We start from the raw sequence: 57369 nt of genomic DNA, 5'->3' as shown, positions 1-57369 counted from the left end.
AAACACCCAGAAGGGCGCTTCCGTGACATATCCGGGGCCGCCGCGACCGGCTCACGTCTCCGCCATTCCCCTTGCGGAGCTCGCTGATCAGTTGGGTGTCGCGAGGCCGGAGAGCCCGGACGGCGCGACCGAGGTCACGGGCATCACCCACGACTCGCGTGCCGTCCGCCCCGGCGACCTGTATGCCGCCCTGCCCGGCGCCCGCCTGCACGGCGCCGACTTCGTCACCCAGGCCACCAGCCTCGGTGCCGTCGCGGTGCTGACCGACCCGACCGGCGCCGAGCGCGCCGCCGCGAGCGGGCTGCCGGTCCTGGTCGTCGACGATCCGCGTGGCCGGATGGGCGAGCTGGCGGCCACGATCTACGGGCGTCCCGGTGACCACCTGCTCCAGATCGGCATCACCGGTACCTCCGGCAAGACCACGACCGCCTACCTCGTCGAGGGCGGCCTGCGGGCGACCCACGGCGGCGGCGCTGGGCCACGAGTGGGCCTGATCGGCACGGTCGAGACGCGCATCGGCGACGAGCGCATCAAGTCGGAGCGCACCACCCCCGAAGCCACCGACCTGCAGTCCCTCTTCGCCGTCATGCGTGAACGCGGGGTCGAGGCGGTCGCCATGGAAGTCTCCAGCCACGCGCTGGTCCTCGGCCGCGTCGACGGCTGCGTCTTCGACATCGCGGTCTTCACCAACCTCAGCCCGGAACACATGGAGTTCCACTCCGGCATGGAGGACTACTACCGGGCCAAGGCGCAGCTGTTCACACAGCGGCGCAGCCGGGCCGGCGTCGTCAACCACGACGACGAGTGGGGCCGCAGGCTCGTGGAGGAGGCCGAGGTCCCGGTCGTCACCTTCTCCGCCGAGGGCCACCCCGACGCCGACTGGCGTGCCGAGGACATCCAGATCGGCCCGCTGGACTCGACTTTCACCGCGGTCGGCCCCGAGGGACGGCGTATCGCCGCGAAGTCCCCCCTCCCCGGCCCCTTCAACGTGGCGAACACCCTCGCCGCCATCGTCGCCCTGGCCGAGGCCGGTCTCGACCCGCAGGCCGCCGCCGACGGCATCGCCGCGGTGCCGGGCGTTCCGGGCCGTCTGGAGCGTGTCGACGCCGGGCAGCCGTACCTCGCGGTCGTCGACTACGCCCACAAGACCGCCGCCGTCGAATCGGTACTGCGCGCTCTGCGCAAGGTCACCGAGGGCGAACTGCACATCGTGCTCGGCTGCGGCGGCGACCGGGACAAGAGCAAGCGTGCGCCGATGGGCGCCGCCGCGGCCCGGTTCGCCGACACTGCCGTGCTGACCTCCGACAACCCCCGCTCCGAGGACCCCCTCGCGATCCTCGCCACCATGCTCGAGGGCGCGGCGTCCGTACCCGTTCACGAACGCGGCGAGGTGCAGGTCTTCGAGGACCGGGCCGCCGCCATCGCCGCCGCCGTCGCCCGCGCGCGACCCGGCGACACCGTGCTGGTCGCGGGCAAGGGCCACGAGCAGGGCCAGGACATCGCCGGAGTGGTCCGCTCCTTCGACGACCGCCAAGTGCTTCGCGAAGCTATCCAGAAGAACCAGGGATGAACTTGTGATCGCCCTCTCTCTCGCCGAGATCGCAGCAGTCGTCGGCGGGCAGACGCATGACATACCGAATCCGTCCGTCCAAGTCACCGGACCTGTCGTGCGGGACTCCCGCGAGGCGGGGCCCGGAAGCCTTTTCGTCGCCTTCGTCGGCGAGCGCGTGGACGGACACGACTTCGCACACGCGGTCGTTCAGGCGGGCGCCGTCGCCGTCCTTGCGTCCCGCCCCGTCGGTGTGCCCGCGATCGTCGTGGACGACGTTCAGGCCGCCCTCGGCGCCCTGGCGCGCCACGTCGTCGGGCGGCTGGGAACGACCCTCGTCGCCCTCACCGGCTCCGCCGGCAAGACCAGCACCAAGGACCTCATCGCCCAGGTGCTCCGGCGCAAGGCGCCCACCGTGTTCACGCCCGGTTCGTTCAACAACGAGATCGGGCTGCCCCTCACCGCCCTCAGCGCCACCGAGGAGACGAGGTTCCTCATCCTGGAGATGGGCGCCCGCGGTATCGGCCACATCCGCTACCTCGCCGATCTGACGCCGCCGAAAATCGGTGTCGTGCTCAACATCGGGACCGCGCACATCGGCGAGTTCGGCGGCCGCGAGCAGATCGCCCAGGCGAAGGGCGAACTCGTCGAGAGCCTGCCCTCCTCGGACGCCGGCGGCGCCGCGATCCTCAACGCCGACGATCCACTGGTACGGGCCATGGCAGCCCGTACGAAGGCGAAGGTGATCCTTTTCGGAGAGTCCGACGAAGCGGACGTACGCGCCGAGAACGTGAGACTCACGGACAGCGGACAACCCGCCTTCAGGCTTCACACACCCTCCGGTGCAAGCGATGTGACCATGCGCCTGTACGGTGAGCACCACGTGTCGAACGCGCTCGCCGCGGCCGCCGTCGCCCATGAGCTGGGCATGCCCGCAGACGAGATCGCCGTCGCGCTCTCCGAGGCGGGCTCCCTCTCCCGTTGGCGGATGGAGGTCACCGAGCGCCCGGACGGCGTGACGGTCGTCAACGACGCCTACAACGCGAACCCCGAGTCCATGAGGGCCGCCCTGCGTGCGCTCGTCGCCATGGGCGAGGCCTCACGGGCAAAGGGAGGACGCACGTGGGCGGTGCTCGGCAAGATGGCCGAGCTCGGGGACGAGGCGCTCGCCGAGCACGACGCGGTCGGACGGCTTGCCGTCCGGCTCAACGTCAGCAAGCTCGTCGCGGTCGGGGGCAGGGAAGCGTCCTGGCTGCAGTTGGGCGCATATAACGAGGGTTCGTGGGGTGAGGAGTCGGTGCACGTGTCCGACGCACAGGCGGCGGTCGACCTGTTGCGCAGCGAGTTGCGCCCGGGAGACGTCGTACTCGTGAAGGCGTCCCGGTCGGTCGGTCTGGAGAGCGTGGCGCAGGCGCTGCTCGAGACCGGTGCCGAGGGTGAGGTTGCCGCCCGATGATGAAGCAGATCCTGTTCGCGGGCGTCATCGGCCTCTTCCTGACCCTGGTCGGCACTCCGCTGCTGATCAAGCTGCTGGCCCGCAAGGGCTACGGTCAGTACATCCGCGACGACGGCCCGCGCGAGCATCACAGCAAGCGCGGTACGCCGACCATGGGCGGCATCGCCTTCATCCTGGCCACGATCGCCGCGTACTTCCTGTCCAAGGTGATCACGGGCTATCCCCCGACCTTCTCCGGGCTGCTGGTGCTCGCGTTGATGGCGGGCATGGGACTCGTCGGCTTCCTCGACGACTACATCAAGATCGTCAAGCGCCGCTCGCTGGGCCTGCGGGCCAAGGCCAAGATGGCCGGACAGCTGATCGTCGGTATCGCCTTCGCGGTGCTGGCGCTGCAGTTCGCCGACAACCGCGGTAACACCCCGGCCTCCACCAAGCTCTCCTTCGTGCAGGACTTCGGCTGGACCATCGGCCCGGTGCTCTTCGTGATCTGGGCGCTGTTCATGATCCTCGCGATGTCGAACGGCGTGAACCTCACCGACGGTCTCGACGGCCTGGCCACGGGTGCCTCCGTGCTGGTCTTCGGCGCCTACACGTTCATCGGCGTCTGGCAGTTCCAGGAGTCCTGCGCCAACGCGATGACCCTGACCAACCCTTCGGCCTGTTACCAGGTGCGCGACCCGCTCGACCTCGCCATCGTCGCTTCGGCCCTGATGGGTGCCTGCCTGGGCTTCCTGTGGTGGAACACCTCGCCCGCCAAGGTCTTCATGGGTGACACCGGATCCCTCGCGCTGGGCGGTGCCCTCGCGGGCCTGGCGATCTGCTCCCGCACCGAGCTGCTGCTCGCGCTGCTGGGCGGTCTGTTCGTCCTGATCACCATGTCCGTCGTCATCCAGGTCGGCTCGTTCCGCCTCACCGGCAAGCGCGTCTTCCGGATGGCACCGCTCCAGCACCACTTCGAACTCAAGGGCTGGTCCGAGGTTCTCATCGTCGTCCGGTTCTGGATCATCCAGGGCATTTGCGTGGTCGTCGGACTGGGCATCTTCTACGCAGGATGGGCAGCGGAAAAGTGACCGACTGGCAGGGGAAGCACGTCACCGTCGCGGGGCTCGGCGTCTCGGGTGTCCCGGCGGCCAAGGCGCTGCACGGGCTCGGCGCGGTCGTGACCGTCGTCAACGACGGAGACGACGAGCGGGCCCGAGCGCAGGCCGCGGTGCTGGAGGCGCTCGGCATCACCGTCCGCCTCGGCGACGGGGCAACCCTGCCCGAAGGCACCGAGCTGATCGTCACCGCGCCCGGCTGGCGCCCGGACAAGCCGCTGTTCGCGGCCGCGGCCGAGGCGGGTGTCCCGGTCTGGGGCGACGTCGAGCTGGCCTGGCAGCTGCGCGGCCCGGACGCGGCCCCCTGGCTCGCGGTCACGGGCACCAACGGCAAGACCACGACCGTGCAGATGCTCGCCTCCATCCTCGAGGCGGCGGGCCTGCGCACGGCCGCCGTCGGCAACATCGGGGTCTCGCTCCTCGACGTCGTCCTCGGTGAGGAGCAGTACGACGTCCTGGCCGTGGAGCTGTCGAGCTACCAGCTCCACTGGGCGCCGTCGCTGCGCGCCCACTCCGCCGCCGTGCTCAACCTGGCGCCCGACCACCTCGACTGGCACGGCTCCATGGAGGCGTACGCCGCCGACAAGGGCCGTGTCTACGAGGGCAATCGGGTCGCCTGTGTGTACAACGTCGCGGACAAGGCGACCGAGGGCCTGGTGCGCGAGGCGGACGTCGAGGAGGGCTGCCGGGCGATCGGCTTCACGCTGGGCTCGCCCGCGCCCTCCCAACTGGGCGTCGTGGACGGCATCCTGGTGGACCGCGCCTTCGTCGAGGACCGGCAGAAGAACGCGCAGGAGCTGGCGGAGGTCTCCGACGTCCACCCGCCCGCCCCGCACAACATCGCCAACGCCCTTGCCGCGGCGGCCCTCGCGCGCGCCTTCGGGGTGCCCGCCAAGGCCGTACGGGACGGGCTGCGGGCCTTCACCCCGGACGCCCACCGCATCGCGCATGTGGCGGACCTGGACGGAGTGGCGTACGTCGACGACTCCAAGGCCACCAACACACACGCGGCACAAGCCTCGTTGGCGGCGTACGAGTCGATCGTGTGGATCGCGGGTGGGCTCGCCAAGGGGGCGACCTTCGACGAACTGGTCGCCACGTCGGCACAGCGGCTTCGGGGTGTGGTGCTCATCGGTGCCGACCGCGCGCTGATCCGCGAAGCCCTGGCGCGACACGCGCCAGAAGTACCCGTCGTCGACCTCGAACGGACCGACACTGGTGCGATGCGTGCGGCGGTGCGGCAGGCACGGGGGCTCGCTCGTCCGGGGGACACGGTGTTGCTGGCGCCGGCCTGTGCCTCCATGGATATGTTCGCGAACTACAACAAGCGTGGGGACGCGTTCGCGGAGGCCGTTCGTGAGCTCGGCTCCGCCGACGGCTGACCTGGACCCGCCCGGCCTGGCGACGGCCGGGCAAGTTTGGGAGGGGCGCGTGACTCGGATGTGGCTGGTACCCCGACAGGCAACGCCGCGCTGCGGGGCGTTCTTCCACGGCCTGGCGGGGTGAGTGTCGTGCCTGCCAACCGTTCCGCGCAGCGCGCGCCCAGGCGTCCCTCGGCCCGCCTCCCACGCGACAACCCCGTCGCCCGTCTCGTCAACCGTGCCCGGCGTACCTGGGACCGGCCCCTGACCGCCTACTACCTGATCCTCGGCGGCAGTCTGCTGATCACCGTGCTGGGTCTGGTGATGGTCTACTCGGCCTCGCAGGTCACCGCGCTGCAGTTGTCGCTGCCCGGGTCGTTCTTCTTCCGTAAGCAGTTCCTCGCGGCCTCCATCGGGGCCCTGCTGATGCTCGTGGCCTCGCGGATGCCCGTGAAGCTGCACCGGGCGCTGGCGTATCCGATGCTGGCGGGCTCCGTCTTCCTGATGGCCCTGGTGCAGGTTCCGGGGATAGGGATGGCGATCCACGGCAACCAGAACTGGATCTCACTCGGCGGCTCCTTCCAGATTCAGCCCAGCGAGTTCGGCAAGCTCGCGCTGGTGCTCTGGGGAGCCGACCTGATCGCGCGCAAACAGGAGAAGCGGCTTCTCACGCAGTGGAAACACATGCTGGTGCCGCTCGTGCCCGTGACGTTCATGCTGCTCGGGCTGATCATGCTGGGCGGCGACATGGGCACCGCGATCATCCTGACCGCGATCCTTTTCGGGCTGCTGTGGCTGGCGGGCGCGCCCACGCGGCTCTTCGTGGGTGTGCTGGCGGTCGCCGGCGCGATCGGTGTGTTCCTCATCAAGACCAGTCCGAACCGGATGGACCGGCTCGCCTGCATCGGTGCCACGGACCTCGGCTCCGACGGGACCTGCTGGCAGGCCGTGCACGGAATCTACGCCCTGGCGTCCGGCGGATTCTTCGGTTCCGGCCTGGGTGCCAGTATGGAAAAATGGGGTCAACTCCCCGAGGCACACACCGACTTCATCTTCGCCGTCACTGGTGAGGAGCTGGGCCTCGTGGGGACGTTGTCGGTGCTCGCCCTCTTCGCGGCTCTAGGCTATGCGGGTATCCGCGTGGCCGGACGCACGAAGGACCCCTTCGTGAGGTATGCCGCGGGAGGCGTGACGACCTGGATCATCGCTCAGACGGTGATCAACATCGGTGCGGTGCTCGGCCTGTTGCCGATCGCCGGAGTTCCCCTCCCGCTGTTCTCCTACGGGGGTTCCGCCCTGCTGCCGACCATGTTCGCCATCGGGCTGCTGATCGCCTTCGCGCGTGACGAGCCCGGTGCGCGGGCGGCGCTTGCGAGGCGGCAACCCCGCTTTGGTAGAAAGCGGGCGGGAGGCGCCGTACTCAAACGGGGGCCTCGGAGATGGAACACGATGCGACGGCGTGCCTCGGTGGCGCGCTCGTCCGGAGAGCGGTGAATTTCGGTGCATGTCGTACTCGCTGGTGGGGGGACCGCCGGCCACATCGAGCCCGCGCTCGCCCTCGCGGACGCCCTGCGCAGGCAGGATCCGACGGTGGGGATCACGGCCCTGGGCACGGAGCGTGGCCTGGAGACCCGGCTCGTACCCGAGCGGGGCTACGAACTCGCGCTGATCCCGGCCGTCCCCCTGCCGCGCAAGCCGACCCCCGAGCTGATCACGGTCCCCGGGCGGCTGCGCGGAACGATCAAGGCGGCCGAGCAGATCCTGGAGCGCACCAAGGCGGACGCCGTCGTCGGCTTCGGCGGCTACGTCGCCCTGCCCGGCTACCTGGCGGCCAAGCGCCTCGGCGTCCCGATCGTCATCCACGAGGCCAATGCCCGCCCCGGCCTGGCGAACAAGATCGGCTCGCGGTACGCGGCCCAGGTCGCCGTCTCCACCCCGGACAGCAAGCTGCGCGGCGCCCGCTACATCGGTATCCCGCTGCGTCGCTCCATCGCCACCCTGGACCGCGCCGCCGTGCGCCCGGAGGCACGCGCCGCGTTCGGGCTCGACCCGAACCTGCCGACACTGCTGGTCTCCGGCGGCTCGCAGGGCGCCCGGCGGCTCAACGAGGTGGTTCAGCGGGTCGCCCCCTACCTCCAGCAGTCCGGGATCCAGATCCTGCACGTGGTCGGCCCGAAGAACGAACTGCCGCAGGTGCAGCAGATGCCGGGAATGCCACCCTATATCCCGGTACCGTACGTGGATCGGATGGACCTCGCGTACGCCGCGGCCGACATGATGCTCTGCCGCGCGGGTGCGATGACCGTCGCCGAACTCTCCGCCGTCGGACTCCCGGCCGCCTACGTCCCGCTGCCCATCGGCAACGGCGAACAGCGGCTGAACGCCCAGCCGGTCGTGAAGGCCGGCGGTGGACTGCTGGTCGACGACGCGGAACTGACGCCCGAGTGGGTTCAGCAGAACGTCCTGCCCGTGCTCGCCGATCCGCACCGGCTGTACCAGATGTCCCGTGCCGCCAGCGAGTTCGGCCGCCGGGACGCCGACGACCTGCTCGTCGGCATGGTGTACGAGGCGATCGCCTCGCGCCACCGCTAGGGACGCATGAGGGAAGGCAGGGAGCGTGGCCGGACCGACGACCGCCGAGCGCGGCGAACGGCAGAAACAGAAGTCCGGCCCGTCCCGGCCGCCCCGTCCCGGGCGATTGCCCCGTCGTCGTATGCTCATCATCCTTTTGCTGGCAGTGGCGTTGGTGGGTGGCGGCTCCATCTGGCTGCTGTACGGCTCACCGTGGCTGCGCGTGGAGCGCGTGTCGGTCTCGGGGACGGGTGTTCTGACCAAGACGCAGGTCCGCGAGGCGGCCGGTGTGTCGATCGGATCGCCGTTGATGTCCCTCGACACCGATGCGATCGAGGCGCGGTTGCGCCGGAAGTTGCCCCGAATCGACTCGGTTGACGTGGACCGCTCCTGGCCTCACGGGATCAGGCTGAAAGTGACCGAGCGGACCCCGGTGCTGATCGTCGCAAGCGGTGGCAGGTTCACCGAAGTGGACCGCGAGGGCGTGCGGTTCGCCACGGTTTCGCACCCTCCCAAGGGTGTTCCCGCACTGGAATGGGCACTGCCCCGCTCGGGCGGCCCGCGCCGCTTCGGCACCGACCGGCTGACCCGCGAGGCAGTCCTCGTGGCGCAGGCCGTTCCGGCCGCCGTGGCGCGGGACACCCGGGCCGTCAAGGTCCGTTCGTACGACTCCATCTCGCTGGAGTTGAGCGGCGGACGGACCGTCATGTGGGGAAGCGGTGAAAAGGGTCGGGCCAAGGCGGTCACGCTGACAGCGCTGATGAAAGCGGCTCCTGACGCCCGGCACTTCGACGTCAGCGTCCCCACATCCCCTGCGTCATCAGGGAGTTGACGTGCATCCGTGCAGGCCAGCACCCTGGTTGGGCACCGCTACGGCTGATCACATAGGGTGAAAAGAAAAACGGGAGGTTCGGCGTGTTCGTTGAACGTGCGCCACTTGTCGACTTAGTGTCCTGTCCGGAAGAGTCCAGAGAACAGGCACACTGGTAACCCTAAACTTCAGCGTTAGGGTTCGGGTCGGCGTTCGGACCGTCCCATTCGGCATCCGCCGTCGGACCACGGGGGCACCCGGGGGACGACGGCAACGTAATTCGAGGCGAGAGGCCTTCGACGTGGCAGCACCGCAGAACTACCTCGCAGTCATCAAGGTCATCGGTGTCGGCGGCGGTGGTGTCAATGCCATCAACCGGATGATCGAGGTCGGTCTCAAGGGCGTCGAGTTCATCGCCATCAACACCGACGCGCAAGCTCTGTTGATGAGCGACGCCGACGTCAAGCTCGACGTCGGCCGCGAACTCACCCGTGGTCTCGGCGCCGGTGCCAACCCGGCCGTCGGCCGCAAGGCCGCCGAGGACCACCGCGAGGAGATCGAGGAGGTCCTCAAGGGGGCCGACATGGTCTTCGTCACGGCTGGTGAAGGCGGTGGCACCGGCACCGGCGGCGCGCCCGTCGTGGCCAACATCGCCCGCTCGCTGGGCGCCCTCACGATCGGCGTGGTCACCCGCCCGTTCACCTTCGAGGGGCGGCGCCGCGCGAACCAGGCCGAGGACGGCATCGCCGAGCTCCGGGAAGAGGTCGACACCCTCATCGTCATCCCGAACGACCGGCTGCTGTCGATCTCGGACCGTCAGGTCTCCGTCCTCGACGCCTTCAAGTCGGCCGACCAGGTCCTGCTCTCCGGTGTTCAGGGCATCACGGACCTCATCACCACCCCTGGCCTGATCAACCTCGACTTCGCCGATGTGAAGTCCGTGATGTCCGAGGCCGGTTCGGCCCTCATGGGCATCGGCTCGGCCCGCGGCGACGACCGCGCGGTGGCCGCCGCCGAGATGGCGATCTCCTCGCCGCTGCTGGAAGCGTCCATCGACGGCGCCCGTGGCGTGCTCCTGTCCATCTCCGGTGGCTCCGATCTCGGCCTGTTCGAGATCAACGAGGCCGCCCAGCTTGTCAGCGAGGCCGCGCACCCCGAGGCCAACATCATCTTCGGCGCGGTGATCGACGACGCCCTCGGCGACGAGGTACGGGTCACCGTGATCGCCGCCGGCTTCGACGGCGGCCAGCCCCCGGCCAAGCGGGACAACGTCCTCGGGTCGTCCTCGGCCAAGCGCGAGGAGCCGGTCCGGCCCACGGAGAGCCGTTCGAGCTTCGGCTCGCTCGGCAGCGTCACGCCGAAGGAAGCGCCGGAGCCCGCCCCGGAGCCGGTGAGCGAGATCCCGGTCACCCCGCCGCCGATCCCGCAGTCACGGACCTACTCGGACAGCGCCGCCGAGGAGCTGGACGTCCCGGACTTTCTCAAGTGATAGGACAGCGCGACACCGTGAGCGGCGCGCACTTCGCCTTCACCGACCGGTGGGGTGGGGTGAGCGCCGCTCCGTACGAAGAGCTCAATCTCGGCGGAGCGGTCGGCGACGACCCCGAGGCCGTCCGCACCAACCGCGAACTGGCCGCCAAGTCGCTGGGGCTCGACCCGGCCGGGGTGGTCTGGATGAACCAGGTGCACGGGCCGGACGTGGTGGTGGTGGACGCCCCCTGGGGTGAGGAGCCGGTGCCCGAGGTGGACGCGGTGGTCACCGCACAGAGTGGACTGGCTCTCGCCGTGCTCACCGCCGACTGCACGCCCGTCCTGCTTGCCGACCCCGTCGCCGGGATCGCGGCCGCCGCGCACGCGGGTCGGCCCGGCATGGTCGCCGGAGTCGTCCCCGCCGCCGTACGCGCGATGATGGAACTGGGTGCCGATCCGTCCCGGATCGTCGCCCGCACGGGACCCGCCGTCTGCGGCCGGTGCTACGAGGTGCCGGAGGCGATGCGCGCCGAGGTGTCCGCCGTCGAGCCGGCGGCGCACGCCGAGACGGGCTGGGGCACTCCCGCGGTCGATGTGACCGCCGGTGTGCACGCACAGCTCGAACGACTCGGGGTGTGCGACCGGGCACAGTCGCCGGTGTGCACACTCGAATCGGGCGACCACTTCTCGTACCGCCGCGACCGGACCACAGGGCGGCTCGCTGGCTATGTCTGGCTGGACTGATGGGGCATGACGGACCGTAAGACTCAACTCGCCGCGAATCTGGCGCAGGTGGAGGACCGCATCGCGGCCGCGTGCCTGGCCGCCGGGCGGAAGCGGGAAGAGGTGACGCTGATCGTGGTCACCAAGACCTATCCCGCCAGTGATGTGCGAATCCTCTCGGAACTCGGTGTGCGTCATGTCGCCGAGAACCGCGACCAGGACGCGGCGCCCAAGGCGGCCGCGTGTTCGGATCTGCCGCTCACCTGGCACTTCGTCGGTCAGTTGCAGACCAACAAGGTGCGATCCGTGGTCGGTTATGCCGGTCTCGTGCAGTCCGTCGATCGTGCGCGGCTTGTGACGGCACTGTCGACGGAAGCCGTGCGGGCCGGGCGCGAGGTGGGTTGCCTCATCCAGGTCGCACTTGACGCGGGGGCGAGTGGACGAGGAGAGCGCGGAGGTGTGGCACCCGCGGGAATCGGCGAGTTGGGCGACCTCGTCGCGAACGCTCCTGGGTTGCGGCTGGATGGTCTGATGACCGTAGCGCCGCTCATAGGAGAGTATGCGGGGCGTCAACAGATGGCGTTTGAGCGGCTGATGGATTTGTCGACTGACCTGCGCCGAGCCCATCCGGCTGCAACCATGGTGTCGGCAGGGATGAGTGCGGACCTCGAGCAGGCCGTGGCCGCCGGGGCGACACATGTGCGCGTCGGTACTGCGGTACTCGGAGTCCGCCCCAGGCTCGGGTAACGTCGCCAAGAAGTCGGACCACAGCAGAAAATATGGTCATTACCGCCGATCGGCGGTCATAACGACCTCGTGGATGGCGGGCACTTGGCAGTCGTCAGCCGATCCACCACAGAGCGGAGGACTCAGAGCATGGCCGGCGCGATGCGCAAGATGGCGGTCTACCTCGGCCTCGTGGAGGACGATGGGTACGACGGCAGGGGATTCGACCCCGACGACGACTTCGAGCCCGAACTCGACCCGGAGCCAGAGCGGGACCGCCGGCGGCATGAGCCGTCGCACCAGTCGCACCAGGTGATTCAGTCCCAACGGGACGAATCGGTACGCGTCGTTCAGCCGCCGGCGCAGCGCGATCCGGTGTCCCATTCCGCTTCGCTACCCGCGGAATCGGGGCGTCCGGCTCGCATCGCGCCCGTGGCATCCATCACACAAGAACGCCAGAGTCTGGAGAAGAGTGCCCCGGTGATCATGCCCAAGGTCGTGTCCGAGAGAGAGCCCTACCGGATCACCACGCTCCACCCCCGGACCTACAACGAGGCCCGTACCATCGGGGAACACTTCCGTGAGGGCACTCCGGTGATCATGAATCTGACCGAGATGGATGACACGGACGCGAAGCGACTTGTCGACTTTGCGGCCGGCTTGGTGTTTGGTCTTCACGGAAGCATCGAGCGGGTGACGCAGAAGGTGTTCCTGTTGTCGCCTGCTAACGTCGATGTCACGGCGGAGGACAAGGCCCGTATCGCAGAGGGCGGGTTCTTCAACCAGAGCTGAGACGCACAATCGGAAAGCCGCACGGGAAACAGGGGAGAGGGAAGCACGGATCATGGGCGTGTTCCTTGAGGTCGTCTACATCGCGCTGATGTGCTTCCTCGTCGTGCTGATTTTCCGGTTGGTCATGGACTACGTCTTCCAGTTCGCCCGTTCATGGCAACCAGGCAAGGCGATGGTGGTCGTTCTGGAGGCCACCTACACTGTCACGGATCCACCGCTGAAGCTTCTGCGGCGGTTCATCCCGCCGCTGCGTCTCGGAGGCGTGGCGCTCGACCTGTCCTTCTTCGTACTGATGATCATCGTCTACATCCTGATCTCCATCGTGGGCAACTTCGCGAGGTGACTGTGGACGATACGGTCTTGCCGACTGCCGATGACTACGTTGAGGTGAAGAGATGCCGTTGACCCCCGAGGACGTGCGGAACAAGCAGTTCACGACCGTCCGCCTCCGAGAAGGCTATGACGAGGACGAGGTCGATGCCTTCCTCGACGAGGTCGAAGCCGAACTGACCCGGCTGCTCCGGGAGAACGAGGATCTGCGCGCCAAGCTGGCCGCCGCCACGCGTGCCGCCGCGCAGAACCAGCAGAACATGCGCAAGCCGCCGGAGGGCCAGGACCAGCCGCCGCAGGGTATGCGAGGTCCGGGGGCCCCGGTGCCCGCCGGGATATCGGGCCCGCCGCAGCAGCAGATGGGTGGCCCCATGGGTGGCCCGCCCCAGCTGCCGAGCGGTGCCCCGCAGCTGCCTGCCGGCCCCGGAGGCGGTCAGGGTGGTCCCCAGGGACCCGGCCCGATGGGTCAGGGACCAATGGGTCAGGGACCAATGGGTCAGGGGCCGATGGGGCAGGGGCCGATGGGTGGCCAGCCCCCGATGCAGCAGCAGATGGGTGCCCCCATGGGCGGCCCGATGGGCGGCGGCCCCATGGGCGGTCCCGGGATGCCTGGCCAGGGTCCCGGTGGCGACAGTGCCGCGCGTGTTCTCTCGCTGGCCCAGCAGACCGCCGACCAGGCGATCGCCGAGGCTCGCTCCGAGGCCAACAAGATCGTCGGCGAGGCTCGCAGCCGTGCCGAGGGTCTGGAGCGCGACGCCCGGGCCAAGGCTGACGCCCTGGAGCGGGACGCGCAGGAGAAGCACCGCGTCGCCATGGGCTCCCTGGAGTCCGCTCGCGCCACGCTGGAGCGCAAGGTCGAGGACCTGCGCGGCTTCGAGCGCGAGTACCGCACGCGCCTGAAGTCGTACCTGGAGTCGCAGCTGCGCCAGCTGGAGACCCAGGCCGACGACTCGCTGGCCCCGCCGCGCACCCCGGCCGCGGCCTCCCTGCCGTCGCCGTCGGCGCCGTCGATGGCCCCGGCGGGCGCGAGTGGCCCGTCGTACGGGGGCAACCAGTCGATGGGCGGTTCCCCGTCCCCCGCTGCTCCGTCCTTCGGTGGCCAGCAGCAGATGTCGCCGGCGATGACCCAGCCGATGGCGCCGGTGCGCCCGCAGGGCCCGTCGCCGATGGGCCAGGCCCCCTCGCCGATGCGTGGGTTCCTCATCGATGAGGACGACAACTGACGGTCATGCACAGGCCGTAGATATCGGCAGCGTTCAGGGCGGGGCCCCGGATTTTCGATCCGGGGCCCCGCCCTTGTGCCGATGCCCCGGGCCGGTGCTGTGTGTGTTCGGGCGGGGGAGCGGTTGTGCGTGCGTACGCAACGCCGAAGGCCCGGGCCCGCCAAGGAATTTGGCGGGCCCGAGCCTTCGTGTGTGCCGTTACGCCTTGCGCAGGCGGAACGTCAGGGTCAGAGACTCGTCGGTGAACGGATCACCGTACGTTCCGTCCGCCTCGCCCTGGGCGAAGTCCGTGGCCAGGACCTCGTCGGCGATCAGGCCGGAGTGCTCGGTCAGGGCGGCGATGACCGCCGGGTCCGTCGCGGTCCAGCGCAGCGCGATGCGGTCGGCGACGTCCAGGCCGCTGTTCTTGCGCGCCTCCTGGATCAGCCGGATCGCGTCGCGGGCAAGGCCGGCCTGCCGCAACTTCTCGGTGATCTCCAGGTCGAGGGCGACCGTCGCGCCGGAGTCGGACGCCACCGACCAGCCCTCGCGCGGGGTCTCCGTGATGATCACCTCGTCGGAGGCGAGGCTGACCGTCTCGCCGTCGAGCTCCACCGACGCCGTGCCCTCACGCAGGGCCAGGGACAGGGCGGCCGCATCCGCGTTCGCGATGGCCTTGGCGACGTCCTGGACGCGCTTGCCGAAGCGCTTGCCGAGCGCACGGAAGTTCGCCTTCGCCGTCGTGTCGACCAGCGAGCCGCCGACCTCGCTCAGCGATGCGAGCGCCTCGACGTTCAGCTCCTCCGTGATCTGCGTGTGCAGTTCGGGGTCCAGCGCCTCGAAGCCGGTGACCGCGACCAGTGCCCGGGACAGCGGCTGACGCGTCTTGACACCCGACTCCGCGCGGGTGGCGCGGCCCAGCTCGACGAGACGGCGCACCAGCACCATCTGCTTCGAAAGCTCCGGGTCGATCGCGGACAGGTCCGCCTCCGGCCAGGACGCCAGGTGCACCGACTCCGGGGCGCCCGGGGTCACCGGCACCACCAGGTCCTGCCACACCCGCTCGGTGAGGAACGGGGTGATCGGCGCCATCAGCCTCGTGACCGTCTCCAGGACCTCGTGCAGTGTGCGCAGCGCCGCCTTGTCACCCTGCCAGAAGCGGCGACGCGAGCGGCGGACGTACCAGTTGGACAGGTCGTCGACGAACGCCGACAGGAGCTTGCCGGCGCGCTGGGTGTCGTATCCCTCAAGGGCCTGGGTCACCTGGTCGGTGAGCGCGTGGAGCTCCGACAGCAGCCAGCGGTCGAGGACCGGGCGGTCGGCCGGAGCCGGGTCGGCCTCGCTGGGCGCCCAGTTCGAGGTGCGGGCGTACAGCGCCTGGAAGGCGACCGTGTTCCAGTACGTGAGGAGCGTCTTGCGGACGACCTCCTGGATGGTGCCGTGGCCCACGCGGCGGGCCGCCCAGGGGGAGCCGCCGGCCGCCATGAACCAGCGGACCGCGTCAGCGCCGTGCTGGTCCATCAGCGGGATCGGCTGCAGGATGTTGCCCAGGTGCTTGGACATCTTGCGGCCGTCCTCGGCGAGGATGTGGCCCAGGCATACGACGTTCTCGTACGACGACTTGTCGAAGACCAGGGTGCCGACCGCCATCAGCGTGTAGAACCAGCCACGGGTCTGGTCGATCGCCTCGGAGATGAACTGCGCCGGGTAGCGGGACTCGAACAGTTCCTTGTTCTTGTACGGGTAGCCCCACTGCGCGAACGGCATGGAACCCGAGTCGTACCAGGCGTCGATGACCTCTGGTACGCGTGTGGCCGTCTTGTCGCACTGGGGGCAGGCGAAGGTGACCTCGTCGATGAACGGGCGGTGCGGGTCCAGCTCCGACTGGTCGGTGCCGGTCAGCTCGCTCAGCTCCGCGCGGGAGCCGACGCAGGTGAGGTGGCCGTCCTCGCAGTGCCAGATCGGCAGCGGGGTACCCCAGTAACGGCTCCGCGACAGCGCCCAGTCGATGTTGTTGGTCAGCCAGTCGCCGAACCGGCCGTGCTTGACCGTCTCGGGGAACCAGTTGGTCTTCTCGTTCTCCTCGAGGAGACGGTCCTTGACGGCCGTGGTGCGGATGTACCACGACGGCTGTGCGTAGTAGAGGAGCGCGGTGTGGCAGCGCCAGCAGTGCGGGTAGCTGTGCTCGTACGGGAGGTGCTTGAAGAGCAGACCGCGCTGCTGCAGATCCTCCGTGAGCTTTTCGTCCGCCTTCTTGAAGAAGACGCCGCCGACCAGTGGGACGTTCTCCTCGAAGGTGCCGTCGGGGCGCACGGGGTTGACCACGGGCAGACCGTAGGAGCGGCAGACCTTGAGGTCGTCCTCACCGAAGGCGGGGGACTGGTGGACCAGACCCGTACCGTCCTCGGTCGTCACGTACTCCGCGTTCACCACGTAGTGGGCCGGTGCCTGGAACTCCACCAGCTCGAACGGACGCTGATACGTCCAGCGCTCCATCTCGGCGCCCGTGAACGTCTGGCCCGTCGGCTGCCAGCCCTCGCCGAGGGCCTTCTGGACGAGCTGCTCGGCGACGACGAGCTTCTCCTCGCCGTTCGTCGCGACGACGTAGGTGACCTCGGGGTGCGTGGCGACCGCGGTGTTGGAGACCAGGGTCCACGGGGTCGTGGTCCACACCAGGAGCGCGGCCTGGCCGGCGAGCGGACCGGAGGTGAGCGGGAAACGGACATAGACCGACGGGTCGACGACCGTCTCGTAGCCCTGCGCCAGCTCGTGGTCTGACAGGCCCGTGCCGCAGCGGGGACACCAGGGGGCGACGCGGTGGTCCTGGACCAGCAGGCCCTTGGAGAAGATCTCCTTGAGCGACCACCAGACCGACTCGACGTACTCGGGGTCCATGGTCCGGTACGCGTCGTCCAGGTCGACCCAGTAGCCCATGCGGGTCGTCAGCTCGGCGAAGGCGTCGGTGTGGCGGGTCACGGACTCGCGGCACTTGGCGTTGAACTCGGCGATGCCGAACGCCTCGATGTCCTTCTTGCCGCTGAAGCCCAGCTCCTTCTCGACCGCCAGTTCCACCGGGAGGCCGTGGCAGTCCCAGCCGGCCTTGCGGGCCACGTGGTAGCCGCGCATGGTGCGGAAGCGCGGGAAGACGTCCTTGAAGACGCGGGCCTCGATGTGGTGGGCGCCTGGCATGCCGTTGGCGGTGGGCGGGCCCTCGTAGAACACCCATTCGGGGCGGCCCTCGGACTGCTCCAGGCTCTTGGCAAAGATCTTCTGCTCGCGCCAGAAATCGAGCACGGCGTGCTCGAGCGCGGGCAGGTCGACCTGGGCGGGCACCTGGCGGTACTGCGTCATGGATCTTCCTCCGGCGGACGTGCTGCCTTCCGTCGGAGGGACGAGAGCCGGGAATTCCGTGAATCCTCCGTGCGCCGTGTGCGGCGCGCTCCCGCGGTACCACCCTCCTTGGCCCTCCGGTGCGCCGTATGCACCGGTGAGCCCCCTCATTGGGGTCGCGATGCCGGTTCTACCGGCCCTGGGGGTCCGCGGGCGGGGCCCACTGTCCAAGGCTTTCTTCCGGCGGCTCCGGGGTGATCTTCACGTCGCGCTCGCCTCCGGGCTTCCACCGTCCCCGGATCGCTCATGGCTGCGTACGCCGCTACTCGTCCCCATCCACGCTTTTCGCTCCGCCCAGTGTACGGCGCCGCACGGACAGCGGCCGACTGGATTTGCCCGTCCCCCGCTCATGGCGTCCCGGAGCCGGCGGTGACCCGAATGGCGAGGCGCCGATGTCCGGATGCCGGGACGCCGGGCCTGGCGGATTACCGGCCGGAGAGCTGGGCACAACGGATGGAGGCTCGCCGCGCGGCCCGCGTGCGGCGAGCGCATCGTGAGCGTGCCCCGTTGCCGCGGGCCAGAAGTCGATTTATCGTCCCAGCACGATTTGCGCGCGAGATCACGGTATGTGAAGGGACCGCGGCCATGGTGGCGAAGAAGATCGCCGTACAGCAGCCGGTGTCCGGCGGATCCACGGGCGCGGACGCCTCCGGCGGTGTGGTGGCCAGGGAGGTGAACGGAACGGCTTCGGGTAAGCGGGCGATCAGGCCCGGGAAGACACCGAAGGCGGCTGCCGCCGGTCCCGTGCGGGGGCCGGGAACCGGAAGGAGAGCGGCGACCGCGAATCCGGGGGCCACGGGCAAGAGAGCGGTGGCCGGGAAGGTGTCGGACGGCGAAGCGAACGCCGGGGAGGCGGCGGGCGCCGTGCGGAAGGCTTCGGTGAGGCCCATGGCGAAGAAGGCGGTGTCCGAGAAGGCGACCCACAAGGAGGTGGCCGCACGGAAGGCGGTGCCCGCGCGGTCCGCAGCCAAGGAAGCGGCCGCCGGGAAGACGGCTTCTTCGAAGCCGGCCGTCAAGAAGTCCGTCTCCAAGAAGGCCGCGGTACCCAAGGCGCCGTCGTCGAGGAGCGCGGTCGGCAGAGCGGCCCCCGCTGCGGAGCCGGGCGGGCAGGAAGGCGGTCCGCAGCGGTCGGCGGCGAGGAAGTCGGTGGCCGGGAAGAGGGCTGCGGCGTCGGGCACGGCCGGCAGGAAGGCTGCTGTGCCCAAGGCCGCGTCTTCGAAGAGGGCGGTCGGGAGAGCAGCCCCTTCGAAGACGGCGGTCGGCAAGAAGGCAGCGGCGACAGGCGCCGCCGCCGAGAAGGCGGCGCCGAAGAAGGCCGTCGCCGGGAAGGCAGCGGTGAAGAAGACGGTCACCAAGGAGGCGGCGGCGAAGAAGGCCGACGCCAAGGAAGCAGTGGCGAAGAAGGCCGTCGCCAAGAAGACGGCACCGGCCGAGGCCGCTGCCAGGGGCGGCACGAACAGCACCCCCGCGAAGAGCGCGGCGAAAAAGAGCACGGCCAAGAAGACCGGCGCGGTCCATGCCGCCAAGCAGACGGGAGCCACGACAGTGGTTGCGAAGAAGACTCCTGGCACGGCCACCGCGGCGAAGAGCACCAGTGCGGTCCCCAAGACACGGTTCGTCGCGGTAGAACCCTGCGACCTGGCGGTGCGCCCCGGTGAGGATCCATGGACTCCCGAGGAGGTGGAGGGAGCACGCGCGGAACTGCAGGCCGACGCGATCCGGCTGCGCGCCGAGATCGACGCCTCCGAGCAGGCGCTCGTCGGCCTCATGCGCGACTCCGGGGACGGTGCGGGTGACGACCAGGCGGATGCCGGCACCAAGAACATCACGCGCGAGCACGAGATGGCTCTCGCCGCCAACGCGCGCGAGATGCTCGAACAGACCGAGCGTGCCCTGGAGCGCCTCGACGCCGGCACCTACGGCCTGTGCGAGAACTGCGGCAATCCCATCGGGAAGGCCCGTATGCAGGCCTTCCCGCGTGCCACGCTGTGCGTCGAGTGCAAGCAGAAGCAGGAACGCCGCTGAGATCCCCTCCTGAACAGATGGTCGGGCGAGGCCGTGTCGTACTCTCGTCCACAGTCAGGCATACCTAGGTTGAAGGACTCACGTGGCAGAGGCGGAGCGCATGATCGGTACGCCCGATACCCCAGACGCGGCAGGGGACGGGTCGGAGCAGTCCGGCGAGCGGCCCCGCTCGGACTCCGCCTCGGCATCCGCGAAGGCTCCGACCGAGGCCCTCGGCGTGGCCGAGCCGGCCCCGGGCGCCGCCGAGCGCCCCCGCGGCAGGCGCCGGATCATGGTCCTGTTCGCGGTCGCCGCCTTCGCCTACGCGCTCGACCTGATCAGCAAACTGATCGTGGTGGCGAAGCTGGAGCACCATGAGCCGGTCCAGGTCATCGGGGACTGGCTGCGGCTCGAGGCGATCCGTAACGCGGGCGCCGCCTTCAGCGTCGGCGAGGCCTACACGGTGATCTTCACGATAATCGCCGCATCCGTGATCGTCGTGATCGTCCGGCTCGCGCGCAAGCTCTACAGCCTGCCCTGGGCGATCGCGCTCGGCCTGCTGCTGGGTGGCGCGCTGGGCAACCTCACCGACCGGATCTTCCGTGCGCCGGGCCTCTTCCAGGGCGCGGTCGTCGACTTCATCTCGCCCAAGCACTTCGCCGTCTTCAACCTCGCCGACTCGGCGATCGTCTGCGGCGGCATCCTGATCGTGCTGCTCTCCTTCCTCGGCCTGGACCCGGACGGAACCGTCCACAAGGACTGAGCACTCCCGGTTGTCCACAGGCTCCTGTCCGGGTTGTCGGCGTCGTCCGGCATACTCGACGGGTGAGCACGCTTCCCGAGATCCGTACCCTGCCCGTGCCCGACGGCCTGGAGGGCGAGCGCGTCGACGCCGCCATCTCCCGCATGTTCGGCTTCTCTCGTACGAAGGCGGCCGAGCTGGCCGCTGCGGGCAAGGTGCTGGTCGACGGCACAGCGGTCGGCAAGTCGGAGCGGGTGCGCGGCGGCGCCTGGCTCGAAGTGGAGATGCCGCAGGCGCCCGCACCGGTGCAGGTGGTCGCCGAGCCGGTCGAGGGCATGGAGATCGTGCACGACGACGACGACGTGGTCGTGATCGTCAAGCCGATCGGCGTTGCCGCGCACCCGTCGCCCGGCTGGTCGGGCCCGACCGTGATCGGCGGTCTCGCCGCCGCCGGGTACCGCATCTCGACCTCCGGCGCCGCCGAGCGCCAGGGCATCGTGCACCGCCTCGACGTGGGCACGTCCGGCCTGATGGTCGTGGCCAAGTCGGAGTACGCGTACACCTCGCTCAAGCGCCAGTTCAAGGAGCGTACGGTCGACAAGCGCTACCACACGCTCGTCCAGGGCCACCCCGACCCGACCAGTGGCACCATCGACGCGCCTATCGGGCGGCACCCGAACCATGACTACAAGTGGGCGGTCACGGCCGAGGGCAAGCCGTCCGTCACGCATTACGACCTGATCGAGGCGTTCCGCTCGGCCTCGCTGCTCGACGTCAAGTTGGAGACCGGGCGCACCCACCAGATCCGCGTCCACATGTCCGCCCACCGGCACCCGTGTGTCGGCGACCTCACGTACGGCGCCGACCCGACGCTTGCCAAGCGGCTCGGCCTGACCCGGCAGTGGCTGCACGCCGTACGGCTCGGCTTCGAGCACCCCGGGGACGGGCAGTGGGTGGAGTTCGAGAGCGTCTACCCCGCCGACCTGCAGAAGGCGCTGGACAAGGTGCGCGAGGAAAGCTGGGGATGAGCCTCGCTCAGCACGCCTTGCGGCGCACCGAGCAGTTGGTGAGCCGCTAGTGCCGCGACGGGGCGAGTGTTGCCTGTTGCGGTATCAGGCGTGCTGCGCGGTCCGCGAGGACGTCTTCGTCGGCGAGCGCACGTAGCGACCCGGAGCCCGCGGCATTCAGAGCGCCGAAGAGCCGGTGAGAGCGGGTGACATGGCAGGCTTGGGGCCTGCCGTGTGAACGTCGAACCTCGCGGAGCGCTGACCGTGGCTCAGTTGGCCCTGTTGCTTCTGATGCTGCTCGGGGCTGTGGTGAGCGTCCCGGTCGGGGACCGGTTCGGGTTGCCGGCACCGGTGCTGATGACGCTGCTCGGGATGGTGCTCGCCCTTCTCGAGTTCGTCCCCAATGTGAACATCCCGCCCGAGCTGATCCTGCCCGCGCTGCTGCCGCCGCTGTTGTATGCCGCGGTGCGCCGGACGTCGTGGCGGCAGTTCGCGGCCAACCGGCGGCCGATCTTCCTGCTGGCCGTGGCCTTGGTGTTCGTCACCACCGTGTGCGTGGCCGCCGTCGCGCACACGGTCGTGCCGGGGCTGCCGGTCGCGGCGGCGGTCGCGCTCGGCGCGCTGGTCGCGCCGCCCGACCCGGTCGCGGCGACCGCCGTCGCGGGACAACTGGGGCTGCCCCGTCGGCTGGTGTCGATCCTGGCGGGCGAGGGCCTGTTCAACGACGTGACGGCGATCGTGCTGTACCACGTCGCGATCGCCGCGGTCCTCAGCGGGACGTTCTCACTGCCGCACGCCCTGCTCGAACTCGCGCTCTCCGCGATCGTCGCCCTCGTCATCGGGCTGGCACTCGGCTGGGCCGCCAACAGGCTGCTGGACCTGCTCGGCGACGCCACCCTGCAAATCAGCCTGACGCTCCTCGTGCCGTACGCGTCGTACGCCCTGGCAGAGGCGCTGCACGGTTCCGGTGTACTGGCGGTGCTCGTCACCGCGCTGTATCTGGCGGAGTACGCCGCCGACCCGGACGACGTGATGATGCGGCTCGCCGGCCACACGTTCTGGGACGTGGTGGACACACTGGTCACCGGCGTCGCGTTCGGGCTGATCGGGCTGGAACTGCACAACGCGATCCGCACCGCGACCGGACGATGGGGCGAGATGCTCGGCTGGGCCGCCGCGGTGGTCGCGGTCGTCGTGCTCGTACGGCTGCTGTGGCTGCTCCCGGCGGCCTGGCTGACCAAACGGCTGCACGCCCGTCGGGACTACGACGAGGACATCCCGATGACCTGGCGCGAGTCGGTCGTGATGTGGTGGTCGGGGATGCGGGGCGTGGCGTCGGTGGCGCTGGTCCTGGCCATTCCCCTGACGACGAACGACGGGGCGCCCTTCCCGGACCGCGACGAGATCGTCTTCATCGCGTTCGGCGTGATCATGGCGACGCTCGTTCTCCAGGGGCTGACACTGCCCTGGCTGGTGAAGCTGCTGGGGGTCCGGGGCGACACCGAGGGCGAGAAGGCTTTCGAACGGGCGCTGGCGATCCGCGCGGCCAAGGCGGCGAGGCGGAGGCTGAAGGAGATCGAGGAGGTCGAGGAGCTGCCGGAGGAGCTGACCGAGCAGCTGGTGCGGCGGGCCTTCGACATCGGTGTGCGGATCAGCCCCGATCTGGGGGAGGAGGAACGGCGCGAGGCGTACGAGCAGCGTGCCAGACGCATCAAGCGGCTGCGCGGGATCCAGCAGGAGATGCTGAGCGCGGCACGGCACGAGGTGCTGGCCGCGCGCAGCGAACCCGGGGCCGACCCGGAGGTCGTCGACCGGGTGCTGCGCCACCTGGACGTGCGCAGCCTGCGCTGACGTCGTGTCCCGTACGCATCCGGGACGGGGCTGCTTCCCCCTGGCTCGGGAAGTGGGCGAAAACAGCGGCCGATCCCTGCCCTCCTTTGTACGATCTGACCATGGCGCGCAACGTGGTGATCAGCGGTGGCGGTACGGGCATCGGACTCGCGGCAGCGCGGGCCTTCGCTGCGGACGGGGACCGGGTGCTGCTTCTCGGGCGGCGGGCGGAGGTGCTGGAGAAGGCCTCGGTGCCCGGGGCACTCACCTACGCGGCCGACCTGAGCGATCCGCACGCCGTGCGCGGGGTCGGCCGGTTCGTGGCCGATGAGCTCGGCACCGTGGACGTCCTCGTCAACAACGCGGGCGGCAGCGGGCGGCTGGAGCCCGAGGCCGACACCGAGGACCCCCTCGAAGCCGTCGCGCACAACTGGACCGTCAGCTTCCGGCTGAACGTGCTGACCTCGGTCCTGCTCACGGAGGCACTGCGGGACCGGCTCGCCTCACCCGGCGGGCGCCTGTTGTTCCTCAGCTCCATCGCCGCCTACCGCGGCTCCGGCAGCGGGGCGTATGCCGCGGCGAAGGCCGCGCTGCACCCGTACGCCTTCGATCTGGCCCGGGATCTGGGGCCGCGTGGCATCACGGTGAACGTGGTCGCGCCCGGCTATGTCGAGGACACCGAGTTCTTCGGCGAAGGGATGGACCCGGCGCGGCGCGATCAGCGCATCGCGGAGACGTCCACCGGCCGCGCCGGTACGCCCGGCGACATCGCCCAGACCCTGCACTGGCTGGCTTCCCCTGGTGCCGGACACATCACAGCGCAGGTGATCCAGGTCAACGGCGGGGCGGAACGCGGACACTGAGCGGCACCGGGCCCGGCTCAGCCCCGGCCGGTCCGCGGCGGCTCGTACACCCTGCGGACCGCTCCGTCGACCCGCACACGGCGATCATCCGCGTGCGGCGGTGGCGTCGCGCTCGCCGTGTTGACCCGCGGCAGCGCGTACGGATGCTCCTCGGTCAGCCAGCGGATGAGCCGTTCGCGGACCGTGACCCGCAGGGTCCAGATGTCGCCCGCGTCCTTGGCGGTCACCAGCGCCCGCACCTCCATGGTGCTGGGCGTCGAATCGGTGACCACGAGGCCGTAGGCGCGGCCGTCCCACTCGGGACACTCGCGCACGATGTCGCGGAGCTTGTCGCGCATCGCCTCCACGGGCGCGGAGTGGTCGACGTGGAAGTAGACGACGCCGGTCATCTGGGCGCTGTCGCGCGACCAGTTCTCGAACGGCTTCGAGGTGAAGTAAGAGACCGGCATGGTGATCCGGCGCTCGTCCCAGGTCCGTACCGTCAGGTACGTCAGTGTGATCTCGTCGACGGTGCCCCACTCCTCGTCCACCACGACCGTGTCGCCGAGACGCACCATGTCGCCGAACGCGATCTGCAGCCCGGCGAAGAGGTTCGAGAGCGTGGACTGCGCGGCGACACCGGCGACGATACCGACGATGCCGGCCGAGGCCAGCAGGGAGGCGCCGGCTGCCCGCATCTCCGGGAACGTCAGCAGCATCGCGGCGACCGCCACCACGCCGACGACCGCCGCCACCACCCGCATGATCAGCGACACCTGGGTGCGCACCCGCCGGACCCGGGCCACATCGTGATGGGCGTGGGCGTAGCGGGTGTACGTCGTCTCGACGACCGCCGCCGTGATCCGGATCACCAGCCAGGCGGTCGAACCGATCAGCACCAACGTCAGGGTCCGTCCGACGCCGACCCGGTGGGCCTCCAGGATCTTCGCCTGGTCGAAAGAGCTCCTCAGCAGGCCCGCGCACAGCACTAGCTGATAGGGGACCAGCCCGCATCGGAGCAGGCCCCACAAGGGCGTTTCGGGGTTCCGGTCGTTCGCCTTGCGCAGCAGGAGGCTCGTGGCCCAGCCGATGAGCAGTGTGAGCACGACGGAGCCACCGACGACGATCATCGGGCGCAGTACGTTCTCCATGGCGTCGAACGTAACCGGTGGAGGGCATTGTGAACATCCGGCCCTGATGTCCGTCCGGTGACACGCTGCGTACAGCGACCGCGGACCCGGCTGGCACCATGGCCTCATGAACATCATGCTCTTCCACTCCACCTACGGACTGCGGCCCGCGGTCCGGGCCGCCGCCGACCGGCTCCGTGCCGCCGGGCACGAGGTGTGGACCCCCGACCTGTTCGAGGGCCACACCTTCGAGACGGTCGAGGAGGGCATGGCCTTCAAGGACGGGATCGGGAAGGAAGAGCTGCTCAGGCGCGCCGTCCTGGCGGCCGCGCCGTACTCGGAGAGAGGTCTGGTGTACGCGGGGTTTTCCTTCGGCGCCGCCACCGCGCAGACCCTGGCACTCGGTGACAACAGCGCGCGCGGACTCCTGCTGCTGCACGGCACGTCGGACATCGCGGCGAACGCCTCGGTGGACGACCTGCCGGTGCAACTGCACGTCGCCGAGCCGGACCCCTTCGAGACGGACGACTGGCTCAGCGCCTGGTACCTGCAGATGGGCAAGGCGGGCGCGGACGTGGAGATCTACCGGTACGCGGGCGCCGGCCACCTCTACACCGACCCCGACCTGCCGGACTACGACGAGGAGGCGGCCGAGGCCACCTGGCGGGTGGCGCTCGGCTTCCTCGACAGCCTGTAGCAGGCACCTTGCGGCGGGCGGGCCTTAGGCCCGCCCGGCCTCAGGGAAGGTCCCGGAGGCCTCCACGACCCGGGACCTTCTCCATTTTTCGAGAAACGGGATTACGACTTGAGTGCCGCGTCGATCGCGGCGTTGAAGGAGCTCACCGTGTCGGGGGCGCCCCGGCCGCTGCTGTCCTTGATGACCTTGCCGTCCATGACGAGCGAGGGCGTTCCGGAGAAGCCGTACTTCTTGGCGCCCACGTCGAACTGCTTGCTCATGACCAGCGCCCACTTGTCGTAGGTGCCGTCCTTCACGGCCTGCTGGAACTCTGTGTTGTCCTTCAGGGCGGAGACCGTGTTCGCCACCTTGATCAGGTAACTGTCGTCCTTGAACTTGTCGTCCGTCTCCTCGGGGTGCCACTTCGTCGAGTAGAGGGCGGACTTGTACTGCAGGAACGCTTCGGGGCTGACGTTCAGAGCGGCACCCAGGGCGCTCAGGGCGTTCTTCGACCCCTCGCCGCCCAGGCCGTTGTCGAGGAAGGTCGCGCCGACGTACTGGATCTTGTACTTGCCCTTCTCCACGTCCTTCTCGATCGTGGAGCCCACGCCCTGCTCGAGCTGGGCGCAGGCCGGGCAGCGCGGGTCCTCGTACATCGCCAGCGTCTTCTTGGCGGTGCTCTTGCCGATGACGACGGTCGTGCCGTCGGCGCCGGTGCTGTTGGCCGGCTTGACGAGCTTCTTGTCCTTCGCGCTCTCCCAGTAGCCGGGCTTGTTGTTCTGTACGACGGCGTAGCCGATGCCGCCGGCGGCGGCCAGGACGGCGACGACCGTGCCCGCGACGATGAGCTGTCGCTTGGTCTTGTCGCGCTTGGCCTGGCGCTCGCGCTCCAGACGCAGCCGCTCACGGGCCGCCGTCTTCGCCGCCTGGTTGTTCCGCTTGCTCATGGGGGGATCTCCATGGGACGCGCGCACGCGTGGTGCGCGGGATGGGTGGGTTACGCAGGGGTGTCCGGTGCTCGGATGCCTCAGACCGAGGCGGCCGAGGGCGGCGGACCCCGCAGCCCCAGGGAGTGCACGAAGAGACGGTTACGGACGACGGCGACGCGGTGTGCGGGGCGCGGCGCCCGGCAGACCGGGTCGAGCAGCCGTACCGCCACTGCGGCGACTGCGATCAGCAGCGGCCGGAAGGTGGTCGCGGCCACCGCGCGCAGCAGTTGGGCAAGCGCCCGCTCTCCTCGGCGCAGCCAGGCGGTCGCCAGGAGCCCCACGCCCACATGGGCGGCGAGCAGCAGCCAGGCGGTCGCCGGGTCGGCGTGCGTGAGCAGCGCCGCGACGCGGTCGGTGCCGCCCGTGAGCGGGGTGCCCACGCTCCTGCCGCTGCACAGGACGTCCAGGCCGACCGAGCGCAGTGGGCCGGTGACCGGGCCGCCCGCGCTGCCGTAGCAGGCGTGCTGGCCCGTGGTGAACACCGTGTCGGCGGCCAGTTCCAGCGGGATCAGCAGGGCGGCGATCTTCCCGAAGCCGCGCTCACGGCCCGCCAGCGCGTACGCCACGACGAAGACGGTGATGGCGACCGCGGCCACCGTCCCCAGCGGCAACGGGACCTCCGACAGCAGCACGTGCGACGCGGTGCTGAGCGTCACGACCACGGCCGTGAACAGCGCCGCGCGTACGGCTCTGAGCTGGATCCCGGATATGTCCATAGCGGGGAGAGTGTCCCACGCGCTCCCGTAAGGGCTCCTTAAAGGATTGCCATGCGTTACGGGAGCGTTGTGCGGGAGTGATCGAGAGAGCTCACAGGCCGGGGATCCGGCCGTCACGGAACAGGTCGACGAAGATCTGGTGGTCGGCACGCGCCCGTGCGCCGTACTCGTGAGCGAAGTCCACCAGCAGGTCCGCGAAGCCGGCCTCGTCGGCGGCGATCGCCGCGTCGATGGCCCGCTCCGTGGAGAAGGGCACCAGGGACTCGCCGGCACGGTCGTCCGCCGCCGCGTGCATGGTGGCGGTGGCCCGGCCCAAGTCGGCGACCACCGAGGCGATCTCCTCCGGGTCGTCGAGGTCGCCCCAGTCGAGGTCCACGGCGTACGGCGACACCTCGGCGACCAGCCGTCCCGCGCCGTCCAGCTCGGTCCAGCCCAGCCACGGGTCGGCGTACGACTGCAGGGCGCGCTGGGAGACCACCGTGCGGTGGCCCTCGTGCTGGAAGTGCTCGCGGATCGCCGGGTCCGTGATGTGACGGGAGACGGCCGGGACCCGGGCCTGCTCGATGGAGATCACCACGTCGTCCTCCAGGGCATCGCTGCTGCCCTCCAGGAGGATGTTGTACGACGGCAGCCCCGCGGACCCGATACCGATGCCGCGGTGGCCGGCGACGTCCTTCACGCGGTACGACTCCGGGCGCGCCAGCGACGACTCCGGCAGCGTCTCCAGATAGCCGTCGAAGGCCGCCAGCACCTTGTAGCGCGTGGCCGCGTCCAGCTCGACGGAGCCGCCGCCCGGAGCGAAGCGGCGCTCGAAGTCGCGGATCTCGGTCATCGAGTCCAGCAGCCCGGAGCGGGTCAGCGAGCGGGCGTCGCGCAGCGTGTCCAGCAACGGCCCCTGGGCGGTCTCCAGGGTGAAGGGCGGCACCTCGTCGCTCTTGGCCCCCGTCGCCAGGGCGTGGATGCGCTCGCGGTAGGCCGCCGCGTAGAGGCCGACCAGGCTGCTGATCTGCTCGTCGCCGAGGGCCTTCCCGTACCCGATCAGCGCCACCGAGGCGGCGAAGCGCTTCAGGTCCCAGGTGAAGGGGCCGACGTACGCCTCGTCGAAAGCGTTCACGCTGAAGACCAGGCGGCCCGTGGCGTCCATGTACGTGCCGAAGCTCTCGGCGTGCAGGTCGCCGTGGATCCACACGCGCGAGCTGCGCTCGTCAAGGTACGGGCCGCCACGCTTCTCGGCGTCGAGGTCGTGGTAGAAGAGGCACGCCGTGCCCCGGTAGAACGCGGAGGCGGAGGCCGCCATCCTGCGGAACGTCACGCGGCACGCGGCCGGGTCGGCGGCGAGCAGCTCGCCGAAGGCGGTGTCGAAGACGGTGAGGATCTCCTCGCCGCGGTGCTCGGCGCTGAGCTGCGGAACCGACATCGCTGGGTGCCTCCAGGTGCAGGTGATGCATGACGACGGGAACGGATCTTCGCGCTCTTCCAACGGACGACGGTACGCGTGAGTGCCCCACACCCTCGTACGGAGACACGGGGGACAGGACACGTGTCCGGAGGTGCACCGCGCCACGGTATCCACATCGGATGTCGGTGCCGAGGCATAGACTTCGAGGCTGTCCCCCGGACTGTCCGCAGCCCGTGGACCCCGTCGAGGTGCGCCCGCCCGTCGCCCGACCACGCCCCGGAACGCGGCGCGACGCACCGCACACGCCCGCCCGTCACCCGACCACCGCCCCTCAACGAGGCGCTTCGCGCCCCACCTGCCATTTGGAGGCTCCAGCCGTGTCAAAGCCGCCGTTCACGCACCTGCACGTCCACACCCAGTACTCGCTGCTGGACGGTGCCGCGCGGCTGAAGGACATGTTCAACGCCTGCGCTGAGATGGACATGACGCACATTGCCATGTCCGACCACGGCAACCTCCACGGGGCGTACGACTTCTTCCATTCCGCGAAGAAGGCCGGGATCACTCCGATCATCGGAATCGAGGCGTATGTCGCCCCCGAGTCGCGGCGCAACAAGCGAAAGATCCGGTGGGGCCAGCCGCACCAGAAGCGGGATGACATCTCCGGTTCGGGTGGTTACACCCACAAGACGATCTGGGCGGCGAACAAGACGGGGCTGCACAACCTCTTCCGGCTCTCCTCCGACGCCTACGCCGAGGGCTGGCTGCAGAAGTGGCCGCGTATGGACAAGGAGACCATCGCCCAGTGGTCCGAGGGGCTCATCGCCTCCACCGGCTGCCCCTCCGGCGAGCTGCAGACCCGGCTGCGGCTCGGTCAGTTCGACGAGGCCCTGAAGTCGGCCGCCGAGTACCAGGACATCTTCGGCAAGGACCGTTACTTCCTGGAGCTGATGGACCACGGCATCGAGATCGAGCGCCGGGTCCGCGACGGCCTGCTGGAGATCGGCAAGAAGCTCGGCATCCCGCCGCTGGTCACGAACGACTCGCACTACACCTACGCCCATGAGGCCGGTGCCCACGACGCCCTGCTGTGCATCCAGACCGGCAAGAACCTCTCCGACCCGGACCGCTTCAAGTTCGACGGCACCGGCTACTACCTGAAGTCCACGGACGAGATGTACGCCATCGACTCCTCGGACGCCTGGCAGGAGGGCTGCCGCAACACCCTTCTGGTGGCCGAGCAGATCGACACCACGGGCATGTTCGAGAAGCGCGACCTCATGCCCAAGTTCGACATCCCCGAGGGCTACACCGAGGTCACCTGGTTCAAGGAGGAGGTCCGCCGCGGCATGGAGCGCCGCTTCCCGGGCGGCGTCCCCGAGGACCGCCAGAAGCAGGCGGACTACGAGATGGACGTCATCATCTCGATGGGGTTCCCGGGCTACTTCCTCGTGGTCGCCGACTTCATCATGTGGGCCAAGAACAACGGCATCGCGGTCGGCCCCGGCCGAGGCTCCGCGGCGGGCTCGATCGTCGCCTACGCCATGGGCATCACCGACCTCGACCCGATCCCGCACGGTCTGATCTTCGAGCGGTTCCTCAACCCCGAGCGCATCTCGATGCCCGATGTCGACATCGACTTCGACGAGCGTCGGCGCGTCGAGGTGATCAGGTATGTGACGGAGAAGTACGGCGCCGACAAGGTCGCCATGATCGGCACGTACGGCACCATCAAGGCCAAGAACGCGATCAAGGACTCCGCGCGCGTGTTGGGCTACCCGTACGCGATGGGCGACCGCATCACCAAGGCCATGCCCGCCGACGTCCTCGGCAAGGGCATCCCGCTGTCCGGCATCACCGACCCGAACCACCCGCGCTACTCGGAGGCCGGCGAGGTGCGCGGGATGTACGAGAACGAGCCGGACGTGAAGAAGGTCATCGACACCGCCAAGGGTGTCGAGGGCCTGGTGCGGCAGATGGGCGTGCACGCCGCCGGCGTGATCATGTCCAGCGAGACCATCACCGATCATGTGCCCGTCTGGGTCCGGCACACCGACGGCGTCACCATCACCCAGTGGGACTACCCGAGCTGCGAGTCGCTCGGCCTGCTGAAGATGGACTTCCTCGGCCTGCGCAACCTGACGATCATGGACGACGCCGTCAAGATGGTGAAGTCCAACAAGGATCTCGACATCGACCTGCTGGGGCTGCCGCTGGACGACCCCACGACCTTCGAGCTGCTCCAGCGCGGCGACACGCTCGGCGTCTTCCAGTTCGACGGCGGCCCCATGCGCTCGTTGCTGCGGCTGATGAAGCCGGACAACTTCGAGGACATCTCCGCCGTGTCGGCCCTGTACCGGCCGGGCCCGATGGGCATGAACTCCCACACCAACTACGCGCTGCGCAAGAACGGCCAGCAGGAGATCACACCGATCCACCCGGAGCTGGAGGAGCCGCTCAAGGAGGTCCTGGACGTCACTTACGGCCTGATCGTCTACCAGGAGCAGGTGCAGAAGGCCGCCCAGATCATCGCGGGCTACACACTCGGCGAGGCCGACGTACTGCGGCGTGTGATGGGCAAGAAGAAGCCCGAGGAACTGGCGAAGAACTTCACCATCTTCCAGTCCGGTGCCCGCAACAAGGGCTTCAGCGACGAGGCGATCCAGGCCCTGTGGGACGTGCTGGTCCCGTTCGCCGGCTACGCCTTCAACAAGGCGCACTCCGCGGCGTACGGGCTGGTCTCCTACTGGACCGCCTACCTGAAGGCGAACCACCCCGCCGAGTACATGGCGGCCCTGCTGACCTCGGTCAAGGACGACAAGGACAAGTCGGCCGTCTACCTCAACGAATGCCGCCGTATGGGCATCAAGGTGCTTCCGCCGAACGTCAACGAGTCCGAGTCCAACTTCGCCGCCCAGGGCGACGACGTGATCCTCTTCGGCCTCTCCGCCGTCCGCAACGTCGGTACCAACGTCGTCGAGTCGATCATCAAGTGCCGCAAGGCCAAGGGGAAGTACGCGTCCTTCCCGGACTACCTCGACAAGGTCGAGGCGGTGGTCTGCAACAAGCGCACCACGGAATCACTGATCAAGGCCGGTGCCTTCGACACCATGGGCCACACCCGCAAGGGCCTGACCGCGCAGTACGAGCCGATGATCGACAACGTGGTCGCGGTCAAGCGCAAGGAGGCCGAGGGCCAGTTCGACCTCTTCGGCGGCATGGGCGAGGAGCAGAGCAGCGAGCCCGGCTTCGGCCTGGACGTCGTCTTCACCGACGAGGAGTGGGACAAGACGTATCTGCTCGCCCAGGAGCGGGAGATGCTCGGTCTCTACGTGTCCGACCACCCGCTCTTCGGCCTGGAGCACGTGCTGTCCGACAAGGCCGACGCCGGCATCGCCCAGCTCACCGGCGGCGAGCACGCGGACGGCGCAGTGGTGACCATCGGCGGCATCATCTCGGGCCTGCAGCGCAAGATGACCAAGCAGGGCAACGCCTGGGCGATCGCCACCGTGGAGGACCTGGCCGGCTCCATCGAGTGCATGTTCTTCCCGGCGACCTACCAGTTGGTGTCCACCCAACTCGTCGAGGACGCCGTGGTGTTCGTCAAGGGCCGCCTCGACAAACGCGAGGACGTGCCGCGGCTCGTCGCGATGGAACTCATGGTCCCGGACCTGTCCGCCGCGGGCACCAACGCGCCCGTGGTGCTCACCATCCCGGCGATGAAGGTCACCCCGCCGATGGTGAGCCGCCTCGGCGAGATCCTCAGCCAGCACAAGGGCGACAGCGAAGTGCGGATCAAGCTCCAGGGGCCGCGCAAGACGACCGTCCTGCGACTGGACCGGCACCGGGTGAAGCCGGACCCGGCGCTCTACGGCGATCTCAAGGTCCTGCTCGGCCCGTCCTGTCTGGCTGGCTGATCACCTAGAGCGGCAAGGCATGTGAGGGGCGCACCCGTTGTCGGGTGCGCCCCTGCGCGTGTGCCCGGGCTTCAGCAGCCCCACCGGCCGGGGTCCGGGGTCATGGTCCGGAAACACATCACGCGCCCGAATTCCGGCCTCAGTTGTGGCCGAAGCGCTTCTGCTGCTTACGAGCAACATCCGCGGGGCCGCCCTGGGTCTGCGTGACCGGGGACTGGTGCGCCTCCGGGGCGGACCGCTCTGCCGGCTCCTGTGCCTTCTCGGTCTGCGAGGAACGGCTCTGGGGGGCGGTCTGCTTGCGGTTCTTGTTCTTGGCCATGGTGATGCCTCCTGTGCGGGGTCTAGGGGCCAGGGCCGGGACCAGATTCACACAGGCCGACAACAGGCGCATGTCGGACAATTACCGTGTGTGACAAGGGTTGTCGGGGCAATCTGTCCCGATACGCCACGCCGATGATCGAGTTCGGGCCGTTAACCTCGCCGCGGTCGGGCAGACTCGAAGCAAGCCCGAAGCAAACCTCCCGGAAAGAGGGTGGATCGCGTGGACCGCTGCATCGTCCTGGTGGACGCCGGGTACCTGCTGGGGGCCGCCGCCAGCCTGCTCGCCGGGGAGCCCTCCAGGTCGCGGATCACCGTCGACCACGCCTCCCTCATCATGGGGCTGCGTGAGCGCGCCGAGTCCGAAACGCAGCGGCCGCTGCTGCGCATCTACTGGTTCGACGGCGCCCCCGACCGCCTGCCGCAGCCGGAGCACCGCAGGCTGCGTGTGATGCCCCGGGTGACCGTGCGCCTGGGCGCGCTGACCCGCAGCGACGGGCGGTGGGCGCAGAAGGGCGTCGACGCCGCCATGCACGCCGAGCTGACCGAGCTGGCCCGTAACCGCGCGTGCTCGGACATCGTGCTCGTCACCGGGGACGGGGATCTGCTCCCGGGCATGATGGCCGCGAAGGAGCACGGGGTCGCCGTGCACCTGTGGGCCGTGCAGGCCGCGGACGGCGACTACAACCAGTCCGAGGACCTGGTCGCCGAGGCCGACGAACGCAGGGTGCTCGACCGGGCGTGGATCACCAGGGCCGTACGGGCCAAGGAACTGGGCGGGGTGTGCGCGCCCCCGCCGGCGCCGCGTCCGGAGATCGCCGCGATCCTGTCGGCGCCGCTGCCCGAGTCGGCGCTGGCGGCCGCGACGGAACGGCCCGCCGAGGAGCCGGAGCACACCTCGCCGGCCGCCGCGCAGAACGGCGTCCAGGAGCGGATGCCGACACCCAAGGGCGTACCGACACCGAAGGACCTGGCGGCCCTGCGGGCGCCCGGGACGCACGCCGTGCAGCAGCCTGCCGGGGCGACGCTGCGGTGGTCGTCCGACAAGGGGTGGGTGGACCGGCCCGCGGCGGAGTCACCCGAGGCCGCCTTCCTGCCGACGCTGGCCCAGTTGACGACCGCCGAGCAGCGGTGGGCCGACCGGGAGGAGGACATCACCACGGTCGGTGGTGACCCCTACGAGGTGGGACAGGTCTTCGCGCGACGGTGGATCGGGCGACTTACCGACCCGTCGCACCTGCAGAGACTGTCGGGCATGTATCCGCGGGTTCCACACCGCATCGACGGCGAACTGCTGCGGTACGCGGCCCGCTTCGGGTTGCTCGCCCACAAGGATGACCAGATCGACGAGCACGACCGGTACGCGATCCGGGCGGGCTTCTGGCGGGAGATCGACCAGCTCACGGCGTCGGAGCATTCCCCGACCGGCGACTAGGGCCGTCTGTCGGGGCATCGGGCCCCGGCAGGCGACCAGCCCCGGGAACCGTTCACCGCGCGGCACCCCGTACCCTCGTCCCTTGTGAGTACGCGCAGGGCACAGACGAATCCGCTCAGTCGTGGGGTCGTGTGCGCCGTGCGCGGGCTGACCAAGACCTATCCGGCGGTACGCGGCCGGCGGGGCACGCCCGGGACGCCCGAGGTGCGGGCCACCGACGACGTGCGGCTGGACATCCGGCGCGGTGAGGTCTTCGGCCTGCTCGGACCGAACGGCGCCGGCAAGTCCACCCTCGTGCGCCAGCTGACCGGGCTGATGCGGCCGGACCACGGCAGCGTGGAGATCCTCGGACACGACATCGTGCGCCACCCCGAGCGTGCCGCGCAGATCCTTGCCTACCTCGGACAGGAGTCCACGGCGCTCGACGAGCTGACCGTCTCGCTCGCGGCCGAGACCACCGGGCGGCTGCGCGGGCTCGACCTGCGCCAGGCGCGCGAGGAGCGGGACGCGGTCCTCGACGAGCTCGGGCTCGCGCCGATCGCCTCACGGCCCCTCAAGAAGCTCTCGGGCGGTCAGCGTCGGCTCGCCTGCTTCGCCGCCGCACTCGTGGGGGAGCGGCCCCTGCTGGTGCTCGACGAGCCCACCACCGGTATGGACCCCGTCGCCCGGCGTGCCGTCTGGGCCGCCGTGGACCGGCGGCGTGCGGAGCGCGGGACGACCGTCTTGCTGGTCACCCACAACGTCATCGAGGCGGAGACGGTCCTCGACCGGGTCGCCGTTCTCGACCAGGGCCGCGTCATCGCCTGTGACACCCCTGCCGGGCTCAAGGAGCGGGTCGCCGGCGAGGTGCGTGTCGAACTCGTGTGGCGCGAGCGGGCGCCGCTGGAGGTGCCCGAGGTCGGGGCACTGCGCGCCCGGGCCGTCGAGTCCGGGCGCCGCTGGTCGCTGCGGATGGCTCCCGAGGAGGCGCGCGCGGCCGTCGCCACCGTGACCGGGGGCGCCGCCTTCGCCGCCCTCGACGACTTCACGCTGGCCACGCCGAGCCTGGAAGATGTCTATCTGGCGCTCGGGGGCAGCGCTCAGGGGCTGGTGAAGGCATGAGCGCGCGGATCGTCGTATCCGTGGGGAGCGTCGCGTCCAGGGGGGACGGAGCGGTGGCAGAAGCGAAGAGGAGCAGCACGACGTGAGTGTCGTACCCGCCAAGGTTCTGCCCGGCGCCCAGGCGGCGGTGGGCGGTGTCGGGGACGAGGCGGTCCTCGGGCCGAGGGCGCGCCTGTGGCCGTCACTCGCCGCCGTGTACCGGGCCCAACTGTCCCGGGCGCGGGTCGCGCGGATCCCGTTGCTGTTCGTGGCGACCTTCCAGTCGATCGGCATCATGGTCATGATGCGCGGGGTCGTGGACGGCGGAGGCGACGCGCGGTCGGTGGTCGCCGGATCGTCTGTGCTGGTGGTCGCCTACGTCGGGCTGAACCTACTGGCACAGTACTTCGGCCAGCTGCGGAGCAGCGGCGGCCTCGACCACTACGCCACGCTGCCGGTGCCGGCCGCCGCGGTGGTGCTGGGGGCGGCGGGGGCGTACGCCTCGTTCACGGTGCCCGGGGCCGTGGTGACCGCCGTCTTCGGGAGTGTGCTTTTCGGGCTGCCGATGGCCCACCTGTGGGTGCTGGCGGCGGTGATCCCGCTCTCCGGGGCCGCGTTGTCCGGGCTCGGGGCCGCCCTCGGACTGCTCGCACCACGACCCGAACTGGCCACACTGCTCGGGCAGTTGGGCATGTCGGCGGCACTGCTGCTGGGCGTCCTGCCGGCCCACCGGATGCCGGAATCCGTGCAACTCGTGCGGGACCTGCTGCCGTCCACGTACGGTGTGGAGGCGTTTGCCCGGACCTTTGACGAGCACCCGGACTGGGCGGCCGTCTTCGGTGACCTGGCCGTGTGCGGCGTGGTCGGGGTGGCCTCGCTCGCCCTGGCGACCTGGGCGTACCGCAGGGCGGCCGTCCGATGACGCCGCCGACCGCCACGCCTGGCAGGATGTGAAGGTGACCGCTCCGTTGAATCCGCCTCCGCCGCATGAACAGCGCCCGCAGTCTTCTCCGGACGACGCGTGGCAAGCGGCGTTCGCCCCGCCGATGGCGGGGCCCGCCCCGCACGGCGCCACGTCCCTGTACGGGGACGGCGGGCCCGGGATGAGGACCGAGATGCGGGAGGCCGCCGTCATCGCGGTGTGCGTCGCGCTCGCCGGGGCGCTCCTCGGTGCGCTGTGGTCGTGGCTGGCGCCGAGTCTGCCGCTGGTGGGGAGCTTGGTCAACAAGAACTGGGTCGTCTACCTGAAGGACTCCGAGGGGGAGCAGGCCATCGGGGTGGACGCCACGTTCACGCTGCTCGCGCTCGGCTTCGGACTGGTCAGCGCACTGGTCGTCTTCCTGGTCCGGAAGCGCGGCGGGGTGCCGCTGGTGGTGGCGCTCGGCGTGGGCGCACTGCTCGGTTCGCTGCTCGCCTGGCGGGTGGGGATCTGGCTGGGGCCCACGCAGGACGTGGTCGCGCATGCGAAAGCCGTGGGCAAGGGGGTGACGTTCTCCGCGCCGTTGAAACTGGGGGCGAAGGGGGCGTTGCTCGCGTGGCCGATCACCGCGCTGGTGGTCCACCTCGGGCTGACGGCGCTCTTCGGCCCGCGGGATCCGCATCCCTACGCACCACCGTATTCGGCCCCACCACCGCCGGTATGAGCGAGAACCTCCTTCAGCGCCGGAGCAGCCGAGGGGCTGTCCGGCGCCGGAGTGGTGGCGTGGTCACGCCGGGCGGTGGCCGTGATTCGCGTGGCCCTTCTTCATGCGCCATTTACGCTTGCGCGTCCTCTTCGACATATTTCCGTACTAGCTGAGGACGGGCCGTTCGTCGAGTGGTCAGGCCCGTCCGATCGGGGCCAGGGCCGCTTGCGTGAGCTTCGCCAGGTCCGCCGGGGACAGTTCCACTTCCAGGCCCCGGCGGCCCGCCGAGACACAGATCGTGGCGTGTGACGACGCCGACTCGTCCAGAACCGTGCGCAGCTTCTTGCGCTGGCCCAGGGGCGAGATGCCGCCGCGTACGTAGCCCGTCGTGCGCTCGGCGAGCGCCGGGTCCGCCATCGCCGCCCGTTTGCCGCCCACGGCCGTCGCCAGTGCCTTCAGGTCCAGGGAGCCCGCCACCGGGACCACTCCGACCACCAGCGCGCCGTCCACGTCCGCCACCAGTGTCTTGAAGACCCGGTCGGGGGAGACCCCCATCGCCTCGGCCGCCTCCTCGCCGTAGGAGGGGTGCGACGGATCATGGTCGTAGGAGTGGACCGTGAAATCCACCCCGGCCGCCGCCAGCGCCACCGTCGCCGGGGTCCCTCCCTGCTGTTGTTTCTTCGACTTCTTGGCCATAGGTGTCTGCGTCCTCCCGGACGGTCGAATCGGCTCCTGCCTCAGTTGAGGCTCGTCGGACCCCGCGTCAGGTCCGACGCCGGCAACGACGGCAGGCTGCGGATGATCGCCGTCTCCGCGCGCAGCAGTTTCAGCTCGTCACGGAGGCGGGAGGAGGTGTCCGGCGCCTGGAGCAGCCGCTGTTTCGTGGGCGTGTCCAGCATCACCGCGGCTGCCACCAGGTACGACACCACCGCCGGTTCGTCCGGCAGTTCCGTGCCGGTCGACAGGGACCTCTCCCGTGCGCCCGCCAGCCGCTTCTGGTACTGGCGGAACGCCCGCAGCACCCCCTCGGCCAGCGCGCCCGCCTCGTCGCCCGGCTCCTCCGGCAGCTCCTCCAGCTCGGCCGTCAGATAAGCGCCCGACGCGTCCACCGAGAGAAGGCGGACCCGCGTGGTGCCCGTCGCCAGCACCTCGAACGTGCCATCGGTCCGCTCCCGGATCGTCGCCGCGTCCGCGATACAGCCCACCGAGTGGAACGCCTTGACCGGGTCGGGGCCGAAGCCCGCCGCGGGCCCGCGGGAGGACAGGGGGGTCGGGTCCGGCATGCCGGGCGCGCTCGGCGCGACCTCGTGGCCGTCGCGGATGGCCACGACGGCGAAGCGGCGCGGTTCGTCCTCGGGGGTCTTCAGCAGGTCGCGCATCAGGGCGCGATAGCGCTCCTCGAAGACGTTCAGCGGGAGAACGAGCCCCGGGAACAGCACGGAGTTCAGCGGGAAGAGTGGGAGCCGGACGGTGGTCACGACCCGAAAGCCTAATGGTCCCGGGCGGGCGTGTGTCCGGCGTGCCCACTCCACGGAAGGCGGATGCCCGCGCTGCGCGTCGCTCAGCCGCGCCGCAGCAGCCTTGTCGCCCCCGCCGCGACCGTCGTCGCCAGGGTCCAGCCGAGCAGGATCACCGCCGTCGACGCCCACTGCCAGCGTCCGCTCAGCTGCCACTGGCCCGCCTGGCCGAGGTCGATGACCGGCAGCAGGAGGTCCAGGGCGAGCAGGGAGGGGTTCCACGCCGGATGCCCGTCCTTGTTGACCGGTGGATGGCTCGCGTGCGAGAACGCGATCGACGCCGCCGCCCACAGCACCGCCATCCACACCGCCGCTCGGCCGGGCCGGTAGCCGTAGGCGACGGTCCAGTCCTGCGCGTACCCCCACAGCTTGGCCGCGAGCGGGAGTGTCTCCCGGCGCCGTCGCTGCTTGGCGAGCAGCACCTCGCGCGCGTCCTCGTCCTCCCCGGAGTTGCGCAGCACGGCCGCCAGCCGCTCGTACGGCTCCGGGTTGTACTCGGCGGTCGCCGCCGCCACCCACTCCACGCGCCGGGCGAGCGGGAAGGCGTCCTGCGGGATGAGGCTCTCGTAGGCGAAGCCGCCCATGTGCAGGTTGCCCAGGCTCGGCCAGCTCGTCCACCGGTCGACCAGGTTCACCGTCCGCGCGCCCGACATGACCACCTTGCCGTGTTCGGGCCGCTCGCCGAGGAAGCGCAGCTCGGGCGTCTGGACCCGGCGCAGCGACAGCTCCTGGTCGTCGTCGAGGACGAACAGGGCCCGCTCCAGGTCGACGGCGTCCCCGAACCGTCCGTCGTCCAGCCGGATGCCGCCCCGGCACTCGAACCGCTGCACCCGGGTCCCGCGCGCCGGGGTGGTGCCGCTGGTCAGCAGCGGATTACCGACGGCCGCCGGGGTCAGGTACAGCGTCCGCTCGACGGTCAGCTGAGGGGCGTTCAGCGCCAGCCGTGTGTACGGGTTGGTCAGCCGCGCGCCGCGCAGGCTCAGCGAGACACCGACCTTGGCGCTGCGCAGGCTCAGTTCGCCGTGCGACTCGAGCATCTCGGCCTGCAGGTCCTGTCCGACCGTCAGCCCGTCCGCGGTGATCGAGCGCCCGCGGCGGTCGCGGTAGACGACGGCCTGGTTGAGCAGGAGGTCGGTGCCGATGTGCGCGTCGGTGAGCCGTACGCCGCCCTGGAACCGGCAGCGCGGCAGATGCAGATCGCCCTCCGTCTGCACCCGCGCCGCCTCCAGCCGAGGTACCGAGCAGTTCACCAGCCGCAGGGTCGTGAAGCGGGCTTCCGGCAGGAGGATCTCCTTCTCGAACCGGCAGCCCTTCAGCTCCACGTACGGCACGACCGTGCCGCCCGCGAGATCCAGCGTGTCCGTGATCTGTACGCCGGTGAGCTTCAGCGACGAGACCCGTCCCGTCAGCGCGGGCGGTCCGTCCAGCAGCAGCCACGCCACCATCCGCGCCCGCACGCTGCGCTCGGGGCCCCAGGGGTGGCCACCGTGCGGATCGTCCACGGTCGCGTCCCCGACGCGCAGGTCGTACACGCTGCCGTTGCGGAAGGCCTGCCACATCCCGGCCTCGGTGGCGGTCAGGTCGTCCGGCAGGTCCACGGCGTTGAGGCCGGCACCTTCGGTCACTGCTTTTCCTTCTTCCCCGGCTACTCGTGGGTTGTGTACGACCGTTCATGCCCGCTGTGTGACGGGTCGAACGCGATGGGTGAATGGGATCTTCCGGGTCGTTGTACCGGCCACCGGGATCCGGCCACGTTCCGTGCTCCGGGCACCACCGGATCCGGCCATCGCGCCGGGTTCCGCGGCTGGGACACCCCCGCCCCGCTCGGGCCCGGCTGCGACACGCGCGGCCCGTCCCGGGGCGCGACCTTCGCCTGGTGTGCCGGGGCGCTGTCCGCGTCGGCCGTGCTGCGGCCCGTGTCCCGCCGGTCGCCGCCGCACAGTGCCCCGGGTCACGGACGCCACCGGCGTGTCCACACCACGTATCAGCCATTGATACGGCCGTCCGGCCTTTGCGCGCAGTCTGCGAGAATTGGCCCTGTGATCTCCCGAATCGATCTGCGCGGCGACGCCCTCCCCGAGGGCCTCGCTCTGCGTGACCTGCTGCCCCGAGCGGACTTCGACGTATCGGCCGCCCTGGAGAAGGTGCGTCCGATCTGCGAAGCCGTGCATCATCGGGGCGACGCGGCACTGATCGACTTCGCGGAGAAGTTCGACGGCGTACGGCTCACGTCCGTACGGGTCCCGGCTGAGGCGCTCAGCAAGGCGCTCGACGGCCTCGACCCGGCCGTGCGCGCGGCCCTGGAGGAGTCCATCCGCCGCGCCCGTATCGTCCACCGCGAGCAGCGTCGCACCGCCCACACCACCCAGGTCGTGCCCGGTGGCTCGGTCACCGAGAAGTGGGTGCCCGTCGAGCGTGTCGGGCTGTACGCGCCCGGCGGCCGGTCCGTCTACCCGTCCTCCGTGATCATGAACGTCGTGCCCGCACAGGAGGCCGGCGTCGAGTCGATCGCGCTCGCCTCCCCGGCCCAGGCCGAGTTCGACGGCCTGCCGCACCCGACGATCCTCGCCGCCTGTGCCTTGCTCGGCGTCGACGAGGTGTACGCGGCGGGCGGCGCGACCGCGGTCGCGATGTTCGCGTACGGCACCGAGTCCTGCCCGCCCGCCAACATGGTCACCGGCCCCGGCAACATCTGGGTCGCCGCGGCCAAGCGCTACTTCACCGGCAGGATCGGCATCGACACGGAGGCCGGTCCCACCGAGATCGCGATCCTCGCGGACGCGACCGCCGATCCGGTGCACGTGGCATCGGACCTGATCAGCCAGGCCGAGCACGACCCGCTGGCGGCCGCCGTCCTGGTCACCGACTCGGTCGAGCTGGCCGACGCGGTGGAGAAGGAACTCCAGCCGCAGGTCGAGGCGACCAAGCACGTCGAGGACCGGATCCGCCCCGCCCTCGCGGGCAAGCAGTCCGCGATCGTGCTCGTGGACGGCGTCGACGAGGGCCTCAGGGTGGTCGACGCGTACGGCGCCGAGCACCTGGAGATCCAGACGGCCGACGCCGTCGCGGTGGCCGACCGGGTACGGAACGCGGGCGCGATCTTCGTCGGCCCCTGGGCGCCGGTCTCGCTGGGCGACTACGCCGCCGGTTCCAACCACGTGCTGCCGACCGGCGGCTGCGCCTGCCACTCCTCCGGTCTGTCCGTCCAGTCCTTCCTGCGCGGCATCCACATCGTCGACTACACGAAGGACGCGCTGGCCGAGGTCGCCCATCACGTGGTGACGCTGTCGGAGGCGGAGGATCTGCCGGCGCACGGCGCGGCGATCAAGGCAAGGTTCGGTTGGAAGGTGCCTGAGAGCAAGTGAGTTTCGGAATCGACGATCTCCCCGTACGGGGCGAGCTGCGCGGCAAGTCTCCCTACGGCGCCCCTCAACTGGACGTCCCCGTACGGCTGAACACCAACGAGAACCCGTACCCGCTGCCCGAACCGCTGGTCGAACGGATCGCCGAGCGTGTGCGCGAAGCCGCCCGTGGCCTGAACCGCTACCCGGACCGGGACGCGGTCGAACTGCGCACCAAGCTCGCCGAGTACCTGACGAAGACCGGGGGACACCGGGTCACCGCCGCGAACGTCTGGGCGGCCAACGGTTCCAACGAGGTCATCCAGCAGTTGCTGCAGACCTTCGGCGGACCGGGCCGCAGCGCGATCGGCTTCGAGCCGTCGTACTCGATGCACGCGCTCATCGCGCGCGGCACGGGTACGGGCTGGATCTCCGGTCCGCGCAGCGAGGACTTCACGATCGACCTGGCCGCCGCCACGCAGGCGATCGCCGAGCACCGGCCGGACGTCGTCTTCATCACGACCCCCAACAACCCCACGGGGAACGCGGTACCCGCGAAGACGGTCCTGGCCCTGTACGAGGCCGCTCAGGCGGCCAAGCCGTCGGTGGTCATCGTGGACGAGGCGTACATCGAGTTCAGCCACGGCGACTCGCTGCTGCCCCTCATCGAAGGTCGGCCGAATCTCGTCGTCTCGCGGACCATGTCCAAGGCGTTCGGTGCCGCCGGTCTGCGCCTCGGTTACCTCGCCGCGCACCCCGCCGTCGTGGACGCCGTCCAGCTCGTACGGCTGCCGTATCACCTGTCGGCGATCACCCAGGCGACCGCCCTGGCCGCCCTGGAGCACACCGACACGCTGCTGAAGTACGTCGAGCAGCTGAAGTCCGAGCGGGACCGGCTGGTCACCGAACTGCGGGCGATCGGCTGCGAAGTCACCGCGTCCGACGCGAACTTCGTGCAGTTCGGACGGTTCGCCGATGCCCAGGAGGCATGGCGCGCGATTCTCGACCGGGGCGTCCTGGTCCGGGACAACGGAGTACCGGGGTGGCTGCGGGTGTCCGCCGGAACCCCGGAGGAGAACGACGCGTTCCTCGACGCGGTACGTGAGTTGAAGAAGGAGCAGAGCGCATGACTCGCGAGGGTCGCATCGGAAGGATCGAGCGGACGACCAAGGAGACATCGGTCGTCGTGGAGATCGACCTCGACGGCACCGGCAGGACCGAGATCTCGACGGGTGTCGGCTTCTACGACCACATGCTGGACCAGCTCGGCCGCCACGGTCTGTTCGACCTGACCGTGAAGACCGAGGGTGATCTGCACATCGACTCGCACCACACCATCGAGGACACCGCCCTCGCGCTGGGCGCCGCCTTCAAGCAGGCGCTCGGCGACAAGGTGGGGATCTACCGCTACGGCAACTGCACCGTCCCGCTCGACGAGTCGCTCGCCCAGGTCACCGTCGACCTGTCCGGCCGTCCCTACCTCGTGCACACCGAGCCCGAGAACATGGCGCCGATGATCGGCGAGTACGACACCACGATGACCCGGCACATCCTGGAGTCCTTCGTCGCCCAGGCCCAGATCGCGCTGCACGTGCACGTGCCGTACGGACGCAACGCGCATCACATCGTGGAGTGCCAGTTCAAGGCCCTCGCGCGGGCCCTGCGTTACGCGAGCGAGCGCGACCCCCGAGCCGTCGGTATCCTCCCCTCCACGAAGGGCGCGCTGTAAAAGCCATGAATGGTCTCTCCACCATCCTGATCGTCGTCGGTCTCTTCTTCGCCGGCGGTGTCTACTCCTTCGCCAAGCAGAAGATGCCCAGGAGCCTCATCGTGCTGCTGTCGATCGGCGCGGGGATGTGCCTCGTCGCGGGTGTCCTGCGGCTGGAGGTGTGGAATTGAGCACCCCGGTCAGCAAGCGGCGGGTCGTGGTCTTCGACTACGGCTTCGGCAACGTCCGCTCCGCCGAGCGCGCCCTCGCGCACGCTGGAGCCGACGTCGAGATCACCCGCGACTACGACCAGGCCATGAACGCCGACGGCCTGCTGGTGCCCGGTGTCGGCGCCTTCGCCGCCTGCATGCAGGGACTGAGGCAGGCGCGCGGCGACTGGATCATCGAGCGCCGCCTGGCCGGCGGGCGGCCGGTGATGGGCATCTGCGTCGGCATGCAGATCCTGTTCGGCCGCGGCATCGAGCACGGTGTGGAGAGCGAGGGCCTCGACGAGTGGCCCGGCACGGTCGGGCCGCTCCAGGCCGACATCGTGCCCCACATGGGCTGGAACACCGTCGAGGCACCGGCGGGATCCGAACTGTTCGCCGGTCTGGACGCGGACGCGCGCTTCTACTTCGTCCACTCCTACGCCGTCCACGACTGGCAGATGGAGACGCACAGCCCACTGATGCAGGCCCCCAAGGTGACCTGGGCGACGCACGGCAAGCCCTTCGTGGCGGCCGTGGAGAACGGCGCCCTGTGGGCCACGCAGTTCCACCCCGAGAAGTCCGGCGACGCCGGAGCGCAGCTGCTCACCAACTGGATCGGAACCCTGTAGACCATGGCCAAGCTCGAACTCCTCCCCGCCGTCGACGTCCGCGACGGCCAGGCCGTCCGTCTCGTGCACGGCGAGTCCGGCACGGAGACCTCGTACGGCTCTCCCCTGGAAGCCGCCCTCGCCTGGCAGCGGGCGGGCGCCGAGTGGCTGCACCTGGTCGACCTGGACGCCGCGTTCGGAACCGGTGACAACCGGGCGCTCATCGCCGAGGTCGCCGGGGCGATGGACATCAAGGTGGAGCTGTCCGGCGGCATCCGGGACGACGACACCCTGGCCGCCGCCCTGGCCACCGGCTGCACGCGCGTGAACCTCGGCACGGCCGCCCTGGAGAGCCCCGAGTGGGTCGCCAGGGTCATCGCCGAGTACGGCGACAGGATCGCGGTCGGTCTCGACGTACGTGGCACGACCCTGCGCGGCCGCGGCTGGACCCGCGACGGCGGCGACCTCTACGAGACGCTGGACCGTCTCGACAAGGAGGGCTGCGCGCGGTACGTCGTCACGGACATCGCCAAGGACGGCACGCTCCAGGGCCCGAACCTCCAGCTGTTGAAGAACGTCTGCGCCGCGACGGACCGTCCAGTGGTCGCCTCCGGCGGAGTCTCCTCGCTCGATGACCTGCGGGCGATCGCAGAACTGGTACCGCTCGGTGTCGAGGGCGCCATCGTCGGGAAGGCCCTGTACGCGAAGGCATTCACCCTGGAAGAGGCCTTGGAGGCTACGTCTTGAAAAAGGACACAGTGTCATGACGTCCGAAGCCGTACGGCGCGTGCAGAGCGAAAGTCCCTGGGAGGAGACCTTCGGGTTCGCGCGCGCCGTCGCGGCGGGCGATCGCGTCCTGGTGGGCGGCACGAACGCCTTCAAGGGCGATGTGCTGTACGGCGAAGGTGACCCGTACGAGCAGGCCAAGGTGGCCCTCACCAGCGCGATCGAGGCGATCGGCGAGTTCGGGCTCGGTGTCGAGTCCGTGATCCGGACCCGGATGTACCTGGCCCATACGCGGGACGTCGACGAGGTGGGCCGGGCCCACAACGAACTGTTCGACTCGGTGCGCCCCGCCGGGACCTTGCTGGTCGTGGAGGGTTTCGTCGACCCGCGCATCCTGGTCGAAGTGGAACTGGAAGCCTTCAGGGGCTAGTGCCCCGGGGCAGTGAGCAGTGTAAGGAGCCGTGGATTCATGACCCTGGCGGTCCGAGTCATCCCCTGCCTGGACGTGGACAACGGCCGGGTCGTCAAGGGCGTCAACTTCCAGAACCTGCGCGACGCGGGTGACCCCGTCGAGATGGCCAAGGTGTACGACGCCGAGGGCGCCGACGAGCTGACGTTCCTGGACATCACCGCGTCCTCGGGCAACCGCGAGACGACCTACGACGTGGTGCGCCGCACCGCCGAGCAGGTGTTCATCCCGCTCACGGTCGGCGGCGGCGTCCGTACGGCCGAGGACGTGGACCGGCTGCTGCGGGCGGGCGCCGACAAGGTGGGCGTCAACACGGCCGCGATCGCCCGCCCCGACCTGATCCGGGAGATCGCCGAGCGCTTCGGCCGTCAGGTGCTGGTGCTCTCGGTGGACGCGCGCCGGACCGAGTCCGGGAACTTCGAGGTGACCACCCACGGCGGCCGCCGCGGCACCGGCATGGACGCGGTGGAGTGGGCGCACCGGGCGGCCGAGCTGGGCGCCGGCGAGATCCTGCTCAACTCCATGGACGCGGACGGCACCAAGGACGGCTACGACCTGGAGATGATCACGGCTGTACGCAAGCACGTGACGGTCCCTGTCATCGCGTCCGGCGGCGCGGGCAAGCTGACCGACTTCCCCCCGGCGATCGAGGCGGGCGCGGACGCGGTGCTGGCGGCGTCGGTGTTCCACTTCGGGGACCTGCGGATCGGCGAGGTGAAGCAGACGCTGCGGGAGGCGGGCCACCCGGTGCGGTGAGGCTGCGCTCGGCTTGAGCCCCGGTTGCCCCTTGGCGGGTGACCGGGGCTCTGCTGTGTGTGGGCGCGGGTCCGCTGATACGAAGTTCCAGGCAGATACGAAAGAGAAGTTGCGCAAAATTTGTTGTGCAACTTTCCTTTCGTATCTAGGGTCGTGTGCATGGCAAGCAAGGAGAACCGCAGGGTCACCGATCTGGGCACGCTCAAGGCGCTGGGTCATCCGCTGCGCATGAAGCTCTACCGACTGCTGTTCGTGGCCGAGGCGGCGACCGCGTCCCAGCTCGCCGAGCAGGTGGACGAGGCCGTCTCCCTGGTCAGCTACCACTTGCGCAAGCTCGCCGAGCACGGGCTGGTCGAGGAGGCCGAGCCGCGCAGTGAGGACGGCCGGGAGCGCTGGTGGCAGCCCGCTTCGCAGGGGGTGATCATCCGGGACGAGGACTTCCGGGACGCGCCGGAGAAGGTGATGGCGCACCTTGCCGCCTCACGGCTGTTCCTGGACCAGCGTGCCGACATGTACCGCGCCTTTCTCGACGAACGCGCCCACTGGGGAGCCGACTGGAACGAGGCCGCGCACGACTCCGAGTCGCTGTTGCGGCTGACCGCTCCCGAACTGTCAGAGCTGAAGCGGGAGTTGCTGGACCTGCTGAAGAGATACGACGAACAGGGGCGCGCCCGTGAGGCCGCCGGCGACACCGAGGGGCGCGAGAACGTGGCCCTGCACACCTACGGATTCCCGTTCCGCGTCTGAGAGGACCCGCCCCCGTGGCCACCACCGCTTTACCTCCGGCCGCCGTGAAGCGCCCCGCCCACCGTGACGGCAACGTCCTGCGCTGGCTCTCCGCCTACACCGCGTCGATGGTCGGCGACAACGTCTACTACCTCGCCCTCTCCTGGGCGGCCGTCAGCGCCGGAACGCCCGCGCAGGCCGGAATCGTGACGGCGGTCAGTGCCCTGCCCAGGGCACTGCTGATGCTGGGCGGGGGAGTGGTCGCCGACCGGTTCGGGCCGCGGAAGGTCGTCATCGGCAGCGACGCGGTGCGCTGCGTGGCCGTTCTCGCGGTGGCGGCCCTGCTGTTCCTGACCGGGCCGGGGCTGTGGCCGCTGACCCTGCTGGCGCTGCTCTTCGGGACCGTCGACGCGGTGTTCGTGCCCGCCGTGGGGGCCCTGCCCGCACGGGTGACGAGCCGGGACCAGCTCGCCCGGGTGCAGGGCATGCGGGGTCTGGCAATCCGGTTCGCGAGCGTTGTCGGCGCTCCGCTCGGCGGGCTCGGTGTCGCGTTGGGCGGCGCCGCTGCCGCCTTCGCGATCGCCGGAGCGCTGATCGCCGTGTCGGTGCCGCTGCTCGTCTCCCTCCGCCTGCGCGAGCTGCCCGCGGACGAGAACCGCTCCCGCGAGAAGACCGCCTGGCGCGACCTCGCGGCGGGCTTGGGATACATCCGGCACCACCGCGTCCTCGCCCCGCTGATGCTGGCCATCGCCCTGGGGGACCTCGGCTTCGTCGGCCCGCTCAACGTGGGCCTGACCCTGCTGGCCGACGAGCGCGGCTGGGGCGCCTCCGGCATGGGCTGGGTTCTGGCGGGATTCGGCACCGGGGCGGGTGCCGCATCCCTGCTGCTCGCCGTGCGCGGACGGCTGCCGCACGCGGGACGGGTGATGGCGGGCACGATCCTCGCGGGCTCCGTCGCGATCGGCGCCCTCGCCTACGCCCCAGGAGTCGTCACCGCCGTCGTGGTGGCCATGGCCGTCGGCCTCCTCGCCGGCCTGAGCGGCGCCCTGTGCGGGGCGCTGCTCCAGACCCAGACCGACCCCGCCTACCTGGGACGCGTGACCGCGGTCTCGAGCCTCGTCAGCCTCGGCTTCGCGCCGCTCAGCATGCCGCTGTCCGCAGCCGCCATCGGAGCCTGGGGCACCGGCCCCGTGTTCGTCGTCAGTGCGGCCGTCTGCGGGCTGGGCGGGGTCGTCGCGCTGGTGGTCCGAGACCTGCGCCGCGCCGAACTTCCCCGATGAACGGACCGCTCAGAAGCCCAGTTCCTTCGTCTCCCGCGCCTTCGTGACGGCGTCCTCGTCGCCCTCCAGTTCCACGTCCGCCGCCCCCTGCCGCCCGAGCGCGAACATCAGCAGTTCCGAGGGCTCGCCGGTCACCGTCACCACCGGCGCGCCCCGGTGCGCCACCGCCGTCTGTCCGTCCGGACGACGCAGCACCAGGCCCGCGGGCGCGCGGCGGCCGGTCAGCCGGGCCATGCGTTCCAACCGCGACCACAGCGCGTCCTGGAACACCGGGTCCAGCTGGCGCGGCGTCCAGCCGGGCTGCGCCCGGCGCACATCCTCGGTGTGGACGTAGAACTCGACGGTGTTCGACATCTCGTCGATCTGCTTCAGCGTGAACGGTGAGAAACGCGGCGGGCCCGTACGGATGAGCTGGATCAGCTCCTCGTACGGCTTGGCGGCGAACTCGGCCATCACCCGCTCCAGGCGCGACGCGAGCTGCTTGATGAGGAGACCTCCGGCCGCGTCCGGGCGGCGCTCGCGCACCACCACGTGCGCGGCGAGGTCATGGGTGGTCCAGCCCTCGCACAGAGTGGGGGCGTCCGGGCCGGCGGCCTCCAACAGATCAGCGAGGAGAAGCCGTTCACGCTTGGCATGGGTCGACATGCAGTCAGCGTACGACCGGGGAGACGGTCCGCCCACTGGACGGCGGCGAGGCGCACCGGTGTGGCGCGGCACAATGGGCGGTATGACCAGCACGCCTCCGCCCAGCACGCCCAGCGGCCTGGCCCCCGAGATCGCGGCACGCCTCAAGCGCAGCCCCGACGGGCTGATCCCCGCGATCGCCCAGCAGTACGACACCGGTGAGGTGCTGATGCTCGGCTGGATGGACGACGAGGCGCTGCATCGCACACTCACCACCGGCCGGTGCACGTACTGGTCGCGCAGCCGCCAGGAGTACTGGGTGAAGGGCGACACCTCCGGTCACGTCCAGCACGTGAAGTCGGTCGCCCTGGACTGCGACGCCGACACCGTACTGGTCAAGGTCGACCAGGTCGGAGCCGCCTGCCACACGGGCGACCGCACGTGCTTCGACGCCGACGTGCTGCTCGCGGACGTCGCCCCCGGCGCGCCGGCGGATCAGTAAGGTCAGCGGCCATGGACCTCGAGACGTTCCGCAAGCTGGCCACCGACCGCCGTGTCATCCCGGTCACGCGCAAGCTCCTCGCCGACGGCGACACCCCCGTCGCGCTCTACCGCAAGCTCGCCGCGGAACGCCCCGGCACCTTCCTGCTGGAGTCCGCAGAGAACGGCAGGACCTGGTCCCGTTACTCCTTCGTGGGCGTCCGCAGCGCCGCCACGCTGACCGAGAAGGACGGCCAGGCCCACTGGCTCGGCACCCCGCCCGTCGGCGTCCCGGCCGACGGCGACCCACTGGCCACGCTCCGCGCGACCATCGAGGCCCTGCACACGCCCCACCAGGAGGGCATGCCGCCCTTCACCGGCGGTATGGTCGGCTATCTGGGCTACGACATCGTGCGCCGCCTGGAGAAGATCGGCCCCGGCGAGCGCGACGACCTGCGGCTGCCCGAGCTGACCATGCTCCTCACCAGCGACCTCGCCGTCATGGACCACTGGGAGGGCTCGGTACTGCTGATCGCCAACGCGATCAACCACAACGACCTGGACACGGGCGTCGACGAGGCCTACGCGGACGCCGTGGCCCGCCTGGACGCGATGGAGGCCGACCTGTCCCGCGCGGTCGCCCAGCCGCCCGCCGTGCTCCCGCCCTCCGAACTGCCCGAGTACACCGCCCGGTGGGGCGGCCAGGACTTCCGGGACGCCGTCGAGGACGTCAAGGAGCGCATCCGCGCGGGCGAGGCCTTCCAGGTCGTCCCCTCACAGCGCTTCGAAACACCGTGCACGGCAAGTGCGTTGGACGTCTACCGGGTCCTGCGGGCAACCAATCCGTCCCCGTACATGTACCTGTTCCGCTTCCCCTGCGGGGACGGCGACGCCTTCGACGTCGTCGGCTCCAGCCCGGAAGCGCTGGTCAAGGTCGAGGACGGCCGGGCGATGGTCCACCCCATCGCGGGCACCCGGCACCGCGGCACGACCCCGCAGGAGGACCAGGCCCTCGCCGAGGAGCTGCTCGCCGACCCCAAGGAGCGGGCCGAGCACCTCATGCTCGTCGACCTGGGCCGCAACGACCTGGGACGGGTCTGCACACCCGGATCGGTCGAGGTCGTCGACTTCATGTCCGTCGAGCGGTACTCGCACGTCATGCACATCGTCTCCACCGTGACGGGCCGGGTCGCGCCGGGCCGTACCGCCTTCGACGTCCTGACGTCCTGTTTCCCGGCCGGCACGCTCTCCGGCGCGCCCAAGCCGCGCGCCATGCAGATCATCGACGAACTCGAGCCGTCCCGGCGGGGGCTGTACGGCGGCTGCGTCGGCTACCTCGACTTCGCGGGCGACTCGGACACCGCCATCGCCATCCGCACCGCACTGCTGCGGGGCGGCACGGCCTATGTCCAGGCGGGCGCCGGTGTCGTCGCCGACTCCGATCCGGTCGCCGAGGACCACGAGTGCCGCAACAAGGCGGCGGCGGTGCTGCGGGCGGTCCACACGGCGAACCGGCTGGGTCGATGAGCCACCCGGCGTGACCCGGGAGAAAAGGCAGCAGGGGCCCCCGGGTGAGGGTTCGTCCGCGGTTCGGGCGATAGTGGAGTACGTGACTGCCGTACCCGACACCCGATCCGAGGCCGCCGCCCCCGTCCGCTCCGGCCGCCGCAGCCTCGCCCTCGCCCTGCTGTGCGGGGCGGCCGGCTCCGCCGTGGCGCTGCTGTCCTCCCGGCAGGGCTGGTCGGCGGGGACCGTGACGGTGGCCGGCGGCGACTTCCCGCTCAGCGCCAAGGGCAGCGACGTCACGGGCGTGCCCGCGGCCCTTGCCATAGTCGGCCTCGCCGCGCTCGTCGCCGTCTTCGCCGTCCGCAGAGCCGGGCGCGTCCTCGTCGCCGGACTGCTCGCACTCTCCGGCGTCGGCACCATCGCCGCGGCGCTCCAGGGCGTCACCGACCACTCGGCGCTCGACGAGAAGGCGGCGCGGACAGCCGGTGACACCGCCGCGACGGCGTCCGCGCTCACGCACACCGCCTGGCCGTACGTCGCGGCCCTCGGCGGCGCCCTCATCCTCGTCGCCGGACTGCTCGCCCTGCGCTACGGACGGCTGTGGCCCGCGATGTCCGGCCGCTACGAACGAGGCGGCACCCCGCGGCCGCGTCGGACGGGGCCCGCCGATCCGGACCGCCCCGAGGACCTGTGGAAGGCGCTCGACCGGGGCGAGGACCCCACGGGCGGGTGATCGCCCGTCCGGCGCGCGACGGGTGACCCCGCGGTCACCGCCTGCGTGCGGGTACGGGACAATGGGCGCCGAGCCTCTGACTCACACACGTACAGACAGCTACTGAGGAGCAAGTCATGGCGGGCAGCTACCACCACGGTCGGACCCCGGCCGCCTGGACCGGTGTCATCATCGCCTTCATCGGTTTCTGTGCCGCGGGCGCGTTCATCGTGATGGCCGAGCCCGTACCCTTCTGGATCAGCGTGGGGATCACCCTCCTCGGTGCCATCGTCGGCGGCGTCATGCGCCTGATGGGGTACGGCCAGGGCGAGAAGGGGGACTTGCTGAAGCAGGTCGCGAGCGCGGAGCACTGAGCCCTCCGCATCATCCGTACGGGAGGCGGCCAGGGGCGGTGAGCGCCCGGGCCGCCTCACGTGTTCCCGGGCGCGGTGGGCGGGCCGGGCACCAAGCGGGCAGAATGCGAGACGTGAACCCCGCATCCCGCTGCGTGACCCCGCTCCCCAGGGCCAGTCTGCTCAGGCGGACCGCCGTTCCCGCCGGGGTGCTCGCAGGTGTCCTCGGGGCCTTCGCCTACGTCGGGGCGGTGGATCCCAACCAGCCCGGGCACTACCCCGTCTGCCCGCTGCTGCGCTACACCGGCGTGTTCTGCCCCGGCTGCGGCGGCCTGCGCAGCGCGCACGCGTTCGTGCACGGGGACTTCCTGGCCGCGCTCCAGGACAACGCTGTGGCCGTCGGCGGCTATCTGCTCTTCGCGATGGTGTGGACCGTCTGGATGGTCCGCGCGATGCGGGGACGGCCGCTGCGGATCGACCTCGGGCCGGTGCACCTGTGGAACCTGGGCGCTCTGCTGCTGGCCTTCACCGTTGTCCGGAACCTGCCGTTCGGTGGCTGGCTGCACCCTTGATCAGCCCGGGAACGTCCAGGTAGTGGGGTCGGCGTCAGTCGGATGTGAGGCCTAGGCCTTCCTCCGGATACCATCACAGTGACCGCCGGTTTCGTCCGTTCGGGCGCTCCCGGCGGACCGAGGCTCAGCCGACTGAGCCGCTTGAATCCTCAACCGTCAGGAAGGGGGCCGCTCGCGTGAGTGTGCTCGACGAGATCATCGACGGAGTCCGTGCCGACCTCGCGGAGCGGCAGGCACGCGTCAGCCTCGACGAGCTCAAGGAGCGCGCGGCGAAAGCCCCCGCGGCCAAGGACGGTGTCGCCGCCCTGCGCGGGGACGGCGTCAAGGTGATCTGCGAGGTCAAGCGGTCCAGCCCGTCCAAGGGCGCGCTCGCCGCGATCGCCGACCCCGCGGGGCTCGCCGCGGACTACGAGGCAGGCGGCGCGGCCGTCATCTCCGTCCTGACCGAGCGGCGTCGCTTCGGTGGCTCACTGGCCGACCTGGAGGCCGTGCGGGCCCGGGTCGACATCCCGGTGCTGCGCAAGGACTTCATCGTCACCTCGTACCAGCTCTGGGAGGCGCGGGCCTACGGCGCGGACCTCGCGCTGCTGATCGTCGCCGCACTGGACCAGCCCGCCCTGGAGTCCCTCATCGAGCGCGCCGAGTCCATCGGGCTCACGCCGCTCGTCGAGGTGCACGACGAGGAGGAGGTCGAGCGGGCGGTGGACGCCGGAGCGAAGGTGATCGGGGTCAACGCCCGGAACCTCAAGACCCTTGAGGTCGACCGCTCGACGTTCGAGCGGATCGCCCCCGAGATCCCCGGGTCGATCGTGAAGGTCGCCGAGTCCGGGGTCCGCGGACCGCACGACCTGATCGCCTACGCCGAGTACGGCGCCGACGCCGTGCTCGTGGGCGAGTCGCTGGTGACCGGCCGCGACCCGAAGACGGCGGTCGCCGACCTGGTCGCGGCCGGCGCACACCCGGCACTGCGGCACGGCCGGGACTGACGCCCCGGTAGAGTTGACGACGAGATGCTTTCGATCACCGTGGCGACTGGGGAAACACACCCCAGGGACCCGTATGCCCGCCTCGCCCGCGGGTGCCGGCCGCGTGGCTGCCGTGCACCCGCGCGCCGGGTGCACGGGCGACGGGTGCGGTACGTCATCGGTGACGAGCCGGGCCAGGTCAACGGGATGCGATGGCGTCGCCCACGTGCGCGCCAGTCACCTGCCACGGACTGACCCGGGTGTGCCCGGTCGGACCGAGGTGACCTGTAGCCGCCGGGCCCACGCGATCTGTTCCCGTGGGTCGGCACCGTCGGTCCCCGCGGCCGTGATCGTTCGCCATCCCGGCGACGACATGTGACCGCAGCGGTCACCACACCACAGGGCGACAGGCTCCAGGGACAGCGCGCGCACGCGATCGACGTCACCTTCAGTCCGACCGACCCCGGGGCTTTCGCCCCTGCGAGGTAACCGCATGCCCAGCGAATTCTTCATTCCCGACCCGGAGTGCCAGGTGCCCAGCGCCGAAGGCTACTTCGGCGCGTTCGGCGGCAAGTTCATCCCGGAGGCCCTCGTGGCCGCCGTGGACGAGGTCGCCGCCGAGTACGAGAAGGCGAAGGCCGACCCGGAGTTCGCCCGCGAACTCGGCGATCTGCTCGTCCACTACACCGGCCGGCCCAGCGCCCTCACCGAGGTGTCGCGGTTCGCCGAACACGCCGGTGGCGCCCGCGTCTTCCTGAAGCGGGAGGACCTGAACCACACCGGCTCCCACAAGATCAACAACGTGCTCGGTCAGGCCCTGCTCACCCGGCGCATGGGCAAGACCCGCGTCATCGCGGAGACCGGCGCCGGCCAGCACGGCGTCGCCACCGCCACCGCCTGCGCCCTCTTCGGTCTCGACTGCACCATCTACATGGGCGAGATCGACACCGAGCGCCAGGCACTCAACGTGGCCCGCATGCGCATGCTCGGCGCCGAGGTCGTGGCGGTGAAGTCCGGCAGTCGCACCCTGAAGGACGCGATCAACGAGGCGTTCCGTGACTGGGTCGCCAACGTCGACCGCACCCACTACCTCTTCGGCACCGTGGCCGGTCCCCACCCGTTCCCGGCCATGGTGCGCGACTTCCACCGGGTGATCGGTGTGGAGGCGCGGCGACAGATCCTGGAACGCACCGGGCGCCTGCCCGACGCCGCCATCGCCTGTGTGGGCGGCGGCTCCAACGCCATCGGGCTCTTCCACGCCTTCATTCCCGACACCTCCGTACGTCTCATCGGCTGCGAGCCCGCGGGCCACGGCATCGAGACAGGTGAGCACGCGGCCACGCTCACCGCCGGTGAACCCGGGATCCTGCACGGCTCCCGGTCGTACGTCCTGCAGGACGACGAAGGGCAGATCACCGAGCCGTACTCGATCTCGGCGGGCCTGGACTACCCGGGCATCGGCCCCGAGCACTCCTACCTCAAGGACAGCGGCCGGGGCGAGTACCGCGCGGTCACCGACGACGCGGCCATGCAGGCCCTGCGCCTGCTGTCCCGCACCGAGGGCATCATCCCGGCCATCGAGAGCGCCCACGCGCTCGCCGGCGCCCTGGAAGTCGGCCGGGAGCTGGGCAAGGACGGGCTGATCGTCGTCAACCTGTCCGGGCGCGGTGACAAGGACATGGACACGGCCGCCCGGTACTTCGGCCTGTACGACACCGACGCGTCCGTTGCCGCCGACGCCGACAGCGACACCGCCGAGATCGAGGGAGACGCCAAGTGAGCGCAGCCGCAGTGACCGGTGGAAGGGTCCGACTGCTGACCGACACCCTCGCCGCCGCGAAGGCGGAGGGCCGGTCCGCACTCATCGCGTACCTGCCGGCCGGCTTCCCGACCGTCGACGGCGGCATCGCCGCGATCAAGGCCGTCTTCGACGGCGGCGCCGATGTCGTGGAGGTGGGCCTGCCGCACAGTGACCCCGTCCTCGACGGTCCCGTCATCCAGACCGCCGACGACATCGCGCTGCGCGGCGGCGTCCGGATCGCCGACGTCATGCGCACGGTCCGCGAGGCGCACGCGGCGACCGGTAAGCCGGTGCTCGTGATGACGTACTGGAATCCGATCGACCGCTACGGCGTGGAGCGCTTCACCGCCGAACTGGCCGAGGCGGGCGGCGCAGGCTGCATCCTGCCGGATCTGCCCGTGCAGGAGTCCGCCCAGTGGCGCGAGCACGCCGAGAAGCACGGGCTTGCGACGGTCTTCGTGGTCGCGCCCAGCAGCAAGGACGAGCGGCTCGCCGAGATCACCGCGGCGGGCTCCGGTTTCGTCTACGCGGCCTCGCTCATGGGTGTCACCGGCACCCGCGAGACGGTCGGCACGCAGGCCAAGGACCTGGTGCACCGCACCCGGGCGACCACCGAGCTGCCGGTCTGCGTCGGCCTCGGCGTCTCCAACCCCACGCAGGCCGCCGAGGTCGCCGCCTTCGCCGATGGAGTGATCGTCGGCTCCGCGTTCGTGAAGCGAATGCTGGACGCGCCGGACGAGAAGGCCGGCCTGGAGGCCGTACGGACGCTGGCGGGTGAACTGGCCGAGGGCGTCCGCCGCAGAGCATGACATCCCTCGATCCTCGCTTGAACGGGCGAATCCCGGATATGGCGGACAAATAGCTCACTCGAACGGGTGGACCTGGGGCCGGGGAGGCGCGCTGTGCCTCCCCGGTTCGTTCTGCCGGATGTGAGCGAGAAGAACCGTGAGGGAAAGCGCGCCGCCCGTGACCGGCTGGCGGTGCAGCGCGAGAAGCAGAAGGCCGCGGAGAAGCGCCGGCGGGGGGTGATCGTAGGGGGCGCGATCGTCTGTGTCCTGGCCCTGGCGACAGTGGGCGGCGTCCTGGCGGCGAACGCCGGCAAGAGCCGCTCCTCCGGCCCCACCATCGGGCCCTCGGGGGCGACGGGCAAGGACGGCCTCGCGATCCCGGTCGGCAAGGACTCCGCCAAGTCGACCCTCACGGTGTGGGAGGACTTCCGCTGCCCGGCGTGCCGGTCCTTCGAGACGGTCTACCGCCCGACGATCCACGAACTGGTCGACGCCGGAAAGCTGAGAGTCGAGTACCACCTGGTCACGCTCATCGACGGGAATCTGGGCGGCAGCGGCTCGCTCCACGCGGCCAACGCGGCGGCGTGCGCGCAGGACGCCGGAAAGTTCTGGCCCTACCACGACGTGCTGTACGACAACCAGCCCAAGGAGACCGCGGACACCTTCGCGGATCACACCAAGCTGATCGCGCTGGCCGGCAAGGTGGGCGGTCTCGACACGCCGACGTTCCAGAAGTGCGTCAAGGGCGGCAAGCACAACGGCTGGGTGACGAAGTCGAACGGCGCGTTCCAGAGCGGCGGCTTCACAGGCACGCCGACGGTGCTTTTCGGCGGCAAGAACATCTACGCGGACCAGTCGATGACCCCGGCGCGGCTCAAGCAGATGGTGGAGGCGGCGAACAAGACCTGAGGTCTGCCGTGACCAGTGGTGCCCCCAGCGCCGGTGGGCGAATTCCAGGGGTCGTTGCAACACAGGTGATCAACTGGCTGTGGCCAGGAGCTTAGCGAGGCGCTCGGCTGGGGTTTCCCAGCCGAGCGTTT

Annotated in this window: 54 protein-coding genes (1 of these 54 only partly in view); 44 read left to right on the top strand and 10 right to left on the bottom strand. The window is 70.2% G+C overall.

What is annotated here, in order from left to right; translation table 11 throughout:
• From ACWDEX_RS03230 to ACWDEX_RS03170, 13 genes are all read left to right on the top strand, one after another.
• On the top strand, positions 1–1570 hold the 3' portion of the coding sequence (locus ACWDEX_RS03230; protein ID WP_450461423.1) for a UDP-N-acetylmuramoyl-L-alanyl-D-glutamate--2,6-diaminopimelate ligase. 113 nt of this gene lie to the left of the window's left edge; the window shows 1570 of its 1683 coding nt (coding positions 114–1683); its start codon lies beyond the left edge, outside the window; it ends in the stop codon at positions 1568–1570.
• 4 nt (positions 1571–1574) lie between these two features.
• The gene (locus ACWDEX_RS03225; RefSeq protein WP_450461422.1) at positions 1575–3005 is read left to right on the top strand and encodes a UDP-N-acetylmuramoyl-tripeptide--D-alanyl-D-alanine ligase; all 1431 of its coding nucleotides are present in this window, start codon (positions 1575–1577) and stop codon (positions 3003–3005) included.
• The gene (gene mraY, locus ACWDEX_RS03220; protein WP_450461421.1) at positions 3002–4075 is read left to right on the top strand and encodes a phospho-N-acetylmuramoyl-pentapeptide-transferase; all 1074 of its coding nucleotides are present in this window, start codon (positions 3002–3004) and stop codon (positions 4073–4075) included. The genes ACWDEX_RS03225 and mraY overlap by 4 nt, the downstream gene beginning before the upstream one ends.
• On the top strand, positions 4057–5484 hold the full coding sequence (gene murD, locus ACWDEX_RS03215; protein WP_450461420.1) for a UDP-N-acetylmuramoyl-L-alanine--D-glutamate ligase: 1428 nt from the start codon (positions 4057–4059) through the stop codon (positions 5482–5484). Before mraY ends, murD begins: the two co-directional genes overlap by 19 nt.
• A gap of 120 nt (positions 5485–5604) precedes the next feature.
• Positions 5605–6957 (top strand): putative lipid II flippase FtsW, encoded by a 1353-nt coding sequence (gene ftsW / locus ACWDEX_RS03210; RefSeq protein ID WP_450461419.1) that lies wholly within the window; start codon positions 5605–5607, stop codon positions 6955–6957.
• Positions 6958–6963: 6 nt separating this feature from the next.
• The gene (gene murG / locus ACWDEX_RS03205) at positions 6964–8055 is read left to right on the top strand and encodes an undecaprenyldiphospho-muramoylpentapeptide beta-N-acetylglucosaminyltransferase (protein WP_450461418.1); all 1092 of its coding nucleotides are present in this window, start codon (positions 6964–6966) and stop codon (positions 8053–8055) included.
• 25 nt (positions 8056–8080) lie between these two features.
• The gene (locus tag ACWDEX_RS03200) at positions 8081–8866 is read left to right on the top strand and encodes a cell division protein FtsQ/DivIB (RefSeq protein WP_450461417.1); all 786 of its coding nucleotides are present in this window, start codon (positions 8081–8083) and stop codon (positions 8864–8866) included.
• A 280-nt stretch (positions 8867–9146) separates the two neighbouring features.
• Positions 9147–10334: a cell division protein FtsZ gene (gene ftsZ / locus ACWDEX_RS03195; RefSeq protein ID WP_450461416.1), complete on the top strand. Its 1188-nt coding sequence runs from the start codon at positions 9147–9149 to the stop codon at positions 10332–10334.
• A complete protein-coding gene (pgeF, locus tag ACWDEX_RS03190; protein WP_450461415.1) occupies positions 10331–11059 on the top strand; it encodes a peptidoglycan editing factor PgeF in 729 nt (242 codons plus the stop codon). The genes ftsZ and pgeF overlap by 4 nt, the downstream gene beginning before the upstream one ends.
• A gap of 6 nt (positions 11060–11065) precedes the next feature.
• The gene (locus ACWDEX_RS03185) at positions 11066–11785 is read left to right on the top strand and encodes a YggS family pyridoxal phosphate-dependent enzyme (RefSeq protein WP_450461414.1); all 720 of its coding nucleotides are present in this window, start codon (positions 11066–11068) and stop codon (positions 11783–11785) included.
• Between the two features lie 129 nt (positions 11786–11914).
• Positions 11915–12556, top strand: coding sequence for a cell division protein SepF (locus ACWDEX_RS03180; protein ID WP_450461413.1), 642 nt, complete (start codon positions 11915–11917; stop codon positions 12554–12556).
• Between the two features lie 52 nt (positions 12557–12608).
• Positions 12609–12899 (top strand): YggT family protein, encoded by a 291-nt coding sequence (locus tag ACWDEX_RS03175; RefSeq protein WP_450461412.1) that lies wholly within the window; start codon positions 12609–12611, stop codon positions 12897–12899.
• A gap of 52 nt (positions 12900–12951) precedes the next feature.
• Positions 12952–14109: a DivIVA domain-containing protein gene (locus ACWDEX_RS03170; RefSeq protein WP_450461411.1), complete on the top strand. Its 1158-nt coding sequence runs from the start codon at positions 12952–12954 to the stop codon at positions 14107–14109.
• 198 nt (positions 14110–14307) lie between these two features.
• On the opposite strand, the gene ileS is transcribed toward ACWDEX_RS03170, so the two are convergent.
• Positions 14308–17439 carry an isoleucine--tRNA ligase gene (gene ileS, locus ACWDEX_RS03165; protein ID WP_450461410.1) on the bottom strand — a complete coding sequence of 1044 codons (3132 nt, stop codon included), beginning with the start codon at positions 17437–17439 and terminating at the stop codon, positions 14308–14310.
• A 624-nt stretch (positions 17440–18063) separates the two neighbouring features.
• Between ileS and ACWDEX_RS03160 the strand changes: the two genes are divergently transcribed.
• The 5 genes from ACWDEX_RS03160 (at position 18064) to ACWDEX_RS03140 (ending at position 23924) form a co-directional block, all read left to right on the top strand.
• On the top strand, positions 18064–19503 hold the full coding sequence (locus tag ACWDEX_RS03160; RefSeq protein WP_450461409.1) for a TraR/DksA C4-type zinc finger protein: 1440 nt from the start codon (positions 18064–18066) through the stop codon (positions 19501–19503).
• Positions 19504–19585: 82 nt separating this feature from the next.
• Positions 19586–20245 carry a signal peptidase II gene (gene lspA, locus ACWDEX_RS03155; RefSeq protein ID WP_450461408.1) on the top strand — a complete coding sequence of 220 codons (660 nt, stop codon included), beginning with the start codon at positions 19586–19588 and terminating at the stop codon, positions 20243–20245.
• 62 nt (positions 20246–20307) lie between these two features.
• Positions 20308–21252: an RluA family pseudouridine synthase gene (locus ACWDEX_RS03150; RefSeq protein ID WP_450461407.1), complete on the top strand. Its 945-nt coding sequence runs from the start codon at positions 20308–20310 to the stop codon at positions 21250–21252.
• Positions 21253–21495: 243 nt separating this feature from the next.
• Complete coding sequence (locus ACWDEX_RS03145; protein WP_450461646.1) at positions 21496–23082, top strand: Na+/H+ antiporter; 1587 nt, start codon at positions 21496–21498, stop codon at positions 23080–23082.
• A gap of 101 nt (positions 23083–23183) precedes the next feature.
• Positions 23184–23924 (top strand): SDR family NAD(P)-dependent oxidoreductase, encoded by a 741-nt coding sequence (locus ACWDEX_RS03140; RefSeq protein ID WP_450461406.1) that lies wholly within the window; start codon positions 23184–23186, stop codon positions 23922–23924.
• A gap of 17 nt (positions 23925–23941) precedes the next feature.
• Here ACWDEX_RS03140 and ACWDEX_RS03135 read toward each other — a convergent pair whose 3' ends face one another.
• Positions 23942–25054, bottom strand: a complete 1113-nt coding sequence (locus ACWDEX_RS03135; protein WP_450461405.1) for a mechanosensitive ion channel family protein — start codon at positions 25052–25054, stop codon at positions 23942–23944.
• A 106-nt stretch (positions 25055–25160) separates the two neighbouring features.
• On the opposite strand from ACWDEX_RS03135, the gene ACWDEX_RS03130 reads away from it, so the two are divergent.
• Positions 25161–25730 carry a dienelactone hydrolase family protein gene (locus ACWDEX_RS03130; RefSeq protein ID WP_450461404.1) on the top strand — a complete coding sequence of 190 codons (570 nt, stop codon included), beginning with the start codon at positions 25161–25163 and terminating at the stop codon, positions 25728–25730.
• A gap of 101 nt (positions 25731–25831) precedes the next feature.
• Here ACWDEX_RS03130 and ACWDEX_RS03125 read toward each other — a convergent pair whose 3' ends face one another.
• The 3 genes from ACWDEX_RS03125 to ACWDEX_RS03115 form a co-directional block, all read right to left on the bottom strand.
• On the bottom strand, positions 25832–26656 hold the full coding sequence (locus ACWDEX_RS03125) for a thioredoxin domain-containing protein (protein WP_450461403.1): 825 nt from the start codon (positions 26654–26656) through the stop codon (positions 25832–25834).
• An 80-nt stretch (positions 26657–26736) separates the two neighbouring features.
• Positions 26737–27414, bottom strand: a complete 678-nt coding sequence (locus tag ACWDEX_RS03120; RefSeq protein ID WP_450461402.1) for a hypothetical protein — start codon at positions 27412–27414, stop codon at positions 26737–26739.
• A 91-nt stretch (positions 27415–27505) separates the two neighbouring features.
• On the bottom strand, positions 27506–28831 hold the full coding sequence (locus tag ACWDEX_RS03115) for a DUF2252 domain-containing protein (RefSeq protein WP_450461401.1): 1326 nt from the start codon (positions 28829–28831) through the stop codon (positions 27506–27508).
• 359 nt (positions 28832–29190) lie between these two features.
• Here ACWDEX_RS03115 and dnaE point away from each other — a divergent pair, with 359 nt between their 5' ends.
• Entirely contained in the window at positions 29191–32730 is a 3540-nt protein-coding gene (gene dnaE / locus ACWDEX_RS03110) for a DNA polymerase III subunit alpha (protein WP_450461400.1), read from the top strand.
• 139 nt (positions 32731–32869) lie between these two features.
• Here the strand turns inward: dnaE and ACWDEX_RS03105 are convergent, their stop codons facing one another.
• Complete coding sequence (locus ACWDEX_RS03105) at positions 32870–33049, bottom strand: hypothetical protein (RefSeq protein WP_450461399.1); 180 nt, start codon at positions 33047–33049, stop codon at positions 32870–32872.
• A 222-nt stretch (positions 33050–33271) separates the two neighbouring features.
• Between ACWDEX_RS03105 and ACWDEX_RS03100 the strand changes: the two genes are divergently transcribed.
• The 4 genes from ACWDEX_RS03100 (at position 33272) to ACWDEX_RS03085 (ending at position 37206) form a co-directional block, all read left to right on the top strand.
• Positions 33272–34483 (top strand): NYN domain-containing protein, encoded by a 1212-nt coding sequence (locus ACWDEX_RS03100; protein WP_450461398.1) that lies wholly within the window; start codon positions 33272–33274, stop codon positions 34481–34483.
• Positions 34484–34612: 129 nt separating this feature from the next.
• Positions 34613–35584 (top strand): ABC transporter ATP-binding protein, encoded by a 972-nt coding sequence (locus ACWDEX_RS03095; protein WP_450461645.1) that lies wholly within the window; start codon positions 34613–34615, stop codon positions 35582–35584.
• 82 nt (positions 35585–35666) lie between these two features.
• A complete protein-coding gene (locus ACWDEX_RS03090; protein WP_450461397.1) occupies positions 35667–36485 on the top strand; it encodes an ABC transporter permease in 819 nt (272 codons plus the stop codon).
• A 34-nt stretch (positions 36486–36519) separates the two neighbouring features.
• Complete coding sequence (locus ACWDEX_RS03085) at positions 36520–37206, top strand: AAA family ATPase (protein WP_450461396.1); 687 nt, start codon at positions 36520–36522, stop codon at positions 37204–37206.
• Positions 37207–37383: 177 nt separating this feature from the next.
• On the opposite strand, the gene ybaK is transcribed toward ACWDEX_RS03085, so the two are convergent.
• From ybaK to ACWDEX_RS03070, 3 genes are all read right to left on the bottom strand, one after another.
• A complete protein-coding gene (ybaK, locus tag ACWDEX_RS03080; protein WP_450461395.1) occupies positions 37384–37884 on the bottom strand; it encodes a Cys-tRNA(Pro) deacylase in 501 nt (166 codons plus the stop codon).
• A gap of 41 nt (positions 37885–37925) precedes the next feature.
• The gene (locus tag ACWDEX_RS03075; protein ID WP_450461394.1) at positions 37926–38666 is read right to left on the bottom strand and encodes an LON peptidase substrate-binding domain-containing protein; all 741 of its coding nucleotides are present in this window, start codon (positions 38664–38666) and stop codon (positions 37926–37928) included.
• A gap of 83 nt (positions 38667–38749) precedes the next feature.
• Positions 38750–40330 (bottom strand): oxidoreductase, encoded by a 1581-nt coding sequence (locus ACWDEX_RS03070; RefSeq protein WP_450461393.1) that lies wholly within the window; start codon positions 40328–40330, stop codon positions 38750–38752.
• A gap of 414 nt (positions 40331–40744) precedes the next feature.
• Between ACWDEX_RS03070 and hisD the strand changes: the two genes are divergently transcribed.
• The 10 genes from hisD (at position 40745) to ACWDEX_RS03020 (ending at position 48528) form a co-directional block, all read left to right on the top strand.
• Positions 40745–42070, top strand: coding sequence for a histidinol dehydrogenase (gene hisD / locus ACWDEX_RS03065; RefSeq protein ID WP_450461392.1), 1326 nt, complete (start codon positions 40745–40747; stop codon positions 42068–42070).
• The gene (locus ACWDEX_RS03060; protein WP_450461391.1) at positions 42067–43176 is read left to right on the top strand and encodes a histidinol-phosphate transaminase; all 1110 of its coding nucleotides are present in this window, start codon (positions 42067–42069) and stop codon (positions 43174–43176) included. The genes hisD and ACWDEX_RS03060 overlap by 4 nt, the downstream gene beginning before the upstream one ends.
• Positions 43173–43775: an imidazoleglycerol-phosphate dehydratase HisB gene (hisB, locus tag ACWDEX_RS03055; RefSeq protein WP_450461389.1), complete on the top strand. Its 603-nt coding sequence runs from the start codon at positions 43173–43175 to the stop codon at positions 43773–43775. Before ACWDEX_RS03060 ends, hisB begins: the two co-directional genes overlap by 4 nt.
• Before the next feature lie 5 nt (positions 43776–43780).
• Positions 43781–43945: a hypothetical protein gene (locus ACWDEX_RS03050; protein ID WP_450461388.1), complete on the top strand. Its 165-nt coding sequence runs from the start codon at positions 43781–43783 to the stop codon at positions 43943–43945.
• Entirely contained in the window at positions 43942–44592 is a 651-nt protein-coding gene (gene hisH, locus ACWDEX_RS03045; protein ID WP_450461387.1) for an imidazole glycerol phosphate synthase subunit HisH, read from the top strand. Before ACWDEX_RS03050 ends, hisH begins: the two co-directional genes overlap by 4 nt.
• Before the next feature lie 3 nt (positions 44593–44595).
• Positions 44596–45318 (top strand): bifunctional 1-(5-phosphoribosyl)-5-((5-phosphoribosylamino)methylideneamino)imidazole-4-carboxamide isomerase/phosphoribosylanthranilate isomerase PriA, encoded by a 723-nt coding sequence (gene priA / locus ACWDEX_RS03040; protein WP_450461386.1) that lies wholly within the window; start codon positions 44596–44598, stop codon positions 45316–45318.
• Positions 45319–45334: 16 nt separating this feature from the next.
• Positions 45335–45727: a RidA family protein gene (locus ACWDEX_RS03035; RefSeq protein WP_450461385.1), complete on the top strand. Its 393-nt coding sequence runs from the start codon at positions 45335–45337 to the stop codon at positions 45725–45727.
• 39 nt (positions 45728–45766) lie between these two features.
• Positions 45767–46522 (top strand): imidazole glycerol phosphate synthase subunit HisF, encoded by a 756-nt coding sequence (hisF, locus tag ACWDEX_RS03030; RefSeq protein ID WP_450461384.1) that lies wholly within the window; start codon positions 45767–45769, stop codon positions 46520–46522.
• 159 nt (positions 46523–46681) lie between these two features.
• A complete protein-coding gene (locus ACWDEX_RS03025) occupies positions 46682–47269 on the top strand; it encodes an ArsR/SmtB family transcription factor (RefSeq protein WP_450461383.1) in 588 nt (195 codons plus the stop codon).
• A 14-nt stretch (positions 47270–47283) separates the two neighbouring features.
• Positions 47284–48528 carry an MFS transporter gene (locus ACWDEX_RS03020; protein ID WP_450461382.1) on the top strand — a complete coding sequence of 415 codons (1245 nt, stop codon included), beginning with the start codon at positions 47284–47286 and terminating at the stop codon, positions 48526–48528.
• 9 nt (positions 48529–48537) lie between these two features.
• On the opposite strand, the gene ACWDEX_RS03015 is transcribed toward ACWDEX_RS03020, so the two are convergent.
• A complete protein-coding gene (locus ACWDEX_RS03015) occupies positions 48538–49173 on the bottom strand; it encodes a TIGR03085 family metal-binding protein (protein WP_450461381.1) in 636 nt (211 codons plus the stop codon).
• A gap of 82 nt (positions 49174–49255) precedes the next feature.
• Here ACWDEX_RS03015 and hisI point away from each other — a divergent pair, with 82 nt between their 5' ends.
• The 10 genes from hisI to ACWDEX_RS02965 all read left to right on the top strand — a co-directional run bounded on the left by hisI (position 49256) and on the right by ACWDEX_RS02965 (position 57238).
• Positions 49256–49654: a phosphoribosyl-AMP cyclohydrolase gene (hisI, locus tag ACWDEX_RS03010; RefSeq protein ID WP_450461380.1), complete on the top strand. Its 399-nt coding sequence runs from the start codon at positions 49256–49258 to the stop codon at positions 49652–49654.
• Between the two features lie 11 nt (positions 49655–49665).
• A complete protein-coding gene (locus tag ACWDEX_RS03005; protein WP_450461379.1) occupies positions 49666–51159 on the top strand; it encodes an anthranilate synthase component I in 1494 nt (497 codons plus the stop codon).
• Positions 51160–51232: 73 nt separating this feature from the next.
• The gene (locus ACWDEX_RS03000; RefSeq protein ID WP_450461644.1) at positions 51233–51871 is read left to right on the top strand and encodes a TIGR02234 family membrane protein; all 639 of its coding nucleotides are present in this window, start codon (positions 51233–51235) and stop codon (positions 51869–51871) included.
• A gap of 116 nt (positions 51872–51987) precedes the next feature.
• Positions 51988–52224: an HGxxPAAW family protein gene (locus ACWDEX_RS02995; RefSeq protein ID WP_450461378.1), complete on the top strand. Its 237-nt coding sequence runs from the start codon at positions 51988–51990 to the stop codon at positions 52222–52224.
• A 104-nt stretch (positions 52225–52328) separates the two neighbouring features.
• Positions 52329–52775, top strand: a complete 447-nt coding sequence (locus ACWDEX_RS02990; protein WP_450461377.1) for a DUF2752 domain-containing protein — start codon at positions 52329–52331, stop codon at positions 52773–52775.
• 176 nt (positions 52776–52951) lie between these two features.
• A complete protein-coding gene (trpC, locus tag ACWDEX_RS02985; protein WP_450461376.1) occupies positions 52952–53761 on the top strand; it encodes an indole-3-glycerol phosphate synthase TrpC in 810 nt (269 codons plus the stop codon).
• Positions 53762–53785: 24 nt separating this feature from the next.
• On the top strand, positions 53786–53995 hold the full coding sequence (trpM, locus tag ACWDEX_RS02980) for a tryptophan biosynthesis modulator TrpM (RefSeq protein WP_450461375.1): 210 nt from the start codon (positions 53786–53788) through the stop codon (positions 53993–53995).
• Between the two features lie 238 nt (positions 53996–54233).
• On the top strand, positions 54234–55520 hold the full coding sequence (gene trpB / locus ACWDEX_RS02975; protein WP_450461374.1) for a tryptophan synthase subunit beta: 1287 nt from the start codon (positions 54234–54236) through the stop codon (positions 55518–55520).
• The gene (trpA, locus tag ACWDEX_RS02970) at positions 55517–56350 is read left to right on the top strand and encodes a tryptophan synthase subunit alpha (protein WP_450461373.1); all 834 of its coding nucleotides are present in this window, start codon (positions 55517–55519) and stop codon (positions 56348–56350) included. Before trpB ends, trpA begins: the two co-directional genes overlap by 4 nt.
• A 120-nt stretch (positions 56351–56470) precedes the next feature.
• Positions 56471–57238, top strand: a complete 768-nt coding sequence (locus ACWDEX_RS02965; protein ID WP_450461643.1) for a DsbA family protein — start codon at positions 56471–56473, stop codon at positions 57236–57238.
• Positions 57239–57369: the final 131 nt, after the last annotated feature.

It is taken from the genome of Streptomyces sp. NPDC001020, assembly GCF_053599115.1.
This window is presented reverse-complemented; position numbering and strand designations above follow the sequence as displayed.

Excerpts from the sequence above, each read along its gene's own strand:
- ACWDEX_RS03105 (WP_450461399.1), bottom strand. The coding sequence starts at position 33,049 with ATGGCCAAGAACAAGAACCGCAAGCAGACCGCCCCCCAGAGCCGTTCC.
- hisB (WP_450461389.1), top strand. The coding sequence starts at position 43,173 with ATGACTCGCGAGGGTCGCATCGGAAGGATCGAGCGGACGACCAAGGAG.
- mraY (WP_450461421.1), top strand. The coding sequence starts at position 3,002 with ATGATGAAGCAGATCCTGTTCGCGGGCGTCATCGGCCTCTTCCTGACC.
- trpB (WP_450461374.1), top strand. The coding sequence starts at position 54,234 with ATGCCCAGCGAATTCTTCATTCCCGACCCGGAGTGCCAGGTGCCCAGC.
- ACWDEX_RS03115 (WP_450461401.1), bottom strand. The coding sequence starts at position 28,831 with ATGTCGGTTCCGCAGCTCAGCGCCGAGCACCGCGGCGAGGAGATCCTC.
- ACWDEX_RS03185 (WP_450461414.1), top strand. The coding sequence starts at position 11,066 with ATGACGGACCGTAAGACTCAACTCGCCGCGAATCTGGCGCAGGTGGAG.
- trpM (WP_450461375.1), top strand. The coding sequence starts at position 53,786 with ATGCTTTCGATCACCGTGGCGACTGGGGAAACACACCCCAGGGACCCG.
- ACWDEX_RS03170 (WP_450461411.1), top strand. The coding sequence starts at position 12,952 with ATGCCGTTGACCCCCGAGGACGTGCGGAACAAGCAGTTCACGACCGTC.
- priA (WP_450461386.1), top strand. The coding sequence starts at position 44,596 with ATGGCCAAGCTCGAACTCCTCCCCGCCGTCGACGTCCGCGACGGCCAG.
- ACWDEX_RS03175 (WP_450461412.1), top strand. The coding sequence starts at position 12,609 with ATGGGCGTGTTCCTTGAGGTCGTCTACATCGCGCTGATGTGCTTCCTC.
- ACWDEX_RS03160 (WP_450461409.1), top strand. The coding sequence starts at position 18,064 with ATGGTGGCGAAGAAGATCGCCGTACAGCAGCCGGTGTCCGGCGGATCC.
- ACWDEX_RS03135 (WP_450461405.1), bottom strand. The coding sequence starts at position 25,054 with ATGGAGAACGTACTGCGCCCGATGATCGTCGTCGGTGGCTCCGTCGTG.
- hisF (WP_450461384.1), top strand. The coding sequence starts at position 45,767 with ATGACCCTGGCGGTCCGAGTCATCCCCTGCCTGGACGTGGACAACGGC.
- ACWDEX_RS03120 (WP_450461402.1), bottom strand. The coding sequence starts at position 27,414 with ATGGACATATCCGGGATCCAGCTCAGAGCCGTACGCGCGGCGCTGTTC.
- murD (WP_450461420.1), top strand. The coding sequence starts at position 4,057 with ATGGGCAGCGGAAAAGTGACCGACTGGCAGGGGAAGCACGTCACCGTC.
- ACWDEX_RS03025 (WP_450461383.1), top strand. The coding sequence starts at position 46,682 with ATGGCAAGCAAGGAGAACCGCAGGGTCACCGATCTGGGCACGCTCAAG.
- ACWDEX_RS02995 (WP_450461378.1), top strand. The coding sequence starts at position 51,988 with ATGGCGGGCAGCTACCACCACGGTCGGACCCCGGCCGCCTGGACCGGT.
- ACWDEX_RS03125 (WP_450461403.1), bottom strand. The coding sequence starts at position 26,656 with ATGAGCAAGCGGAACAACCAGGCGGCGAAGACGGCGGCCCGTGAGCGG.
- ACWDEX_RS02990 (WP_450461377.1), top strand. The coding sequence starts at position 52,329 with ATGCGAGACGTGAACCCCGCATCCCGCTGCGTGACCCCGCTCCCCAGG.
- ileS (WP_450461410.1), bottom strand. The coding sequence starts at position 17,439 with ATGACGCAGTACCGCCAGGTGCCCGCCCAGGTCGACCTGCCCGCGCTC.
- ACWDEX_RS03180 (WP_450461413.1), top strand. The coding sequence starts at position 11,915 with ATGGCCGGCGCGATGCGCAAGATGGCGGTCTACCTCGGCCTCGTGGAG.
- ACWDEX_RS03050 (WP_450461388.1), top strand. The coding sequence starts at position 43,781 with ATGAATGGTCTCTCCACCATCCTGATCGTCGTCGGTCTCTTCTTCGCC.
- ACWDEX_RS03005 (WP_450461379.1), top strand. The coding sequence starts at position 49,666 with ATGGACCTCGAGACGTTCCGCAAGCTGGCCACCGACCGCCGTGTCATC.
- ybaK (WP_450461395.1), bottom strand. The coding sequence starts at position 37,884 with ATGGCCAAGAAGTCGAAGAAACAACAGCAGGGAGGGACCCCGGCGACG.
- ACWDEX_RS03140 (WP_450461406.1), top strand. The coding sequence starts at position 23,184 with ATGGCGCGCAACGTGGTGATCAGCGGTGGCGGTACGGGCATCGGACTC.
- ACWDEX_RS03015 (WP_450461381.1), bottom strand. The coding sequence starts at position 49,173 with ATGTCGACCCATGCCAAGCGTGAACGGCTTCTCCTCGCTGATCTGTTG.
- hisI (WP_450461380.1), top strand. The coding sequence starts at position 49,256 with ATGACCAGCACGCCTCCGCCCAGCACGCCCAGCGGCCTGGCCCCCGAG.
- ACWDEX_RS03130 (WP_450461404.1), top strand. The coding sequence starts at position 25,161 with ATGAACATCATGCTCTTCCACTCCACCTACGGACTGCGGCCCGCGGTC.
- ACWDEX_RS03035 (WP_450461385.1), top strand. The coding sequence starts at position 45,335 with ATGACGTCCGAAGCCGTACGGCGCGTGCAGAGCGAAAGTCCCTGGGAG.